38 protein-coding genes, 2 tRNA genes and 1 pseudogene are annotated in these 50,044 nt (G+C 31.6%); 20 read left to right on the forward strand and 21 right to left on the reverse strand.

Annotation, left to right across the window (positions count from 1 at the left end; translation table 11 throughout):
* The 5 genes from ACXLDF_RS03685 to ACXLDF_RS03705 form a co-directional block, all read right to left on the reverse strand.
* On the reverse strand, window positions 1-685 hold a 685-nt coding region (locus tag ACXLDF_RS03685; protein WP_457557144.1), incomplete at its 3' end, for a hypothetical protein.
* A 109-nt stretch (window positions 686-794) separates the two neighbouring features.
* A complete protein-coding gene (locus tag ACXLDF_RS03690) occupies window positions 795-1,355 on the reverse strand; it encodes a hypothetical protein (RefSeq protein ID WP_457557145.1) in 561 nt (186 codons plus the stop codon).
* Between the two features lie 459 nt (window positions 1,356-1,814).
* Window positions 1,815-1,887 (reverse strand) — tRNA-Val (locus ACXLDF_RS03695).
* An 85-nt stretch (window positions 1,888-1,972) separates the two neighbouring features.
* A complete protein-coding gene (locus tag ACXLDF_RS03700; RefSeq protein ID WP_457557146.1) occupies window positions 1,973-4,147 on the reverse strand; it encodes a hypothetical protein in 2,175 nt (724 codons plus the stop codon).
* Window positions 4,148-4,311: 164 nt separating this feature from the next.
* Complete coding sequence (locus ACXLDF_RS03705) at window positions 4,312-5,127, reverse strand: DUF2110 family protein (RefSeq protein WP_457557147.1); 816 nt, start codon at window positions 5,125-5,127, stop codon at window positions 4,312-4,314.
* Window positions 5,128-5,305: 178 nt separating this feature from the next.
* Between ACXLDF_RS03705 and ACXLDF_RS03710 the strand changes: the two genes are divergently transcribed.
* Window positions 5,306-5,686 carry a hypothetical protein gene (locus ACXLDF_RS03710; protein ID WP_457557148.1) on the forward strand — a complete coding sequence of 127 codons (381 nt, stop codon included), beginning with the start codon at window positions 5,306-5,308 and terminating at the stop codon, window positions 5,684-5,686.
* 99 nt (window positions 5,687-5,785) lie between these two features.
* Here the strand turns inward: ACXLDF_RS03710 and ACXLDF_RS03715 are convergent, their stop codons facing one another.
* On the reverse strand, window positions 5,786-6,784 hold the full coding sequence (locus tag ACXLDF_RS03715) for a GNAT family N-acetyltransferase (RefSeq protein WP_457557149.1): 999 nt from the start codon (window positions 6,782-6,784) through the stop codon (window positions 5,786-5,788).
* 67 nt (window positions 6,785-6,851) lie between these two features.
* On the opposite strand from ACXLDF_RS03715, the gene ACXLDF_RS03720 reads away from it, so the two are divergent.
* Window positions 6,852-7,415, forward strand: coding sequence for an alpha/beta fold hydrolase (locus tag ACXLDF_RS03720; RefSeq protein WP_457557150.1), 564 nt, complete (start codon window positions 6,852-6,854; stop codon window positions 7,413-7,415).
* Window positions 7,416-7,509: 94 nt separating this feature from the next.
* On the opposite strand, the gene ACXLDF_RS03725 is transcribed toward ACXLDF_RS03720, so the two are convergent.
* Window positions 7,510-8,328 carry a 4Fe-4S binding protein gene (locus ACXLDF_RS03725; protein WP_457557151.1) on the reverse strand — a complete coding sequence of 273 codons (819 nt, stop codon included), beginning with the start codon at window positions 8,326-8,328 and terminating at the stop codon, window positions 7,510-7,512.
* Between the two features lie 161 nt (window positions 8,329-8,489).
* Between ACXLDF_RS03725 and ACXLDF_RS03730 the strand changes: the two genes are divergently transcribed.
* From ACXLDF_RS03730 to ACXLDF_RS03765, 8 genes and pseudogenes are all read left to right on the forward strand, one after another.
* Complete coding sequence (locus ACXLDF_RS03730; protein WP_457557152.1) at window positions 8,490-9,212, forward strand: archaeal proteasome endopeptidase complex subunit alpha; 723 nt, start codon at window positions 8,490-8,492, stop codon at window positions 9,210-9,212.
* A 210-nt stretch (window positions 9,213-9,422) separates the two neighbouring features.
* Window positions 9,423-10,214, forward strand: coding sequence for a ribosome assembly factor SBDS (locus tag ACXLDF_RS03735; protein ID WP_457557153.1), 792 nt, complete (start codon window positions 9,423-9,425; stop codon window positions 10,212-10,214).
* A gap of 181 nt (window positions 10,215-10,395) precedes the next feature.
* The gene (gene rrp4 / locus ACXLDF_RS03740; RefSeq protein ID WP_457557154.1) at window positions 10,396-11,142 is read left to right on the forward strand and encodes an exosome complex RNA-binding protein Rrp4; all 747 of its coding nucleotides are present in this window, start codon (window positions 10,396-10,398) and stop codon (window positions 11,140-11,142) included.
* Between the two features lie 2 nt (window positions 11,143-11,144).
* Window positions 11,145-11,891: pseudogene (locus ACXLDF_RS03745) on the forward strand (exosome complex exonuclease Rrp41); the annotation flags it as partial.
* A 362-nt stretch (window positions 11,892-12,253) separates the two neighbouring features.
* Window positions 12,254-13,078 (forward strand): exosome complex protein Rrp42, encoded by an 825-nt coding sequence (rrp42, locus tag ACXLDF_RS03750; protein WP_457557155.1) that lies wholly within the window; start codon window positions 12,254-12,256, stop codon window positions 13,076-13,078.
* A 119-nt stretch (window positions 13,079-13,197) separates the two neighbouring features.
* Window positions 13,198-13,485 carry a 50S ribosomal protein L37ae gene (locus ACXLDF_RS03755; protein WP_457557156.1) on the forward strand — a complete coding sequence of 96 codons (288 nt, stop codon included), beginning with the start codon at window positions 13,198-13,200 and terminating at the stop codon, window positions 13,483-13,485.
* 118 nt (window positions 13,486-13,603) lie between these two features.
* A complete protein-coding gene (locus ACXLDF_RS03760) occupies window positions 13,604-13,864 on the forward strand; it encodes a KEOPS complex subunit Pcc1 (RefSeq protein WP_457557157.1) in 261 nt (86 codons plus the stop codon).
* Between the two features lie 105 nt (window positions 13,865-13,969).
* Window positions 13,970-14,590 (forward strand): hypothetical protein, encoded by a 621-nt coding sequence (locus ACXLDF_RS03765; RefSeq protein ID WP_457557158.1) that lies wholly within the window; start codon window positions 13,970-13,972, stop codon window positions 14,588-14,590.
* A gap of 44 nt (window positions 14,591-14,634) precedes the next feature.
* On the opposite strand, the gene ACXLDF_RS03770 is transcribed toward ACXLDF_RS03765, so the two are convergent.
* Together ACXLDF_RS03770 and ACXLDF_RS03775 are read right to left on the reverse strand one after the other, a co-directional pair.
* The gene (locus ACXLDF_RS03770; protein ID WP_457557181.1) at window positions 14,635-16,185 is read right to left on the reverse strand and encodes a two-component system sensor histidine kinase NtrB; all 1,551 of its coding nucleotides are present in this window, start codon (window positions 16,183-16,185) and stop codon (window positions 14,635-14,637) included.
* A gap of 193 nt (window positions 16,186-16,378) precedes the next feature.
* Window positions 16,379-17,158 (reverse strand): biotin--[acetyl-CoA-carboxylase] ligase, encoded by a 780-nt coding sequence (locus ACXLDF_RS03775; RefSeq protein WP_457557159.1) that lies wholly within the window; start codon window positions 17,156-17,158, stop codon window positions 16,379-16,381.
* 207 nt (window positions 17,159-17,365) lie between these two features.
* Between ACXLDF_RS03775 and ACXLDF_RS03780 the strand changes: the two genes are divergently transcribed.
* The 3 genes from ACXLDF_RS03780 to ACXLDF_RS03790 all read left to right on the forward strand — a co-directional run bounded on the left by ACXLDF_RS03780 (window position 17,366) and on the right by ACXLDF_RS03790 (window position 31,200).
* Window positions 17,366-18,940 (forward strand): acyl-CoA carboxylase subunit beta, encoded by a 1,575-nt coding sequence (locus ACXLDF_RS03780; RefSeq protein ID WP_457557160.1) that lies wholly within the window; start codon window positions 17,366-17,368, stop codon window positions 18,938-18,940.
* A gap of 78 nt (window positions 18,941-19,018) precedes the next feature.
* Window positions 19,019-30,409, forward strand: a complete 11,391-nt coding sequence (locus ACXLDF_RS03785) for an SDR family NAD(P)-dependent oxidoreductase (RefSeq protein WP_457557161.1) — start codon at window positions 19,019-19,021, stop codon at window positions 30,407-30,409.
* Window positions 30,409-31,200 carry an alpha/beta hydrolase gene (locus tag ACXLDF_RS03790; protein WP_457557162.1) on the forward strand — a complete coding sequence of 264 codons (792 nt, stop codon included), beginning with the start codon at window positions 30,409-30,411 and terminating at the stop codon, window positions 31,198-31,200. Before ACXLDF_RS03785 ends, ACXLDF_RS03790 begins: the two co-directional genes overlap by 1 nt.
* Window positions 31,201-31,269: 69 nt before the next feature.
* Here ACXLDF_RS03790 and ACXLDF_RS03795 read toward each other — a convergent pair whose 3' ends face one another.
* The 5 genes from ACXLDF_RS03795 to ACXLDF_RS03815 form a co-directional block, all read right to left on the reverse strand.
* Window positions 31,270-32,355 (reverse strand): isocitrate/isopropylmalate dehydrogenase family protein, encoded by a 1,086-nt coding sequence (locus ACXLDF_RS03795; RefSeq protein ID WP_457557163.1) that lies wholly within the window; start codon window positions 32,353-32,355, stop codon window positions 31,270-31,272.
* A gap of 63 nt (window positions 32,356-32,418) precedes the next feature.
* The gene (locus ACXLDF_RS03800) at window positions 32,419-32,904 is read right to left on the reverse strand and encodes an acyl-CoA carboxylase biotin carboxyl carrier protein subunit (protein ID WP_457557164.1); all 486 of its coding nucleotides are present in this window, start codon (window positions 32,902-32,904) and stop codon (window positions 32,419-32,421) included.
* 166 nt (window positions 32,905-33,070) lie between these two features.
* Window positions 33,071-34,564 carry an acetyl-CoA carboxylase biotin carboxylase subunit gene (locus ACXLDF_RS03805; RefSeq protein ID WP_457557165.1) on the reverse strand — a complete coding sequence of 498 codons (1,494 nt, stop codon included), beginning with the start codon at window positions 34,562-34,564 and terminating at the stop codon, window positions 33,071-33,073.
* A gap of 132 nt (window positions 34,565-34,696) precedes the next feature.
* A complete protein-coding gene (locus ACXLDF_RS03810; RefSeq protein WP_457557166.1) occupies window positions 34,697-34,897 on the reverse strand; it encodes a helix-turn-helix transcriptional regulator in 201 nt (66 codons plus the stop codon).
* Window positions 34,898-34,976: 79 nt separating this feature from the next.
* The gene (locus tag ACXLDF_RS03815) at window positions 34,977-35,834 is read right to left on the reverse strand and encodes a helix-turn-helix transcriptional regulator (protein WP_457557167.1); all 858 of its coding nucleotides are present in this window, start codon (window positions 35,832-35,834) and stop codon (window positions 34,977-34,979) included.
* A 208-nt stretch (window positions 35,835-36,042) separates the two neighbouring features.
* On the opposite strand from ACXLDF_RS03815, the gene ACXLDF_RS03820 reads away from it, so the two are divergent.
* Window positions 36,043-37,401: a TRM11 family SAM-dependent methyltransferase gene (locus tag ACXLDF_RS03820; RefSeq protein WP_457557168.1), complete on the forward strand. Its 1,359-nt coding sequence runs from the start codon at window positions 36,043-36,045 to the stop codon at window positions 37,399-37,401.
* 99 nt (window positions 37,402-37,500) lie between these two features.
* Here the strand turns inward: ACXLDF_RS03820 and ACXLDF_RS03825 are convergent, their stop codons facing one another.
* Window positions 37,501-39,492 carry a metallophosphoesterase family protein gene (locus ACXLDF_RS03825; protein WP_457557169.1) on the reverse strand — a complete coding sequence of 664 codons (1,992 nt, stop codon included), beginning with the start codon at window positions 39,490-39,492 and terminating at the stop codon, window positions 37,501-37,503.
* Between the two features lie 183 nt (window positions 39,493-39,675).
* Here ACXLDF_RS03825 and ACXLDF_RS03830 point away from each other — a divergent pair, with 183 nt between their 5' ends.
* Complete coding sequence (locus tag ACXLDF_RS03830; RefSeq protein WP_457557170.1) at window positions 39,676-39,894, forward strand: hypothetical protein; 219 nt, start codon at window positions 39,676-39,678, stop codon at window positions 39,892-39,894.
* A 343-nt stretch (window positions 39,895-40,237) separates the two neighbouring features.
* A complete protein-coding gene (locus ACXLDF_RS03835) occupies window positions 40,238-41,755 on the forward strand; it encodes a two-component system sensor histidine kinase NtrB (RefSeq protein WP_457557171.1) in 1,518 nt (505 codons plus the stop codon).
* A 59-nt stretch (window positions 41,756-41,814) separates the two neighbouring features.
* On the opposite strand, the gene ACXLDF_RS03840 is transcribed toward ACXLDF_RS03835, so the two are convergent.
* From ACXLDF_RS03840 to ACXLDF_RS03850, 3 genes are all read right to left on the reverse strand, one after another.
* Window positions 41,815-41,912 (reverse strand) — tRNA-Lys (locus tag ACXLDF_RS03840).
* A gap of 34 nt (window positions 41,913-41,946) precedes the next feature.
* Window positions 41,947-42,666 carry a 50S ribosomal protein L2 gene (locus ACXLDF_RS03845; RefSeq protein WP_457557172.1) on the reverse strand — a complete coding sequence of 240 codons (720 nt, stop codon included), beginning with the start codon at window positions 42,664-42,666 and terminating at the stop codon, window positions 41,947-41,949.
* A 298-nt stretch (window positions 42,667-42,964) separates the two neighbouring features.
* Complete coding sequence (locus ACXLDF_RS03850; RefSeq protein ID WP_457557173.1) at window positions 42,965-44,182, reverse strand: methionine adenosyltransferase; 1,218 nt, start codon at window positions 44,180-44,182, stop codon at window positions 42,965-42,967.
* Window positions 44,183-44,715: 533 nt separating this feature from the next.
* On the opposite strand from ACXLDF_RS03850, the gene ACXLDF_RS03855 reads away from it, so the two are divergent.
* Both ACXLDF_RS03855 and ACXLDF_RS03860 read left to right on the forward strand, forming a co-directional pair.
* Window positions 44,716-45,063, forward strand: coding sequence for a hypothetical protein (locus ACXLDF_RS03855; protein WP_457557174.1), 348 nt, complete (start codon window positions 44,716-44,718; stop codon window positions 45,061-45,063).
* A gap of 209 nt (window positions 45,064-45,272) precedes the next feature.
* Window positions 45,273-46,439 (forward strand): hypothetical protein, encoded by a 1,167-nt coding sequence (locus ACXLDF_RS03860; RefSeq protein WP_457557175.1) that lies wholly within the window; start codon window positions 45,273-45,275, stop codon window positions 46,437-46,439.
* Window positions 46,440-46,657: 218 nt separating this feature from the next.
* Here ACXLDF_RS03860 and ACXLDF_RS03865 read toward each other — a convergent pair whose 3' ends face one another.
* Entirely contained in the window at window positions 46,658-47,308 is a 651-nt protein-coding gene (locus ACXLDF_RS03865; protein ID WP_457557176.1) for a helix-turn-helix domain-containing protein, read from the reverse strand.
* A gap of 89 nt (window positions 47,309-47,397) precedes the next feature.
* Between ACXLDF_RS03865 and ACXLDF_RS03870 the strand changes: the two genes are divergently transcribed.
* Window positions 47,398-47,904 (forward strand): CopD family protein, encoded by a 507-nt coding sequence (locus ACXLDF_RS03870; RefSeq protein ID WP_457557177.1) that lies wholly within the window; start codon window positions 47,398-47,400, stop codon window positions 47,902-47,904.
* 64 nt (window positions 47,905-47,968) lie between these two features.
* Here the strand turns inward: ACXLDF_RS03870 and ACXLDF_RS03875 are convergent, their stop codons facing one another.
* Window positions 47,969-48,436 (reverse strand): archease, encoded by a 468-nt coding sequence (locus ACXLDF_RS03875; protein WP_457557178.1) that lies wholly within the window; start codon window positions 48,434-48,436, stop codon window positions 47,969-47,971.
* A 138-nt stretch (window positions 48,437-48,574) separates the two neighbouring features.
* Between ACXLDF_RS03875 and ACXLDF_RS03880 the strand changes: the two genes are divergently transcribed.
* Window positions 48,575-49,375 carry a hypothetical protein gene (locus tag ACXLDF_RS03880; protein ID WP_457557179.1) on the forward strand — a complete coding sequence of 267 codons (801 nt, stop codon included), beginning with the start codon at window positions 48,575-48,577 and terminating at the stop codon, window positions 49,373-49,375.
* A gap of 177 nt (window positions 49,376-49,552) precedes the next feature.
* Here the strand turns inward: ACXLDF_RS03880 and ACXLDF_RS03885 are convergent, their stop codons facing one another.
* Window positions 49,553-49,879: a hypothetical protein gene (locus tag ACXLDF_RS03885; protein ID WP_457557180.1), complete on the reverse strand. Its 327-nt coding sequence runs from the start codon at window positions 49,877-49,879 to the stop codon at window positions 49,553-49,555.
* Window positions 49,880-50,044: the final 165 nt, after the last annotated feature.

Raw genomic sequence — 50,044 nt, forward strand, 5'->3', positions numbered from 1 at the left:
CATCAAGATAGATATCCCTAAAAGTGATTTTCCTTAAATATTTGTATTGATCAGCCTTCATAGGTATTGTTCTTAGATTTTTACAATAATATAGATCTAATTTTTCGACTTTTGGAGGCCATCCAGAGACAGCACACAGATCACAATTTTTAATGTAAAATTCTTTGCAATTTAAAAGCGGCGAAAAATCAACACATTCATCGATAAAATGGCATTCCCTAAAAGAGACCATGGCAAATTTATCCATGTTTTTTATTAATTTTGCATTTATATTCACCTGCTTGAATTCAATCTCTGTTGTTATTTGGTCATTGTATACAAATTCCCAATCTTCTAATACAAAATTGGTAAAATCTATTTTCTTCAAATTTTTATAACTTTCGGTATCTAAATCAATCTTTTTTAATTGTTTGCAATTGGATATATAGAATTTTTCGATATTAACGGGTAGTTTTACAATTTCCTGGAGATCCGACCTGCTTATGACTATAATATTACATTTTTTAAATAATGAAAAATCGATGATTGGGTCAATAAAATGACAATCCCAAATTACAATTTTTGTGATTTCATCGATATTTTCCAAAAACTCAAATTTAAAATCTCCTTCGCTTATACTTACTTTATACTGGCCATCTTGAATTACATCATATTTTATTTTAGGTTTTTTGTTAGCATTGACCATTATTTTTATTTTCACGCATCCATTCTTTTTTCGATTCTTTTACCATATCTATTATAAAAAAAAATACTAAAAAACTTAGCGCTTTTTATCACTGTTAATTGCCAGCGATTCAATTTTCAGGCACCAGAGCCCTTACTTGTTCCATGTAATCATTCCACGTTTTTAGTGCTGCGGGGTTGAAACTTTTATAATATTTCTGAAAATAATCGTTAAGGCGAATAATAGTGTTGATGCATTCGCAAATCATTCTGAATTTACTGGGATCGGCGAAATTCTGCATGGAGTTTTCGATGTTTTCATACCATTGGTCGAGGAGGCTGTTAAACATTATTTCGCCGTTTTCGTCTACCATCGGAACACCTTTTTTATCGAGCATTACTCCGAACGCATCAATTATGTTTTTTATTCGAGTTTGGCTGGCAATTGTAACTTTATCATTTGAATTATAGGATGGAATTTTATATCCTATTCCTAAAAATTTCGTTCCTTCATGACCTGCCAATTTTTCAGCCCTCAGCCATTTCGCCATTTTTGTGATCGATTCTTTTATACTTAAACCCTTCATTTCCGGTTGATTTCGCAGTAAAAAGAAACTGCGGGCATCTTCTATCACAATCCGAACCAACATTTCGGGAATTGCAGGAGGTTCATCCTTATTATTTTCATCCAAATTGAATTCTCTTAAATTATCATCGAATTCATCTTTTTCAGTGCTACTGGGAAAAATATTGATAATAGACAGCCCATTTTTGAAAGTAGTCTACACCTTTCAGGGTTATCTTTCTATATTTTTTATTATTATCACTTTTTTTTTCTTCCTTATTTAGAAGCATCTAAATAATTTAGAGTCAAAATTTTACTGCAGGTAATTATTAAATTTACTTATGTTCATTTTGGGCCAAAATATTCTTTTCAGTCCCACTGGCATAAAATTGCATGTCTAACGCCTATAAAATTAGCAATTGTAGAAAAAATTGGTGTACAGATGACAAAAATGGCGGTTATTAAGAATTGAACGATTAATAATTATGTATGATAAAAAAATAATTTGAAATAAATAAGTTCCTAAAACAAGAATAAATCTGTAATTAATATGAATTATTTGATGAAAAATTAATTTATAAATAAGTGGGCGTATCCTGAATTGAACAGGAGACCTCCGCAGTGTAAGTGCGGCGTAATAACCACTATACAATACGCCCCAAGGTTACTGATACATTTTTGATAGTGATTAAAAAAATATAGAATATATTAAATTTTTTTCGATTATTTCTTTAAAAACACGTTTCATGGTGCATTTACTTGAAAAAGTTGTTTCGCTTCTGCAGATAATTCTTGAGCTGAAGGGGGGATAAAAGTGATGAATTGATAAACCCAAGGTAATAGATGTTTTTGATATTCAAGAATCTGGCCGTCATAAAATAGTAGTATTGCGTGTTGAGAATTGTTAAATGGGGCATAAGAACAAATTGCATGTATTTTGAAAAATGCTTGAGATGAAGAATAAATTTGAGCCATTCGTGCATCATATTTACGTGTTAAGTATTTATTACGGCGAAGAAGTCGAAGAGTCGAAGATTCAAATGGGAAAGAAATGAAAGAGAACACATCAAAGTAGGGTAATATGTGTAAAAGTTCAGCAAGAGAAATTTGAGAAAGATCTACTAATAAAATATACTTCTTCGCATCAAAAGATGTTTTTTTGGATTCATTTTTCATTTTGTTGAGATTTTCCAGCCATTTTATTATATAAGAAAATGTGTTGCTTTGGTGAGATTCCCACATTTTTACAGAATAATGTAACTTTTCTAAGCGTGGGATTAATTTGTTCGAGAGTATCGTCTTAAATTGATGAGGATTGCTGAAAAAGACGATTGTAGGGCGTTTTATCAATTGTGCATGGTATACCAATTTAGCTGCATATTTTGCTGAAATTACAGAAGAATAACGGGCGAGAAATGGGGTTATGGATGTATCTCCCCAGACTTTAATTCGATCTTGGCTAATTTCGACAGGTAAAGATCGGATCTGAAAGCCTTTGGAGAGACTACCTAATCCTGTTATAGCTAAGTAAGATCGAACATCTAAGCTTGGAGATATTGAAATACTGCTAAATGCATTTTTGAATAGGGGATCACTGTAAAGTCGAACATCCATTAAATTCATGTGAAGTGTCGATGTCAGTGGCGATATAGATTTTACTGATGAAGAAGAGGTTGATGATAAAGAGGAGTTTGATGATAGAGAAGAGGTTGATGATGAATGTGTTAATAATGATGTTGATGTTGATACTGTTCTTTCATTTGAAATCTCAATTGTAAATGAGTAGGGCAAGGTTGGAGTGGTTCTCTGCTGAATTACAACAAAAAAATAATTAAATAGAGCCAAAAAAGTTGAAAATATGGAAGAATCGTTAATAAAGGTGGAATCTGTTAGTAAAAATTTGAAATGATTGTGAAGAATACCTGCTAAACGATCGAAAGAACATTTATGCTTCTCACAAAGATTAAATAGAAAATCAATAGGTCGAAATTGGAATTCTTCAGTTATTGGCATGGATTTTACTTTTGGTTGTCTTAGTGAATATGAATTTGGATACGATTGAAAAGACTTTATATATTTTAAGAATAAGCCTAGAAATTTCGCAAAAAATCTATATTGAGTCACAGTTGGTGCATTTGACTTTAAATCTATAAGATAATTATAAAATAATTCAATTTTCGATGTTTGAAGATGAATGGAATAATTGTTCAGAAGGTAATTATGAATTTGGTGGCAATCATCTAATATAAGGATAGAATTCTCAATGGCTCCTACATTTTTGAAAAAACCAGGTTGGAGTGGATGAAAAGAAAATAAATCATCATATGTAATGAAAATAATACTCATTTCAGAAATATAGTATTTAAGAATTTGTGAAATCGGAAGATTGTTGGCTTCAGTAATATAGAATTGAATAATTTGCTGCAAGTTAAATTGGTGAACTGCGCAATTTTCAGAGAAAGAATCTAATAAAGTCGAGATTTTTGATTTAATTTGAAGTATCTGTGATGAGGTAATAATTTGATCTTCATTGATATTTTTTTGAAATTTCTTTCCTAAAATAGAGTGTAATTGTGAATGATATCCGCATAAATCACAAATAAGAACTGAATTGTATAAAGATTCATCCATTGTTGATAGACTTTCTATGATTTGCTTTTTTTTAGATAAATCATTTAGAACAAAAACTAATTGTTTATGAAACTGTAAGACAACAGGCAAAGTTGCTTGAAATATTATTTCGTACCGGGAATGTTGTGGAGGTGCATAAAATAGTACATTTTTCTGCGCATGGATGTCATCCTGTAAAAAATTTACCACCCTATTAATCTCTGGTGTTTTAGCGATAGATTCCATGAATGAATGAGAATTGAGTTCACAATGTTGCGAAATAATAAGGTCAGTTACTCGATCAGCCATTATTAAGCAGCTAACATCGATTGAAATAGAAAAATTGTCACACCCATTTTGTTTATTAATTTTTTAAAACTTATTAGCACCAATCAACAAAATTGGTTTTGTGAACTTATTCGCACAAATTGATTATAATAATAATTCAAGAAAAAAGAAAACAATTCTTAAAATTACCAGTATTTTTTTACCCGATCGGGATTAAACACACTCATAACACAATTTGGCAAGAATTTTCCAATGTGAGCAATTAATCCAGCAGCAGTTGTCCCCGGTTTACATCGAACGGCGGTTTCCATCGGACCTAAACGATCAATTTGTACTACATCGATTGTATGACCTCGTTTTGCTAAGGTTTTTTTGACTGTTTGGCGCGAGGTTCCTGCAGTGAAGATTGTTTCCATGCCATCATCGACCAAGGTTTGTAAATTTTCTATAAATGTCTCTGAAAATTGACCTTCGACTTTCGGTTTCCCCTTTTTTTCATACGTAATTTTAGTAATTTCAATTTCAACAGGCAAATGGTTCATTAATCCATATAAATGTATCAATTGATGGGTTGAAAGCTTAGTACTCCGAGCTAATTGGCGTCGAAGTCGAAATAATGGGATCAGAACTTCTTTTGAAGGGCCCTCTATTCCTACATCAACAAAAAGGCCAAATCCGACTTTTCCAACAGAAGTAAGTTGTCCCATTAATGGAGTATTTTTGGGAATATTGTTAGCATTAATCACTTGACCAGTTATTTCTTTTAATATGTGTGAAACAAACGTTAATTCTTCCCGATTCGATCCTGAAAGCGTGATGTTGATCCGATCATCAACGCGAAATTCAAGCTTTTCAATAATAACATCTAAGTCTTTGGGAATCCGTTCTTCTAAAACTCGCTGAAATGTGTGAAGGAATTTGGCGCGTTCGGGCGCTGTTTTGGCTTGATTGATTGAATAATATTGATAAGCCGACACATATGCGAGCGATGCAGGTGACATTTTTTTTTCCTCTTAGCCTAAATAAATAAAATCACATAAAATCAAATCAGCTCATTTTTATCCATTTAATGGATAGATGTCACTATATATGATCAAATGTGATCAAATTTATAGGTTAAGAGGAAATATGTGTGATATTAAAAATTTTTTTTGGTTTTTCACAAAATGGAGGTCTTTTATGGATGTCAATAGTATAATTCCTGAATTTGATGCGTTTATCGCTGAATTTCCCGATTTTGATCTTTTTATAATTCTAACGCAAGATGGTAATATTAAATATTGTTCTGATCCAGATCGTGTTCAATCTGAGCAAACCAAAGCACTGATGCAAGCTTGGTTAAATCATGAATCTGCTTGTGTACTTGGTGAGGATCGCTATCCAATTTTAAGTTGGGAACCTTTACAATTTGCTGCCAGAAATGTAAAAGGAAAAGGTGCATTGGTGGGAACAGTAACGAGTTCAAATCATTATCTTGTGGCGCATTTGAAACCAGAGGCAAAATTAGCCCCTGCAATTGCAGCTATTCATTTAAATAGAAAATTTTGGAAGTTAATCTAGCCAACCAAATAAGTGTAAATAAGTTTTTTCTTCTTGTTTCTTTTTTTTGATATTTATACCATTTGATTTTTTAACTTTTTTCATATTCGAGTAAATATTTTATCCGCGATCAGGTCCTGCTTGGGCGAAAATTCCATTAAAATTCTTTGTGATTTGACAAGATTGTCCAAAAATCATTCGAATTGCATAGAAACTGTTTTTAAAACCAATTTTCTGTAAAAGATTCACTGCTTTGGTATTCCTTTCCAATACACCAAGCTTAATATTAACATAAGATGTGAAAATGTTAGAAGTGTTAGAAATGTTTGAAATGTTTGAAATGTTGGAAATATGAGAAATACTAGAAGTATTTTGATCATGGGGGATACAATAAAGAAGCAGATCTTCAGGATGGGGTTCATTATGCGATACCATCCAAGGTCCAACTTTAAGGTATCCAATTCTTTTTTCTACCATAATATATGCAGAAATTTGTCCATTCTGAGTCAGATAAAAGCAAGTTGATGGATTTCTTTTATAAATTTCTTTTAGAAGTATTTTTCGGGAAGATCCAAATATCTGTTCATCAAAATTAATTATGGATTCCAGTATATCAGGGGTGATTTGATGCATATTTTTTGGTTTTGGGTTGATAAGTGTCGGTAATTTTCCATTAAATCGTAAAGAACGACATATTTCTCTAAATCCAAACGACGAGTAGAAAGGTGCAGCTTCTGTGACTGAATCGAGCATTATTGTTTTAACTCGGCGAGATTTAAGCGATTCTAGGGCATAATTAAAGAGTAATCTGCCCAAACCTTTGTGTCTAAATTCTTTTTCAACAATGAAATTACCAATAAATGCAAATTCCTTGTATTTTGTGCTAAATATCATCGCACGGGCAGTTCCATCGCATTCTAAGATAAAATTACCTTTAGGATCGAATTTAAGCAAATCTTGAAGTTCATCAACAGTTGTACTCCAATTTTCTTCTTGAGTGAGATTCCAACCGAATTGAATATGTGTTTTTTTAAAGGGAACAATCTTAATAGAGCTGAAACTTCGAATTTGGTTGTGATTGGGGATTTTTGAATGATTTAGTGAAGGTGAGAAAGGCATTATAATTACTTTATTATTGAAGCGATTATTTATACATATTTTTATCTCTTTCTTCATTATTCCAGTTATGGAAAAGTATGATGAAGAAAAAAGTTCTGAAAAATCCATAAACATTCTTTTTCTTCATGGGTATGAAAGCTCTGGAACTGGATTTAAAGCGGAATATTTCCGTAAAATTTTTCCTTCCATTCATACACCTACATTATCTGGCGATTTAAATTCTCGAATGGAACAAATCTTACCTCTATTTCAAAAATATTCCCGCTGGTTTATCATAGGCTCTAGTTTTGGTGGATTAATGGCAACCATTTTGGCTCAGAAGTATACCCAAAAAATTGAACGTTTAATCCTTTTAGCCCCTGCACTAATTCCTCCTTTTTTCTCCTTTGATATATCTAATGGATCTGCTATTTCTGGTAAATCTGAGAATTTTAATAAATCATTAAAGTTAATAAAAGTTAAAACCGATATAATCCATGGAAAACAAGATTCAGTCGTTCCATTCCATCAAGTTAAGAAATTGGCAGAGAAACTATTTATAAATCTGACTTATCATGAAGTTAATGATGATCATCGATTGCATACCACAACAAAAAGCATTGATTGGAAACAACTATTATTTCCCTCATAAAGATAAGTGATTAAATCAAGATATCTGAAGCACATAGATAATGTTAAGAGTAATATAGCCAATTTCCTTTTTTTGTTTTTTTTACAATCCTTTACTAAAGGTACCATTGTGGTGATAATCTTTGTGTCAATGCTTGTGAAAACCTTTCTTGTAATGCAGGAGGGATTTGCAAATCAAATTGCCGAGCTTTAAATTTGCAGACACGAACACAAGCAAGACATCGTATACATTTTTCTTCATCTATATCTAAAGTGGTAAAATCTATTGCATCTGTGGGACATTGGGCAAAGCATTCTCTACATGTGATACAGATTTCCAAATCTCGCTTAATAGTTGGAACCAGAACACATGCACGATATTGAGGATGATGTTGAGAGTAATCAATATCTGGATCTTGGAATTTAATTTCAAGAGATTTAGGCGATGTTGTTCTTGAATTTTCCATTTTCTTCAAAATCTGATGAGAAAAAGTTCGGGCATTAAGAAAATCTTCAGCATCTGGACGATTTAATGCAAGTGGGAAATCTTCTCTTACAAATGAATGCACTCCGGTAAAAGATCCTGCACCGAAAATTCGAAAATTGCTACTTTTCAGCAGAATTACAAATTCATTTAGAGCTTTCCCATTGCTTACATTCCCATTAATCACAAGAGCAATGCACCATCGATTTTCACCATTGATCTGATTTAAAACTTTGATAATTTGATCTGGAACTCGACCTGCATAAACTGGGGTTCCAAAAATAATCAAATCACCTCTTAAATCCCATTTTCCACTATTTCTGGTCCGTGTATATGTTAAATCAATCGATTTCTCCAATGATAATCCTAAATAAAAGGCAATTCGCGTGCAGTATTTTTTTGTATTACCTGTAGGGGAGAAAAAGATGGGTTGAACTGAATGGAATTCCATTATGAAAAGTAAGTATTTTTCCCAAAAAAGTTTAAGGAAAAGGGGTAAACCTTAAAGCTTTTTTTTTAAACCCCAAAAAATTTAAAGTGCAAGTCATTGTATTTGATATAGAGAATCAACGCAAGTGATCATAATTATACAAATTGAAAAAGTGAACAATTATGTTTAGCACACCTGGACTTGGATACGATAGAGCTATAACGATCTTTTCCCCTGACGGACGATTATTTCAGGTGGAATATGCTATTGAAGCAGTAAGACGTGGAACAACTGCCATCGCTGTAAAAAACGAAACTGGAGTTGTTTTTGCTGTTGAACGACGTAATCTCCCATTACAAGAACATCTTGGAAGTGAAAAACTCTTTAAAATCGATGATCATGTCGGTGTAGCTATCTCTGGGTTAACTGCTGATGCCAGAACTTTAATTGATCAAGCCCGCGTTCATGCACAAGTAAATATTCTCAGTTATGATGAAGAAGTTAGCGTTCTTGAGACCACTCGTGATCTGTGTGATCAATGTCAATTATATACGCAAAATGCAGGAGTGCGCCCTTTTGGAGTATCTTTATTAATTGGAGGGGTGGATGATGATAAAACGGTGAACCTATACCTGACTGATCCATCAGGCGCATTCTGGGGATATAAAGCTTGTGCAATTGGAAGTGGTTCAGCTCAAGCCCGAGAGTTTTTAGGAAAAGAATATAAAGAAACCATGGATTTTGAAGAGTTAAAACTTCTTACAATTCGTACATTAAAAGAAGTTATCGAGGGTGATTTAGATGCTGAACGATTTGAAATTGCTGTTATCAATGCCGAAGATAGGCAATGGAAATTGTTTTCTATTGAAGAAAATAAAAAACTTTTGAAAAAATTAAGCGAATAAGCACTTTACTGTTTATGAAATAAACAAAATTTTTTTACTCGATTTCATTGTAATTCTTAAATAACATATAATATATATCTTATTAGAAACGGTAAGAAACGATATTGTTCCAAATTATAATATTTCAATTAATATTTGCCGATGATTTAAAAAATCTATGTAAATTTGGGCGATATATTAGGATATAAAGAAAAATTGGAGAAAGGTAGGATGTCTCACTCAAGGGGAGGGCCGAAAGGGAATTTCGATTTGGGAAAATATATTATTGTCAAATTAGAAAAAGCCAATCATAATTTTGAGATGATTGTTGATCCTGAAGAAGCCTGGAAAGCTAAACAAGTTCTCAAAGAAATGCGGCAAAAAGAACAAAATCATGAAATATCTATTGATGATATTTTATCTACTTCTGAAATTGATTTAGAAAGCATTTTTCCCACATATGATTTCTTTCTTAATGTCAAAAAAGGTGATCGAGTCACTGAATCAGATTTAGAAAAAGCATTTGGAACGACAGAAGGACGAAAAATTGCTGCTAATTTTTTACTAGATGGTGACTTTGCTTGGACTAAAACACAACGTGAAAAATGGTTAGAAAAGAAAAGGAAACAAATAATTAATATCTTAGCTCGAAATTCCATTAACCCACAGACTAAACATCCTCATCCCCCAAAACGTATTGAAAAAGCATTAGAAGAAGCTCGTGTGTCGATTGATATAAATAAATCAGCAGAAGAACAAATAGATGATATAGTAAAACGAATTCAAGCTGTAATACCTATCCGTATTGAAGCAATCCAAATGGCAATTAAGATTCCTGCGGAATATGCCGCTAAAGCTTACAACACTGTTGAGCAATATGCTCAGATAAAACAATCAGAATGGCAAACGGATGGTTCTTGGATTGGTATGATCTCTTTACCTGCAGGTCTTCAAATGGAAATGCTTGATAAGTTGAATAAATTAACACATGGTAGAATGCAAAGTAAATTGATTCAAAAATAAAATGACTAAATACTATATGTTAAGTAATATTAAACAACTTAACTTAACTTATAGGTAGTCTTTTTCAAACAAATAAAAACACTGGGGATTTTTGAGAAGAGACCAAAACCTCTTTTCCTCTTTTCTTCCGTTCTAAATAAGAAAACTGTGACTTGTAAAAGTTATAAAAAAAGTGAAAAAAATGTCCGCGGAGAATAAACCAATACGAGAAATCGTTACTCCAGGTCAAGTTATTGCAACTGATCCCGGGTTAATTGCAGGAAGGGGCGCAATAAAGGAAGATAATGGTCAAATTACGTCTGTCTTTGTTGGATTAAAGGAAATTCGAGGAAAATATGTTAATGTTGTGCCATTAAATGGCCTTTATAATCCTCAAATCGGAGATAAAGTTATAGGGCGAGTAATTGCAAAAACACCAGTAAAATTTCTGCTTGATATTAATGCAAAATTTTTAGGAATTTTGAAACCATCTGATGCATTTAAACGACCACATCAGAATCGAGGATATCCAAAATCAATGGGAACGTACAAATTGCCCCGTGAAAATGATATGGATAAATTAAAAATGGGAGATCAAATTATATGTAAGATTTTATCTGGATCACGAACTGAAGAACCAGCACTTACCAGCTTGGGCCAAGAGCTTGGTTTAATCACAGAAGGAATAGTTATTGCAATATCTCCCACAAAAATTCCCAGAGTGATTGGAAAAAAAGGAAGCATGATTGCCTTACTAAAGAATTTATTACATTGCAGAATTTTTGTGGCTCAAAATGGGCGTATTTGGATTCATGGACGAAATCCTGAAAACGAACGATTATTAATTGAAGTAATTTATAAAATTGAGCGTGAAGCTCATACAACTGGATTAACTGATAGAGTTAAAGCATATATTTTAAAAGAAAAGAAAATTCGAGGTATCAAATAAAAATGCCAATCTTAGTACCAGAACCTCATGATGAAATATGTTTCCGTGAAGATGGAAAGCGATTAGATGGTCGGGCGGTGGACGAACTCCGCCCCTTTTCGTGTGAAGTAGGTGTAATTAAAAATGCTCAAGGGTCCGCTCTTGTAAGACATGGAGGTAATTTGATTTATGCGGCTATTTACGGCCCTCGAGAGGTACATCCCCGTCATTTAGCCCGTCCTGATAAGGGAATTTTAAGAGTATATTATCGAATGGCGACATTTTCCGTTCATGAACGAAAAAGTCCTGCACCAAATCGTCGTGAAAATGAAATTTCCAAAGTTATTCGGGAAGCTTTGGAACCTGTATTGTTTTTGGAAGCTTATCCCGATTCTCAAATTGAAATTTATATTGAAGTTATTGCTGCAGATGGGGGAACCAGGTGTGCAAGTACTACTGCTGCATCATTAGCATTAGCTGATGCTGGAATTCCCATGAAAAGTATGGTTGTTGGAGTTGCAGCTGGAAAAGCACAAGGACGTGTTTTACTTGATTTAGGTGATAAAGAAGATAAAGTCGGTCAAGCAGATATTCCATGTGTAGTAGTAATGAAGGATAAATCCATATCACTTCTTCAATTTGATGGAGAAATGTCTTTAGAAGAAATGAAAATTGGATTTGAATATGTATTAAAGGGTGCAGAGATCATTTATCAAAAACAATTAGAAGCTTTGCGTGAAAAATACAACAAAATTACAAGAGAAGCTGAAATTGAAGATTCAGAAATGGGGAACCTCTCAGAAAATGAGCAAAATCCCATAAGTAATTCCCAAAATGCTCAAGATAATATTCAAAATGAAAACCAAGTAATTAACAATGAAAATAAATCTGAACCCTCTCCTTTAGTGGAGAATTCATCTGTAATTAATGAATCTCAAATAGAAATTGAGAACGAAGAAGGCGAAGAAAAACTAAATGATGAAAAATCAAATGAAGAAAATATAATTAAAACCAGCGAGCAATCAGCTGATTCTGCTGATGATTCATCAAATCAAGGAGAAGACCAGTCTTCACAAGGAAACGAACAATTAAGTTCAGAAAATGTTTCATCTTCGGGAGATGATCAAGCGTGATGGATATTAATGAAGTTGTTAGTAATTTAGAGAAAAATTACATCTTAAAACTTTTAAACCAAGGAAAAAGAATTGATGGGCGCGGTTTATTTGAATATCGTGATGTTAAAATTAAAACTGGGTTTATTCCAAAAGCGGAAGGTTCTGCAGATGTATTTTTAGGGGATACTCGTGTTATATGCGGAGTAAAATATGATATTGGTACTCCGTTTTCAGATAATCCTGATAAAGGTGTTTGTACCGTAATGTCGGAATATTTGCCTATCGCTTCTCCAATGTTTGAACCTGGACGACCTGATGAAGTTGCAATTCAATTAGCTCGAGTAGTAGATAGAGGAATTCGTCATACTAATTGTATTGATTATAAAAAACTTTGCATCAAAGAGGGCGAATATGTTTATATTCTATTCGTTGATTGTTATATGATGGATTATTTTGGGAATTTAACTGATGCTTCTGCGATTGCAGCGATAGCCGCCTTATTGAATACAAATTTACCCGGTGCAAAATTGAATGAAGAAGGAGTTCCTGAATGGGATGGAACATATTCACCTTTAACCATTTATGAGATTCCACTTAGCATTAGTTTCGGCAAAATTGGTGATGTAATTTTTGTGGATCCTAATTTATCTGAAGAAATGGTGCTTGATGGCTCTATTGCTTTTGCAGTTGATGAGAAAAAACAGGTTACTTCCATCCAAAAGTATGGAAATGCAACTTGGAGTGTTGAAGAAATATTAGATACATCGAAAAAAGCAATTGAAATTGCTGACGAATTACGAGCAAAATTGAATTTACACCAACATGTTCCCCAGCCAAAATAAATCTAAATAGGTTACTTTTTTTAATTGATTTTTTTTTATTTTTTAGCGACAAATTCACAAAATTTTTTTATTTTGCTACTTTGAAGTAATTATCATCTTAGCATGTTGAAGTGAAATTTATGCCTAAAACAAAAAAAGTGGGTATTTCGGGAAAATTCGGCCCACGATATGGATCTAAATTGCGGAAACAATGGAATGAAGTAGCAGAAAAACAAAAAGGTCCTACAAAGTGTCCTAAATGTGAAACAAAACTTCCTAATATGCGGGAATTCGTTGGAGTGTGGCATTGCAAAAAATGCGGAGCGCGCTGGACTGGTGGTGCGTGGGAAAGTTCAACTGCCCGTGGAAAAGAATCTCATCGAATTGCAACCCGATTGGCTCGTGAAGCATCAGAAACAGAGAATTAAATGTAATATTAGTTCATTATAGTTATAATTCCAAAATTTTTTTACTTAGTTTTCTTAATTTTACTCGATTATTTGTAATAATGCTTAATAATACTGAAATATATTGGATCTTAAGAAAATGCGCATTTTTACAGAAATTAATTTAGTTTTTTCTTCTTTTGAAAATCAAGATATTTTTTATAAAAGTTTCATGCCTGAATTCAGTAGTTTGAATATGAAACGATCAACTTGGAGTGTTAAAACACTTCCATCTACAGAACCTCGATTAATCTTTCAAATTCAAGCGGATGATGCAACAGCATTTCGTGCTACACTTAATTCTTTAATTCAATTTGCATCTATTGTTGAAAGAACTCTTAAATTAACAGAAAAATATTAATTATATTACTATCTCAAAAAATTTTAAATAAGCGATCTACATCTAAAAAATATTAAAGAAATAACTCTTAGAAAAAAATAATTAATGTAATAGGAGAATATAAAAATGCCCATTGTGACCCATCAAGATGAATATCTATTGTCAAAAATTGATATAGAATTAGCTGGAATGCTGAATTATTTAGCTCGAGATATTGAATCAATTAGAAATCAAGAGAAGAAGCTTGGAGATATGTATCAATCATATACAAAGGATTTAGGTAAATATATTCGAAAAATGCGTGATAAGAGCAAACAAATGGATGTATTAGCCAGAGAAGATAAATCTGGGATAACTAAAGCAGAAGTAGATGCTTACAAAAAACAAATTCAAAAGGTTGATGATCGTATTCGAATGATTGAAGGATATTATGATAGGATGAAAGATTTAGCAATTCAAAAGAGCAATTTAATTAAGCGAATGAACGAATATGCAAAATTGATTGTGAATTATGCAAAAATTCGAAAATCAATTGTAGATATTGGTTTACGTATTGAAAAAGAAAAGAACAAAATGGTTGCAGCTGAATCTATATCAAAAAACGAAGATAAATTGAAAGACGCTGAAAGAGAGTTTGAGCGTAGTAAAAAAGAATTAAATAAAAAATGGATACAACTAGAAGAAGAACGCCAAGAAGTTAATAATATGTGGAAAGCTTTGAAAGATTCTATTGATGACTTTGAATAAAATTATTTATTTGTTGATTCATTTTTTTTTTTAAAATAAAAAAATCATAAATTTTGATTTAAAATTGCTCGTAACTGATTTAAAGTAAAAGGTTTTCGAAGAACTCCTAAAAATCCAAATTTCTTAGGATTCGCCATTATTGGATCATTTGAATAACCACTTGCTACTATTGCTCGAACTTTTGGATCATATTCTTTTAATTCTGCAATAACTTCTTTTCCTCCTAAACCTCCTGGAATTGTGAGATCTAATATAACTAATCCAAAAGGTGAATTATTTTTAAATGCTTCTTTATATATTCTTATTGTATCTTCTCCTTTTTCGGTAAAAACTGCATCATAATTCAAATGATGTATTAATTTTTCCATAATCCTTTGAATAGAATGATCATCTTCTAGAATAAGAATAGATTGTGATATTTTTTCTTCTTCATTTACTTTTTTCATCTGAGATGGATTATTTTCTGAATGTAATTTGAGTGAATTTTGAGCAGGTAAATAAATACAAAATTCTGTGTAATGATCGTTTCTATCAGTTGAAGTATTAAAACAGATAAAGCCTTGATGGAATTTTACAATTGAATAAACAGTTGCTAAACCTAAACCAGAACCCATCTTTTTTGTTGTGAAATAAGGATCAAAAATCTTTGAATGATATTTTTCTGGGATTCCTGTTCCCGAATCTCGTATTTTAATTTCGATATAACGACCTGGTGGGATTAGTATACGGTGAAAATGCCCCATCTTCTTGTAAACTGGTGATTCAATTTCAATATTATGAAAATGCAGAAAAATTTCTCCTCCGTTAGGCATTGATTGATCTGCATTAATTATCAAATTAGATATTACTTGAGATATTTGATTTGCATCTACAATAGATAACCAAAGTTTATGATCAAAATCTAAGGTACATTTAGATCTAGACCCCCGTAGTGCAAAAATTGCAGTTTCTGTAATTACTTTTGTTAGATCAGTTGGTTTTTTTACTGGAGCCCCTCCTGTAGCAAATGTAAGGAGTTGAGTAGTTAAATTTTGCGCTCGCATTATCGATTTTTCTGCATCCTTTAATGTTTCTCGAATAAAATGTAAATCATCTTCTTCTAGTGCAAGGGTTATATTTCCTAATAGCACAGCAAGAATATTATTAAAATCATGTGCAATTCCACCAGCCAAAGTTCCAATACTTTCTAATTTTTCTTGATTAAGTTGATATTCTGTTAATTTAGTCGGTATTTTATTATTTTCAAGTAGTAAAATAATTTCATTTGATTCTGTTTTCTTTGAGAGAAGATCTATATTAACAATATATGGAAGTCTTTGTCCGTGTTTAGTAATTATCTCAATTTCATATTTTCCAGAAAAAGTCCTTTTTTGTTGAAATGATTCAAAAATGTTCTTTCCAAGACATTGATAATCTGGAGCGATAAGATTTAAAATAGATTTGCCTATAACTTCATCTAAAGTCATCTTCAAGATGTTTAGACCTGTGGAATTTACTTGCAATATCTTTAATGAATTTAAGTCTACTATAATTATTATTGGAGATATAAATTTAGCACTTATTTCGTCTCTTAAGTTAATATTTGAAATAAATATTTTCCTCCCTCAAATTCTTATAAATAAGAAATTTTCTATTAAGCATTATATTTTAATTATCATAACTCCAATTCCAAGTTTTAAGTAGAATTTTACTTTTATTAACTATAGTTTTAAAATAATTATAAGAAAAATTTCCATTTTCCACATTCCAAATAAATAAGAGATATAATTGAAAAAGAGTATAAATTGATTAATCATATGAAATTATCATAGAAGAATCTTCAATTTTCAAAAAATAATATGTTTTTTTTGAACACAAGACTAACTCTCCTTTGTCATTAATTCCATTAATAATACATTTTTTACCATTATTTAAGGTTAGTTGCTTTCCTATATATATTAGATGTTGATTATATTTAGATATTAGAATTGCTTTTTTATTTTTTGGAAATTTTACAATAAAGGATTCCCAAATTTCATTATATAAGTTTTTCAACAAGATTCGAGCAAAACCAATAATAGAAACTTTTGTGTGAGTTAAATCAAAAACTGATATTACATTTTCTTTTAAGTATTCTGGAAAACTTGTTGTAGAATTATTTAAATTTATGCCAATTCCAATTAAGAGAAAATTAAAATCTGATTGAGTAATCAATTCAAGTAAAATTCCCCCAATCTTCTTAAATCGATGAGAATTGCATGAAAAGTTAACAACTAAGTCATTGGGCCATTTTATAACAACAGGTATTTTTAAATACGTATTTAGAAAAGATTGTAGAAGTTGAACGATTCCATAATGGAGAAAAATAAACTGTTCATTTGATAAAAGTTTTGGTAAGGGTATTCCAAGAGTGCTCCAAAATCCTCCAATTGGAGAGACCCAATCATCATTCTTTCGTCCTCTTCCATGTTTTTGAGTTTTCGCAATTAAAAAAACACTTTGACTTGAGTTTTGGTTAATATATGGAATGATTGCATCTTGAGTTGATGAAACTTCGTCAGTATAAATTATCTTTACAGAAGGTATCACGATGTAAAAAAAAAAAAGTGCTTGTTAAATTTTCTTACCATCATCCTACTCGGAAAGGTAGGTGGTAACTTTATATGTAAAATTAAATTTTTCATCTCCATTATATTGTTATTTTTCAACATTTACGAGAAAAGAGAAAAAATACTAATCCAATGGGGATAACTCGAATTTTCTTTTTATATAAAATAACATTTATTCAATTCAATAATGATTTTAGAAAAAATTGAAGGTAGCCAATCACCTTCACCTTCTTCATCTGATCTCATTGGGCTCCGCCGTAAGTCTAAAGAAGGTGGAGGGCCATTAAAAATCAAATCTCAACATCAGAAAGGAAAAATGACTGCTCGGGAGCGAATTGATTTATTAATTGATCCTGGAACCTTTACAGAAATCGATGAGTTTATACTTCATCGCTCAACTAAATTTGGGATGGAACATCAAAAATACTATGGTGATGGTGTTGTTACTGGATTTGGTTTCATCAATGGCAGAAAAGTATTCTTATATAGTCAAGATTTTACTGTTATGGGCGGAAGTTTAGGGAATGCACATGCTAAGAAAATTTGTAAAATTATGGATCTTGCAATTAAAAATGGTTGTCCTATAATTGCTCTTCTTGATTCTGGAGGTGCTAGAATTCAAGAAGGTGTAGATTCTTTAGCTGGATTTGGCGAAATCTTCTATCGAAATGTTCAAGCTTCCGGTGTCATTCCTCAAATATCCGTTATTTTAGGTTCATGTGCAGGAGGTGCGGTCTATAGTCCTGCACTTACAGATTTCGTCATTATGGGTGGGGATCATGCATATATGTTCGTTACTGGGCCTCAAGTTGTCGAATCTGTGACAGGAGAACAAGTTTCGTTTAATGATCTTGGGGGGAAGGATATTCATGCAAATATTTCGGGTGTTGCGCATCTGGTCGCTAATTCTGAAGAACAAACCTTGGATCTGGTAAAAAAATTACTCTCTTACATCCCTTCCAATAATTTAATGGATGCACCTCAAGGAAATACTGAATTAGAGCCAGATCAAACCATAAATCTTGATACAATAATTCCAGAAAATGAAAATGAACCTTATGATATGAAATTTGTAATTAATGGAATTATTGATGAAGACTCTTTCTTTGAAATTTTTCCTTCCTTCGCTAAAAATATCATCACAGGATTTGGACGTTTACAAGGGAATACAATTGGAATAATTGCCAATCAACCAATGGTTTTAGGGGGCGCAATCGATTTTCATGCTTCCGATAAAAGTGCCAGATTCATCCGATTTTGTGATTCGTTTAATATTCCTATTTTAACATTAGTAGATGTTCCTGGTTTCATGCCTGGAACTAAACAAGAATATGCTGGTATAATCCGGCATGGGGCTAAGATGATTTTTGCATATTCTGAGGCAACAGTTCCAAAAATCACGATTATTACTCGAAAAGCATATGGGGGTGCATATATCGTCATGGCTTCAAAGCATTTGGGTGCTGATATTAATTTAGCGTGGAATTCTGCCCAAATTGCAGTTATGGGCGCTGAAGGTGCATGTAAAATTCTTTACCGAAAAAAAATTCAACAATCTGATAATCCAGAGAAAGAATTAGAAAGATATATTGCACAATATAAGCGAGAATTTTCAAACCCATTTCAAGTTGCTGAATTAGGCTATGTTGATAAAGTCATTTTTCCTTCAGAATCCCGTTCAATTATTTTAAATTCGCTGCAATTTCTCATAAATAAACGTGAAAATGTCCCAAAAAGAAAACATGGTAATTTTCCTGTCTGATGATAAAAAAATCTTTTTTCTACTATACTTATATTTCAAAAATTAAACTCTATACTTAAAATTGAAGAGGTTGTAAAGATGAAAAAACCACATGAAATACTTAAAATTTTAAACAATACTTTGCCGATCTGGGGATATAATCCTCAAGGTTTTGAAGATATAACTGTTCTTGTAACTCTCTGCGAGAATAATGCTGTAGGTATATTAAATGCTGAATCTTTTTCTATTTCACAAACTAATAAAATAATTAATCAAATATCAAAACAAATACAACCTTCAAAAATATGGGGAATTCGCATTACTAATGAAGATTTCATCTCTGATTTAGATTTTAACACAAACAATATGATTGTAATTTGTTCGTTTGTTCCATCAAATAAAAATCTTGAAATTTTAAAAAAGAAATCACTGCTTATCTGTGCAGAAGTGTTAACCTCACAAGAAGCAAAATCTAAAGCAAAATGGGCTGATTTCTTCTTAGTTCGCGGAAATGAAGCAGGTGGTTTTGTTAGTAATCGAAATTCTTTCATTCAAATTCAAGAATTCTATAAATTGGGATATAGTTTTATCATTGAGGGAGGATTTGGTATATACAATGTTGGTGCTGCTTTAATTGGTGGTGCTCTTGGTGTAGTATATGAATCACAATTGTATTTATTACAAGAATCTCCATTAAGTCATCCATTTAAATCTTATATTAAAACCCTGCAAGAAAATGATTTCTACTTGTTTGCTGAAAGTGAACATTTTAACTTTCGTTTGATTGGAAAATTGGCCAATAAATCTATTCGAGAAGTTAAATTGAAGGAAAAAGACTTTTATAAGCAAATTCTTGAAAAAGAAGGCGAAATTACCCGAGAAAAGTTTACAAAAATTTTATTTAGTGTTATTCAAAAAGAGCGGGGAAAACAAATAGGATTTCCGGATTTTTCATCAAAATACCCAAAACATTCATTTCTTCCTTGTGACCATGGTATTATTTTTGCAAATCAGATTGCTGAGCAATTTCATTCTATTTCAAGCTTTATTCAAAAATTAACTGAAATTATTATTCGACAATATAAATTAATTAAAAAACAGTGGCCTTTTCAGGAATCTAGCCCATTTGCTCAGAATATAAATGTTAAATATCCTATCATCCAAGGTCCAATGGCAAATATTACTGAATCGATTGAATTTGCCCAAATTGTTGCAGATCACGGTGCATTACCGACATTTGCTTTAGGAGGTTTGATGGGACCTGAAGCAGATGCATTATTAGAAAAAATCTCAAATTCATCTTTACAAAACTACCCATATATGGCTGGAATTATTGGATTAGAAGTTGTCAAAAAACGTCGTGAACTTCAATTAGAATCTATAAAAAAACACAATGTTCCTTTTACATTAATTGCAGCAGGTTCTGTGGATTTAGCCAAACAAGTAATCAGACAAGGTGAGAGAGTTTTTTTACATACACCTGCTCTATCTATGTTTAAAGAAGCCGTGAAAAACCAAATTGAATTTTTAATTTTAGAAGGGAGTGAATGTGGAGGTCATATTGGAACCCTTTCATCTTGGATATTGTGGGAAAACATACTTCAATACTGTAAAAAAGAACAACAATCATTTTCTCAAAAAATTAACGTTATTTTTGCAGGAGGTATTATTAATGAAACCAGCAGTGCGATGTTGGCGATGATGATTGGTGATCATCTTGATATAATCAATCCTGGAATTCAGATGGGGACATCCTATCTTTTCACTCCAGAAATTACATCTTCAAAGGCATTATCTCCCCTTTATCAGAATCTATTGTTGAATCATAACTCAACTCGTGTCATAGGCGCAACTGTAAATACACGAGCACGTGTAATTCCATCGATATTTAGTTCAGAAACAATCAAAAAAGAACTCCATAGAATAACAGAAGAAATTCCAATTTCAAAGCGTAAAGAACTTTATGAAAAGGATAATTTGGGTGCTTTACGAATTGCTGCGCAAGCAGAAATCTGGAATAATGATCATATTCCTGGAACAGGAACTACTCAATTTATTCCAATATCTCCAGAAAAACAAGAAAAACTAGGTGCATTCATGACTGGCGAGTCACTAACTCTTCGTACCACAGTCGTCCCTATAAAAAATTTACACTATGATATTACCAAAGGAGGATTTCATAAAATTTCAAATCTTCAAAAATATAATTCATTAAATCAAATTCTAAATTTTAAGAATCAATTAAAAACCAAGCCTGTTTTTGAAAAAACAAAAAAAGAATTCGCAGATTCTCGGGTTGCAATAGTAGGGATTGGTGGAGTATTTCCTGATGCTTCAAATATTAGTGAATTCTGGGATAATATTTTATCAGAAAAATATTCTATTACTGAGGTTCCTAAAGATCGATGGAATTATGAAATATATTTCAGTGAAGATCGAAATCAAAAAGATAAAACTTACACTAAAATTGGGGGATTTATCAAGGACTTTAAATTCAAATCAATTAAATTTCGAATCCCTCCACAAATGGCTAAGAGAATGGATCCTGTCCAGAAATGGGCTTTAACTGCAGCTAAAGAGGCGTTGATGGATGCAAATTATCCTGTTGATGGAAAACAACCTCTCTCATTAGCTGTTATTATCGGAAACTCTTTGGGGGGGGAAATCCAAAGATATAATGATAAAAGGGTCTTCTTCAACGAAATTAATCACTATCTATATCAAGCAGAAAAGAAAAATATTGGAGATTCACACTCTATTCGGAGAATTAAATCTTATCTTGAAGATAATATAATCAAAAATATTCTTCCTATTAATGAAGATACAATGCCTGGTGAATTATCAAATATAATTGCTGGCAGAATTAGTAATGTCTTCAATTTAAACGGAAAGAATTTAACCACTGATGCAGCATGTGCTTCAAGTCTTGCAGCTTTAGATACGGCGGTAAAGGGTCTTCTATTAGGAGATTACGATGCAGTTTTAGCAGGTGGGGCTGATCATTCAATGGATCCATCTGTTTTTATAAAATTCTCAAAGATTGGGGCGCTTTCCGCAAAAAAATCCTGTCCATTTGATGCAGAAGCAGATGGTTTCGTTATGGGAGAAGGAGCAGGTTTTGTTGTACTTAAACGATTATCTGATGCAATTCGCGATAATAATAAAATTTATGCGGTAATCCGAGGAATAGGTGCTTCTTCTGATGGTAAAGGTAAAGGAATTACTGCACCTAACCCACAAGGTCAAAAAATGGCCGTCATACGTGCGTTAGACTCCGCTAAAATTCAAGAAAATGATCTTCAATATATTGAATGTCATGGTACTTCCACTGTAATAGGAGATGCTACTGAATTAATGGTGCTTCAAGAATTACTCCACTCTAAAAATCCATCTCATAAAATTGCAATTGGTTCTGTTAAAAGTCAAATTGGGCACTTAAAAAGTGCAGCTGCTATCGCTTCAATTATTAAGACGAGTTTGGCACTTTATCATAAAATTATTCCTCCTTCTATAAATTTTAACATTCCAAATCCCAAAGTTGACTGGGATAATGTTCCTTTTTATGTAAATACTCACGCAAAAGAATGGATTCGTCCTCAAAACTCAATAAGGAGAGCAGGTGTTTCTGCTTTTGGATTTGGTGGGACCAATTTTCATGTCATATTAGAAGAGTTTTATCCCGAATCTTTAAACTATCCTACAAATTCTATTCCAGAATATATTCCATATTCTGAGGGAATCATTCAAACGAATCAACATAGTGAATTTTCATTTGATAATTCTGATCCTTCTTTAGTATTTATGTTCAGTGGTCAAGGAAGTCAGTATGTCGGGATGGGTCATGAACTATATGAAACAATTCCAGAAATCCGAGATATTTTAAATCGTGCTAATGAAATTTGTCAGAGTTTTGGAGATTTTAACCTTCTTCAAATTTTATTTGGTGATAAATCGAAATCAAAAAGTGAAAATCAAAAAATATTAACTCAGACACAGTTCACTCAACCTGCGATTTTTAGCTTGGAAATTGCCTTATTCAAATATTTAAATAACCGTGGGATTGTCCCAGGAATTGTTGCCGGTCATAGTTTGGGTGAATTCTCTGCTCTTGTTGCTGCAGGAGTGATGGATTTTGAAGATGCATTAAAAGCAGTCATTATTCGAGGTCAAGCAATGGGTACATCCGCTCCTGATTCTAAATGTGGAATGGCTGCTCTATTGTGTCCAATTTCTCAAGTAGAAGAAATTCTTAAAAAAATTAAAGAGGGAAATGTTTCGATTTCTAATTATAATTCTCCTACACAGACAGTCATATCTGGTGATTTAATAGGTATACAAAATGCTTTGAAGTTCTGTAAAAAAGAAAATGTTACAGCGAAACAGTTAAATGTATCACAAGCATTTCATTCAAAATTTGTGGCATCAGCTGGCTCTAAATTAGCAGAATTTCTAAATACAATCAAATTCCATAGACCAAATATACCAGTATATAGCAATGTATTAGGAAGTGCATATCCGACTAATTCTGATAAAATAAAGGGGATTTTAGTAGATCAAATTACCTCACCTGTTCGTTGGACTGACGAGATTGAGCAGATTTATAATGCGGGAGGAAGAAAATTTGTAGAAGTTGGACCTAAAAAAGCCTTATTCTACTTTGCCAAAGAAATTTTGAAAAAAGCAAAAAATGTTTCTCAATTCTTTACTTTAACTCCGAAAAAATCTGAAGTAGAATATCTAAAACAGATAACAGATGAAATTAGTAATCAAATGCAAAATAGGGTGCATAATCTTTCTTTAAAATCAAAATATCTCTCTTCTAAACAGAATTTACATAAGATACTTAACCAAAATAGAGATATATCAAGTAATAATGTGTTTGATGAATTGTTTTCTGATAAGACTATCCAAAGTCTTAGTACACAACCTCATTTTAGGGAATTTCTTGCTCAACAAAAAGAAATACTCGCCCCCATGTTAAAAGCATCCTATTCTCAATTTATTCGCTTGTATAGACAAGAACAAGAACGAAAAAAGAAAGAATCGACACAATTTATCCAAAATACACTACAAATTGGAGTAACCGGTGTTGGATTGGGAATTCCAGGAAAAGATCGAAATGTATTCGATGATTCTAACATTATTGCAATTTTAAATGGGGAAAATTTTATTGAACCTCTTCCTGAAGAAGTTAAACTAGGAATATTAGATAAAAATATTGTTCGATTAAATAAAACTTCTAATGGAGATGCCTCTTTTATAGAAATAAAGGATATCTCTCAAGTTATTCATCTTGCTGGGCAAATTGGTGCATTTAATCCCAAAAAAGATTTTCTTCTGGATGATAAACTGCTGAATGCTCTGGATATCACTTCAAAATTAGCAATTGGCGCCGGATTAGAAGCTTTGAAAGATGCTGGAATTCCTTTAGTAAAATCAAAGATTACTACAACAACAGGAAAGATAATTTCTGGAGATTGGGCATTACCAGAAGAACTACAAAGAGATACTGGTGTTGTTTTTGCCTCAGCATTTCCTGGATTGGACAATTTGGTAAAGGATCTTACCACCCACTTAACACAACAGTTAAAATTAGAAACATTTGAGAAATTTAATCAAAAGTTTTCCAAATTTCTTAATGAAATTTCTCATCCCAAAATTAAAAAAGAGTTAGAAGAATGGTATTATGAAAATAAAACGTTAATTTTTGGTGATAAGAAAGATCTCATACATTTTAACCGTGCATTTCTCTTTCGAATCTTATCCATGGGTCATTCCCAATTTGCACAAATCATCAAAGCTAAAGGGCCAAATACACAAGTAAATGCTGCATGTGCATCTACTACAAATGCTTTCGCAATTGCTGAAGACTGGATTAGAACTGGGCGCTGTAATCGAGTAATTGTGATTTCTGGAGATTGTCCAACTACAAAAAGTCTATTTCCATGGCTTGGAGCAGGATTTGTTGCAAGTGGAGCTGGAACAATCAAACAAAATTTAACAGATGCAGTTTTACCCTTTGGAATTGGTCGAAATGGCCTTATTGCTGGAGCGGGTGCGTCTGCATTTGTTCTAGAAACTCAATCTGAATCAAATAGACGTGGAATTAAGCCAATCGTTGATTTATTAGGAACACAAATTAGCAATAGCGCATATCATGGATCTCGTCTTGACAAACGAGATATTACTGAAGAATTCAATCGTTTTATTACAACAATGGTTAATCGACATAAAATCACAAAATTTGAAATTGCTCGTAAAGGTATGTTTGTTAGTCATGAAACTTACACACCAGCTCGAGGTGGAAGCTCTGAATCAGAATTGGAAGCATTATCTAATACTTTCGGACCAGATGTGAGTAAATTACTAATTGTAAACACCAAAGGATTTACAGGTCATCTTATGGGAGTTGGTATGGAAGAAGCTGTTGCGATAAAATCAATTGAGTACGGAATTATTCCTCCAATTGCAAATTCTGCTAAAATAGACCCAAAATATAGCAAGTTTAACTTCTCAACTGGGATTAAAGAACGAAAAGATTATGCAATTCGGTTTGCTGCAGGTTTTGGATCCCAAATTGCGATTTTAATGTTCCGCAAAAATACACCCATTAATAGAAAAGATGAAAAAGTGTATCATGCTTGGCTTCAATCTGTTGCAGGTTCAACTTCTCTCTTTTTAGATGGCCGAGTTTTAAAAGTTGACTCAAAACAGCAAATTTCATTCCCACAAAAGCAATCAATTCCATCTTTTTCACAAACATCAAAATCAAATAAAACAATTTTAGCCACTTTGATTCAAATTATTGCTGAAAAAACGGGTTATGATATCTCGGATCTTGAACCGCAGTACCACTTAGAAGAAGATTTAGGGATTGATACAATTAAACAAGCAGAGATTTTCGGAGAAATTAGAGAGAAATGGAATATTGAGGAAAATCAGTCTTTGAATATTAGTGAAATGCAAAGTATTGCGGATATTGCCAATGTATTATCGCGAATGGTGAATGACCCATCCCAGATTTCATTCCAGACTTCAAGTAATAATCATATTAATCAAAATAATTGGGAAGAAAAAGTCCGGGCAATTATTTCAGAAATTACAGGTTATGATCATGAAGATATTCAATTGGATTTTGATTTAGAAGAAGATTTGGGGATTGATACCATAAAACAAGCAGAGATTTTTGGTCGAATTAGAGAAGAATGGCAAATTCCTGAAGAGACTAGTATCAATCTTACAGAATTTCGTAGTATTAATGATATTCTTGCCTTTTTATCTAAAAATTTCTCTGATTCCAGCTCTCATACTAAAAATACCATTGATCTAAGTACATCAGAAATAAATATTAACCAACCAACTCAAATCAAAGAAGAGGAGATCAAGAAAATTATATCTGAAGTGACTGGTTATGATCTTGAAGATATTCAATCTGATTTTGATTTAGAAGAAGATTTGGGGATTGATACCATAAAACAAGCAGAGATTTTTGGCCGAATTAGAGAAGAATGGCAAATCTCTGAAGATACTCAAATAAATCTTGCTGATTTTCGAACGATTCAAGATATTTTAACTCTTTTGAATTCAACTAAAAATGTAAATAATTCAATAGATAATAATGTTGCAACTGTTGATAATTCTCAGATCTCTAAAAGTAATGATAAAATTAGAAGTGAATCCAATATAGATCAAGTTAAATCAATTATTGCAGAAATTACTGGTTATGATTCAGAAGATTTAGAGTTAGATTTTGATTTAGAAGAAGATCTGGGGATTGATACTATCAAACAAGCGGAAATATTTGGTCAGATTCGTGAGAAATGGCAAATTTCAGATGAATCTTTGATTAATATCGCTGAATTTCGGACAATAAGAGATATTGTAAATTACATTACAAAAATTAATGAAAGAAATCTAAGTTCCCAAGAAATTTCTCAAAATGCAAAATCATCAAATGAAAATAGAACAGTAAACGAAATTATAGAATTACGAATAAAATCAATAATATCAAGAATTACTGGATATGATAACGAAGATTTGGAATTAGATTTTGATTTAGAAGAAGATCTGGGGATTGATACCATAAAACAAGCTGAAATATTTGGTTCAGTTAGAGAAGAATGGCAGATTTCGGAAGAAACTCCAATAAATTTAGCAGAATTCCGAACTATTGGAGATATTGTAAAATTCTTAATTCCAATTGTTTCTGATCAAGATAAATCAGATCAGTCGGATTTTGAAAAGTCTGATTCTTTCCTATCAAGAACTAATGATGAGAATGATCTTGAGAATAAAATAATTGATGATAAGATCAAAATTTATTCTATTAAACCAGTTTTATTAAATAAAAGTGAAAAAATGAGTGAAAACAAAAAGATATTTGAAATTCCAATGGTTTTCATTGAATTTAATTCTTATTCTGATTATGGTACAAAAATAAAGGAAGATTTATCTTCAAAAGGAATCAAACTAATCCCTATATTATTTAAGTATGAAACTGGCCTTGAAGGAATCTCAAGTTTTATCGATAATATCAAAAAACAAGACATAACCAATGGTTACAGCATTTGTTTATATTGTAGACCATTTTCAAAAGAAGAAAATCTCAATCAGGCAACTACGCACTTTTCTAACATTTTCAATTTTATTAAATTACTTGGTCCAGAATATATCAAATATGGATTTCTTCTTTCTAAAAATGATATTCTCGATGAAGCTATGATATCAAATCCTATTTCAGCTGCATTTTCAGGATTTTTCAAATCATTAAGTAAAGAAATGTCTTTTAAATTTCTTCATCTTTCCTTCACTTCGCCTCTACTAGTATCTTCTGAAATTTTAAAGGACCACTCTGTGTTTGAAATCCAAATAGATGAACAAGGTAATCGATATACTCTTTCTAGAATAAAAATAGGAAATCGACCATTGAATCAAGCAAGAAAAATTTCTTCAGATGATTTGGTTGTGGTTACAGGAGGTGCAAGAGGAATTACTTTTGAATGTTTAAATAAATTGACAGATTCTATTCATCCTTCGATTGTATTGTTAGGTAGGACTCCACTTAATCCAGATTTCAATAAATTCCTTTCATATTCTGAAGAACAGATGAATATGTTAAAAAAAGAACGCAGCATGATACTTAAGAAAGAAAAAGGAAAAGTAACTCCTGTAATTATCCAGAAAGAATGGAATAAATTTCTAAATCAACTTGAAGTTTTAAGAAACATAAATATTCTACAAAAGAAAGGATTGCATGTAGAATATTTTTCAGTAGATGTGACTCAATCATCTCAAATATTTGAAATTATGAAGGAAATTTCCAGAAAGTTTGAAAAACCCATTACAGTAATCATTCATGGAGCAGGAATGGAGGAATCGAAGAATTTCTCAAAAAAGGATCCAAAAATAGCAAAGTTAATTGTAGATATCAAAGTAAAAGGATTAGCGAATCTCCTTAACAATATTCCTTTAGAATCTTTAAAATATTGCATTTTATTTTCTTCTATTGCTGGACGCTATGGAAATCAAGGACAAGTGGATTATGCCTTTGCTAATGCCTTTCTTTCCCGCCTTTCATGGGATTCAGGATTTAAAATTCCCACTCTTGCAATAGACTGGTCTGCATGGGCTGATGTAGGGATGGCCACACATGGGTCAACAATGAAAGTGCTGAAAATGGCTGGTGTCATTCCGATTCCCGTTCAAACTGGGACTGCCTTATTCTCATACCTAGTTTCTAATGGATATACAGGAGAATATATTGTCTCAGGAGATTTGGGATTATTTGAGCAAAATGAACCCATTTTTACTATGATTGATACATTACAATATCCAATGCTTTCAAAAATACGTTATAATCGGGGTCAAGTTATTGCTTCTCATCAATTTTCCACAATTAGGGATATATATCTTTTAGATCATCAAATTGAAGGAAAACCTGTTTTACCTGGAGTAATGGTTTTAGAAACTTTTGCTGAATTTTATCAGGCTTTACATTCAACTGAGAAATTCGTTTTAAAGGATGTAGAATTTAATACACCTTTAAAAATTTTACCACAGAAACGAGTTTCTATTGAATTGCAATATGATATGAATTTTATTTCACATCAAAACCAACATCAACATCAAAATAACTATGGTCTTCAAGTCGAAAATCTTCTTTCTTTCTATTCAAAGACATATCCACGTGTAATGAAGGGAAAACCTTTGATTAAGGAACATTTTAAGGCAAAAATCGAAGTTTCACCTCAAGTTGATTCATCAATTGTTCCAAAGTTCCCTTCTTTCATCCCCTCACTTCCGCTTCTTTCACAAGATGAAATCTACAAAATTTTCTTTCATGGGCCACGTTTTAAGGTAATAAAAGAGTTGCTAATGTGGGAAAAAGAATCCATAATCACTTCAGTTTCCTGTCAAAATCAATATCTGTTTAGCCCCGATTTCAATACTTCTAACCAAGTTAAATTTACTTTGGATCCATTAGGAATTGAGAGTTTATTCCAAACAGCTGCTCTTTTAGATTTGGTTCAGTATTCCCAGTTATCACTTCCATCAAAAATTGGAAAAGTCGTTAAGCTATCTAATGAAATTCCAAAATATGCATTTGTTGAATATATTGGACGAGATCAACATTACAGTTATTTTGATGCATGTTTATTTTCCGCTGAAGGAAAACCTATCATTATGTTGAAAAATCTTGGATTAATTCATACAAATTTAAATATAGATCTTCCCTCAGCGATTAAAAAAAAATTCAATACACTTGCTGAAATCAGTCGAATTATTCCTCATTCCTATGCATCAAAATATCAAATAATCCCTCTTCCTCAATTGACGCAAATGATTACTAAAAATTCTTCGAAGATATCTATATTTTTAACAAAAAATGAACAAGAACGAATTAAAAATATGAAGAATAATAAACGTTTCTATGAACATATTGCTGGTGTTATTTGTGCAAAGATGGCATATTTTAAATATCTAAATCAAATACCCAAATATCTTGAAATTGAGGTTGTGAAAAGGGAATCTGGTCAACCATATTTCATTAAAACTAAAACAAAAGAAATTATTCCAATTCATCTTTCAATATCACATTCTCATTTTTTTGCTTGTGCTGTTGTAAATCATAATCCTATTGGATTGGATTTAGAAAAAATCGAAGATCGCAGTCCCTCTTTCTATAAAGAGGTGTTTACTCTTGAGGAACAGCGGTATATCAATCAAAATTCAGTAATTGGAACACAATTCTGGACCGCTAAAGAAGCTTTTTCAAAAGCTATTGGTACAGGATTGAAAATGAATTTAAAGGAGATAGAACTTGCACATAAAACAGATAATAACCATTTTGAACTGAAATATTTTGGAAATCAAAAAAATATTCATGAAATAACTCAAAATATTCAATGGATTTCCCAAAAAGGTACAAATTACATTTTGAGTCTATGTGAAATACCTGGATTATCGAATAATAATGAGGAGGAAATTTAATGCAAAAGGAAGAATTAGATATTATTGTTAGAGAAGAAAAACTACATGGAATTTTATATATCCCAGAGAATCATCATCATCCCAATGGTTCCAATTTGCTTTTTCCATTAATAATTCATATTAATGGTATGCCTGGTACTTCTCCTGAAGATGATGAAGATCGTTTTGCCAAAAAATTTACAGAACATGGAATTGCTTATTATTGCTATGATCATCAAGGAGTTCGCCAAAGTTCTGGTGTCTTTACATATTTTTCAGCACAAGCAAATATTGAATATGTAGTGGATTATTTAGTGCATCATCGATTTATAGATCCACTTCAAATTGGATTATTAGGAGAAAGTTTCGGTGGAGCAATGGCTCTTTGTCATTCAGCACGTGATTATCGAATTTCAGTTTTAGCACTTCGATCTCCAGTATCAGATACAGAAATTGTTACTACATATTCATTTTTTGATGATTTGCTCAAAATTTGGACTAGGAACAAGCAAATGAGATTTCCACCTGACAAAAATATGAAAAATCTTTATATTTCTCAAACTCATCACTATAATCCCAAAAATATGGCAGACTCAATTAATCAGCCTGTTAAAATCATTGCTGGGAAGCGAGATGAATTATTGGGGGATAAAGGATTTGAGGATTTGTTTAAGAAATTAAACTCTACCCAAAAAGAAATCGAAATATACCCAAAAGCAAATCATAATTTTACTAATGCAAAGGATTTTGAAAAAATGAGGGATTCTTTTATTGAATTCTTTTCAAAACAATTCAATGGAAATTCTGAATAACTTTTAAGTATAATATCTACTCTTTTTTTCATAAAATCAAGATGTTGATTTTCCGTTTCATGATTTTAATTATTTTTTTAATCTTGATTTTAACTCATTTCCAATAATTGTACCCATTTCAGAACAAGTTGTTTTTAGAAGTTTTTCATGCTTTTGTGGGTTTCGTGGAAAAATATCGAGAGTTCTATGTGTTTTAAGGGCAGTAACAACTGATTCTTCAATAACTTCTCCCAATTTTGAATCATGAAAAGCTTCTTCAAACATAAGTTTACACGAAAGAATGGTACCTATTGGGTTGGCGATATTTCTTCCTGCAATATCGGGTGCAGATCCGTGAATTGGTTCAAATAAAGAAACACCATCGGGATTAATATTTGCACTTGCTGCCATTCCTAAGGAGCCTGTAAGAAACGCAGCTTCATCGCTAATGATATCGCCGAACATATTTTCTGTAACCACAGTTTGGATTGATGAAGGAGCACGTATTAACCATTGACAAAAAGCATCCACATAATAATTCTTTTTCAAAAGATTCGGATAATATTTTCCTTGTTCTAAAAATATTTCTCGCCAAAATTCACTGCAAACCAGCATGTTAGCTTTATCAACAGAAATAATTTCAGAATGTCCTTTTCTTAATGCATATTTGTAAGCATATTTGATTATTCTTTCTACAGCTTTTCGTGTATAAATCATAGAATTAGTTGCAGTATTGTTGTTAACTATTCCCCCTATTCGACTATATAAACTTTCCGTATTTTCCCGAATTATAGAAATATCTATCCCATTTTTATAAAACTCCGGCTTTAATGGACATATTTCAAATAATGGTTTATAGAGCTTCACTGGACGAAGATTAATATATAAATCAAGTCCTTGACGCATCTTTAAAATTGCAGATTCTGCTATACCTTGCGGTAAGTCGGGTAACCCAATTGCGCCAAAAAGAATTGCATCTGCTGATTTCATTTGTTCAAATGAAGACTTGGGAAGATTAGTTCCAGTTTGTTTATATACTTCTCCACCGAGAGGTGTTTCCACAAATTTTAGTTCATAATCTGAATATTGGGAAATTATTTTTAGAATTTTGAGTCCTTCATCAACAACTTCAGGACCAATGCCATCACCTTTGGCGATTGCGATTTTTTTTTCCATAATTCTCATGGAGTAGTCTATCTTTCTGGGATAAAAATTTAACGTTATTAGATAGATCGAACATTATTCATTAATTATGATTAGCAATTCTTGATCCTGAGAAACCATATCTCCTAGCTTTGAGTATATTTTATTAACTTTTCCTGATATAGGAGCTAAAATTCGATTTCGCATTTTCATAGCTTCTAAAATTAGAATTTCTTGGTCCTTATTAACAATATCATTTGGATTAACTAAGATTTGCAAGATTTTTCCAGGGATAGGTGCCTTTACAACCGCTTTTTGAGGAGTTCTAGGACCTGGATTTGATTTTGATAAATCAATATATGGTTTTATATTTATATCTACTTCTTCTCCTTCTAAAAATAATTTTCCATTTATATTTTCTAAAATAAATTGAAATTTCCCAAATGAAACTTTAAATCGATTTTCGGTTTGTTGGACAACCTTTGGTGAAAAAACATAACCATCAATCCTAATTTGGTGATTGTCTAGTAATTCAATAATAAACTCACGGCCATGGTAAATTACTTTTTTCTGTTTTCCCAAAAATATTTCTCTCTCCTTTTCTCTATCGCTGTTATAATAAATGTGTACTTTTTTTCTTCTTTTTTGCATAAATGAAAAATTAAATTAACAATAATTAACAAAAAAATCAGATAACTGATTAAATTTATTGATTACTAAAAATAACAAATTACTTTTAATCTTTTTATTATCTAACTTGTTCTCTACGAGCTGACTCACGCCACATATTTCTAATTGGATTCTTTGATACTTCTGGAACCACATTTTGTTGTGAGATGTTAAAAAGTTCAAAAACTTGAGAAATTGCAGCAATTTTCATATATTCATAATTCCGAAGAATTTTGGTGATATTTATTTGATTTAGAAATCCTGTTGAGATTAACCATTGTTGATATTCTCTAGTTTCAATTATTGCTTGATGCAGCTCAATATTTGTTTTTACTCCTGAAATTGTTAGTTCTTTCAAAGCGTTTCTGGCTATTAAAATTGCTTGTTCTCGATTTTTTCCCCACACAATTAGTTTTCCAACCAAAGAATCAAAATGGTTTGGAATGGAATACTGTGGATAAATAAAAGTATCAAATCGAACATTTGAGCCGCCAGGAATGATAACTTGAGTTATTTTGCCACTCTGAGGTAAATTTTGAGAGTATGGATCTTCCGCATTAATACGAAATTCGATGGCATGACCTTGAAATGAAATTTCATCTTGTTTATAATGTAAAGGTTCTCTAGCTGCAACCTTTAATTGTTCAACTACAAGATCTATTCCTGTGATCATTTCTGTAACTGGGTGCTCAACTTGAATTCTTGGATTAATCTCATTGAAATAAAGTTGATCATCTTTCCAAAGAAATTCAGCTGTTCCTGCATTAACATATCCTAAATTTTTGGCCAAATCACAGACTTTTTCACCTAATTCATCCACGATATTACGATCCAAAAAAGAAGGTGCTTCTTCTATAAGTTTTTGATTTGAGCGTTGAATGGAGCATTCTCGATCACCCAAATGAATAACATTACCAAAATGATCTCCAATAAATTGAATTTCAATATGCCGTGGATTTTTAATAAATTTTTCAATAAATACTTCTTTTCGTCCAAAAAATTGTTCAGAGATGGCTTGGCATCCTTCAAATGCAGAACGTAATGTGTGAACGGAGTTTACACGCTCCATTCCACGACCGCCACCGCCAAATGCAGACTTGATTATTATTGGGTAGCCAATATCCTCTGCTATTTGTTTTGCTTCTTCAAATGTATGAATAAATCCACTAGAACCAGGAACAACTGGTAACCCGACTTCTTTTGCAATATTTTTTGCCTTTATTTTATCTCCAAGATAGTCAATTATTTCTGATTTTGGACCTATGAAAATTCTCCCACTTGCTTCTACCGCCTTGGCAAATTCTGCATTTTCTGAAAGGAAACCATATCCAGGATGAACTGCATCTGCATCCGATTTATCAAGAATTTCAAGAATTTTTGTAATATTGAGGTAAGTTTCTTGAACGCTACCTGAACCTAAGGAAAAACATTCGTCTGCCATTTTAACATGTAAAGAATGGGTATCATCTGATGAAAATATTGCAATTGTGTAGATTCCTTGCAGACGACATGCTCTTATTATTCTAACCGCGATTTCCCCGCGATTTGCAATTAATACGGATTGAAGCGTCATTACATAAACTCATATAATATGAATAAAAAGCATTCCTCGAACTTTCAGAGTATTAATCATAGAGAAGTTTTATTTAAATAAACAAATATTTGATCAAAGATAAATTTAGATTAGAAAGAAAAAAAGGAAAATTTAATCATTTTCATCTAATTCAAAAATAGTTGAAACCGGTTTTCCGAAATATTTCGCAATTTTGAGAGCTACGATAATATTTGGCCTTTTTGCCCCTTTTTCGATATATGAAATCATTTGTCGAGATACTCCAACTGCTGTTGCAAGCTCTTGTTGTGAAATTTTTACTTTCTCTCTAAATTCACGGACCCGATTCTTCATTTTTTCAAATTTCCTTGTCTTTTATTCGGGAAAGATCTAATTTATTTAAGAAAAAATAATAAAAAACAGGCTCTTAAATTTATTTTTCAAGTTCAAAAATTTCTTCGATTGAAACATTGAATTTACGAGCAATTCGCATTGCTAAAGTGAGGGAAGGAACAAACTCTCCTGTTTCTAAGTACTTTATAGTTGATTCTGCAACACCTACAGCATCAGCTAATTGTGATATTGATAATCCCATTTGTTCTCGTAATTGTCTTATTTTTGTTTTTATTTGATCCTTTTCCCTCATCTTTGAAAGGAAATAAGCGATAAATTCATCAAAAACGATATTATTGTCCGTAAAAACATCAGATAAACCTGATTTTGGGCTATCTTGAGTATATTTATGAACAAATTTATTGATCTTTACTTCTATTTCAGTTGGATTTTTCACACCAGGAATGTATCCTTCAGGTCGAATAATTCCTTTATGAGCGTTGGCAGTAGCAGCGCTTGAACCAGCAGTTTCTATTTTAACTTTGTATAATTTAAGTATTCGGTCTCTGATATTTTGATATATCGCTACATTTTGAATTCTAGAATACGGAATCGTTGTTTTTGTTTTAGTGAGAACACCATAACGAATTATTATGAATTTTTCTGTGAATTCGTAGGAAAAGTTTTTTACATATAAAACAGCAAAAATCCATGTTATTCCGTTAGATAAGGTTACAAATCCTATTATAACCCAGAATATCACTTTCCATAATTTAGCTTCATTTAGATTTGAGCCATCTTCTCTGGCGATTGCAATAATAAACCAACCTAATCCGTAAATCGCCAAGCTTACAATAATACTTCCAATGATACTACCTATAATTTCATGTTTAATGTAAGCAAGATCAATTTTGTGCACATTTTTGTGATTTGAGTTCATAGATTTTATTGATTCCATTTTTTTTATTCTTCACTTCTTTTTTCTTAATAATTTATTTAAATGCATTTGAATTGCAACCAATGGTTGCACATATAATTAATAAATTATAGGCTTAAAAATATTTGCAACCAGTGGTTGCGTTTATAAAAATTATTCGTACACTTATTTACACTTTTCCAACATAAATTTTTAAAAGAGCGCGACATTGAAGGGGATGAATATATTCATGCAAATTCCTTCTCTTTCTGAGTTGTTACCTCAAATAGATCTTACATATCGTCCTGAATCTTCACATGATCAGCTTTTTATACTTGGACGAAATCCAGAGTTATCTCTTGCAGAAATATGTGCACTTTATCATTCTATTTCCATTTCACCGAAATTTATCGATGTTTCCACAGATGGAGCGATTGTTACCGCACCCAATCATATTGATATTCAAATGTCTGGAGCAATTCTGAAGCAGTGTGAAATAATTGGACAAATTAATCATCAAATGTCAGAAGAGAGTATAAGATATCTTTTGCTGGAGCATTTTGAGGCAGAATATATCGAAGATAAATCATTTTGGGCAATAAGTATATATAACAGAAATCGATCTTCTATGTCTTTAGATGAATTTTCTCATTTCTTAGAATTAATGCATGGAGCAGTAAAATCTTGCTTAAAAAAATTAAAAATTCGAAGAACCCAACGGATTAACGAATATCAGCAAGATTTTTTGTCTCCACGTAAGTTAAAAAGAAAGGAAGTTATAGAACGAGGATTTGAATTGATTTTATGGTTTCAACCTAATCAAATAATCATTGCCCAGACTCGAAAAGTAATAAATATTGATGAATTCGCTCGGCGTGATTCTGATAGGCCTTTTACTCGTCCACTTTTATTATTAGGATTAGCATTGGCGCGTTCAATGATTAATTTAATTTCAATTCAAGAGAATAACCATAATAGATCAATTTATGATCCTTTTTGTGGTATGGGTACAATTCCAGCTGAAGCCTACTTATTAGGAATTGAATCTTATGGGTCAGATATAGACTCTGAATGCGTAGTGCAAGCTCGACAAAATCTTAAATGGCTTTCTCGACAAAAAAAATACCGTAAACAAAAGGAGCCATATCATTTAGAGAATATTTTTCAAATGGATATTACAAATCCAGAACTAAATAAATTCCCATGGAATATTGCAGATCGCAAAGAAAAAGATAAAAAGGTAGGAAAAATGCCGCCATATAATGGGGCAATTGTGGCAGAAACAAATTTATTGAATCCTCGTAAGTCTTATCCTTCACGTTCTGAAGCTTTACAAATGTTGCAAGAATTTGAACATAACTACACACAATATTTTCAAGGATTAATGTCAATTCTTCCAGTTAAAGGTATTGGAGTGCTGGTTTTCCCTCAAATTCACATGAAAGATGACAAGATTCTACAATTCCCTGTTAAACGATTTTTAAGTGAATTTAACTGTAAAATTCTTTCATTTCAAATAAATAATATAAATATTCCTGCTATATTTGTTCATAAATGGAAAAAGCCCATTATTGAACGGCTTATAGTAGTTTTTCAAAAAAAATCTTAAAAGAAGAATAAAATAAGCAAAAATTTTCTTCTCTTTTATCCTCCAGATATAAAAAAAGATAAAGAACTTGAAATAAGAAGCAGTTCAATTTTTTAATGTTTATAATTCTGCGATATCTATCAGATTAATTTCTACTTCTTTCTCATCTCTGCCAAAAAGACTTTCTTTATGCTCGGATTTAGAAACAGAATCATTCTTTATTTCTTCGATTTCTTCCTCAGTATTATCATTTACCTCATTGTACTCATCTTCTTCTTCATATTCATCTTCTTCTTCATATTCATCTTCATCATCGTATTCATCTTCATCATTATATTCATCTTCATCATTATCTTCATCATTATATTCATCATCGTATTCATCTTCCAAAGGCTCATTTTCTTCACCAACATCTTCATATTCATCTTCATATTCAGGATCAGGTGGAAAGATGATTTCTAGTATTTTACCTTTTGCTGGTTTTTGCTTGAAATCTAAAGCACTTAACAAACCAATTAATCTATTATTATTATATACCCTATAGCCATTTTTCAACGTGTGATTTCCAACAACCATTAATTCAATGTTGTTAGTCTCAGCAATAGGATCGAAAAGCTGCTGGTTAATTTTATAACCTACAGAACCTGAAATTGCTGAATAAAAGGTTCCATTTTTCATTCTAAGAGCTGGAAGATTTGCTACAATTTGTTGAGTGATCGAGTCCATGTCTTTGATTAATCTCTGATGATTTTGAAAATGCTGTTCAAACAGATTTATCACATCTTCTGGATTTTCAAAATTAATTGGAAAATATCCATGTGCTGCAAAAATAAGCCGGTAAGGAGATTCAATATAATGTGCTATAGGTAATTGCACATAAAACTCATAAAGAGATTCTAAAACTTCTTCATTGAAATGTTCCAAGATGTACTTTTTCAATTTGAGCTTTTCTACCTTTTTCTGATCCTCATAAGTTCCTCGAAAAAGTAATACTTCTTTGGGATATAAAATATTAAAACAAATTAAATATAAAAGTGTATGAAAATCCATAGATGTTCCACCAATAAAATTGCCCAAAAAAATCAATCGGAGCGGATTTTCTGTAGCTTGTGCTTCAAATATCTTGGGTTGAAAGAAACGCATTAATTTATCTAAAGATTCAAAATTTCCATAAAGATCACCGATGTAATACATCTTTGAATTCCCAGGTAAAGATTCAATCAATACCTTACTAGAATCAATCTTTTTATATATTTGTGTTATTTGTTGGAACATTTGGAGTATTTTTTGGCTTGCTTCTCCATTTCCATAAAATTCATCAGGTGTAGGGTGGTTAAAGGAATGTAAAAAATAAAATTCCCAAATTTTCTCTATTTCAGTCGGTTCTAAGAATTTTAATGAAGGTTTTGAAGAAATATATGGCGATTCATCCGTATTCGGTGGGGTTTTTGTTGACTTTGATGAATTAGGTGGATTTGCATTAATTAATTCTGTTTCTAATTTAGATTTTCCTTTTCTATCCAAATCATCAGCATTATCTTCATTTTCTTCATTATATTGAATTTCTTCTTCTTCAATCTCGTCATCCATAAAGTCATTAATTTCTTTTTTTTTAATTTTTTCACGATCTACCATAGCCTGAGTTGTTAGAATCTCCAATTCTCGTTCTTTTTTCCACTTTATAAGAGTATTCCTTTGCTTTTTTTTCTGTTTCTCAGTTAGTTTTTTATTTCCTTCTATTTCATTCATTTGTTGCTCAAATTCTTTCTCTAGATTGTCTAATTTTTGCGACATCTCCGAATTATCTGTATCCAAATTGAAATCTATTGAGCTTTCAGTCGAATCGGATGGAATTAAATGGTTATTATCTTCTACAGAATTAGAAGTTGATTTTGAAGTATAAGCAGCATCTCCAAGCTTTTCAATTAAATAATTAATTCTATTTGAAATTTGCTGCATGAAAATGGATTCATTTGGAAGATTCAAATGTTGATATTTAATTAATTTATAACATTCTCGCAATTGTTCTAAACATTTTAATGGTTCCTTGCTTTCTAATTGATTTGCTGCTCGTAAATGTCGAAAGAATTTTTCTTGTTTTGGTGTTCGCAATCTATTTTATCCCCCAAATTTTACCATGCTAATTCATAATATAATGCTTAAAAAATTAAAGTATTTATATTATAAAATTTGGTAATGATTTCCTCTTTTGTTTGGAATTTTTTTTATTGGTTTTAATATAAAAGCTTTAATATACTAAAATCGCGGTAAATAGGATAGGAGGCGATAATCTATATGCCTGAAAATCCAAACATTACCAAATTTAAAAAAAAGGAAATTATCAAGTATTACCGAGATAATGTTTATTGGGATAGCAGTGGGGAAATTTTAGAATGGAATTCCTATAACCGCGAAAAAATACTTCAAAAAATGCTGGAAAAATTCCAAAATTCTTCCGAATTTGAAATTGAAAGCATTTTAGAAGAATATCATCGAAAAATTGCATTATCCTAATTTTAATCTGATCATTATTTTAGGATATATTTTATTATAGGAATCTTAACATAGTGGAACGTATCAATGAATTCTCTGAAATAAATTCAGAAGAAAGTAAATAAATTTTCTTTATACTCTTCTAAAGGAACAGAAATTATATTGGTGTTACATTTTTAGCTCTTTCTCATACTTTTATATGTATTTTTTTTAAGTATCTGCACTTTTTTAGTTATTAAGCGATTGAAAATTTTCTTTTTCTAATAAAAAACGATATAGCTTTATAATTTGGTTAGTACTATATGAATACATAACAACATCTCTACAGCTAAGATGGAACAATTTCTATTCTGGCGTTTTTCAAATGAATAAAACAATATTTAAAGGGAAAAAAAGTAATTATCTTCAAAAATTGAGAAAATTATATCCTACTCTTGGATCTCCTATTCTAAAATATCCAAAATATATAGGATATTTCCTTGGATTTTTATTGTTTCTTTTTTTTTCTATATTTGTTTTCACTCTTTATTTTTATACAGATACACCAATAAATCTAATGGGTTTTTTAATTTATTGTCTATTTCTTACTGGTTTTCTATTCTATTTTTATGGTTTTTCATTTCATACAAAAACTGCCGAGCTAATGGATATTTCACCTGTTTTAATTGCTGCAGGGGTTGTAATTACCCAAAATATTTTGGGTATCGCGATTTTACTCCTTTTAAATGCTTTAATCGGTTATTTTTTTGGAATTCGAAGAATTCATGCGATTATCTTTAATTTCAGCCGAAATGGGATAATTGCCTATCCAATTTTGTGGATTCTTACTAAATTTTCTTCTCTTATCATCCCAAGTTTAAATTACCTTTCAATTCTTATTCTAAGTATAATAATTTCATTATATCTTTATTTAATTAATACCATTTTAGTAAAATCCATTATTTCACTTTCTTCACATCAATCATTTTTATTAACACTTAAAGAGATGGATTTTTCTGAAGAATTTTTTCAATTTACTAGTTCACTTCTTATTTTTAATGCACTTTTTATCTCATCTTCTCTTTTAGGTCCAGTTTTACTTGCATATGGTGCTCTTTTTTATCAGCAAATTCGTAAACATATTTATTATGAAAATCAAAAACGTTTGAAAATAGAATTACAAGAAATCGAACTGCAGAGATTGGAAGAACAACTGCGTTTACAAAAAATGGAATCACTGGGATTGTTGGCAGGTGGAATTGCTCATGATTTCAATAATTTTCTTACTTCAATTCTGGGAAATTTAGAACTTTTAAAAATTGAGAATGATCCAAATGAAATTGAAGAAATTTATTCTGATCTTATGGAAGCGGTTGATAATGCCAAAAGAATGGTTCAACAGTTAACAAATTTTTCTCGAGCTTCTCCAAAAGAAATCGAATTGATTGATATAAACGAAGTAATTAACGATACAATTCTTTTTGTATCTCGTGGTTCTAATTGCAAATTTTATTCTAATTTTACCCCAAATTTGCAATTAAAAATTACGCGTTCTCATTTTATTCGTATTCTCACGAATTTGCTAATAAATGCCATGCAAGCTATGCCCCATGGAGGTATAATCCAAGTTACCACTGAACGTGTAAAAATTTCTTCAAATTCTCCATTACCAATCCCACCTAAAGATTATATTTTACTCACAATCACTGATCATGGAAATGGTATTCCGAAAAATATTCAACACAAAATTTTTGAACCCTATTTTACAACAAAAAAAAATGGAACAGGGCTTGGTCTTGCCACCGTATTTCGTTTAATGCAACAATATAATGGTTTTATCCATTTTAAATCGAAAGAAAATGTTGGAACTACTTTTTTCCTCTATTTTCCTTACAAAGATTGATTGATCATACTTAATTTCATTTTCTTTATTATCGAATATAGAATTCAGATAAAAAAATACGGGCTATAAGGGATTCGAACCCCTGACCAACGGATTTCTCCAAATCTCTAAAAGGAGCCTAAGAGTCCGCCGCTCTACCTGGCTGAGCCAATAGCCCTTATTATGAGTGGATATAAAAAAATCCCGAATTATTATCGGGTTTTACGTCCTGATTGTCGCGCAGCAATCATTCCAACTTTACGACCAGGTGGAGCATTTCGTGAAGTGGTTGTAGGCCTTCCAGAAGTTTTCTTTCGTCCACCTCCAAATGGATGACTGCATGCATTCATTCCGCTTGAAGTAATTACAGGCCAATTTGAAGCTTTGGTTTTCATTAAATGGAATTTTGCACCTGCTTTCATAAATGGTTTGGTTGTAATACCACCACCAGCTACCACACCAATAGTTGCTCGGCAATTTGGATTCATAGTTTTACGATGTCCAGAAGGAAGTAAGACACTTACTCCTGTTTCAGATCGTGTCATAACAGTAGCAGTTGTGCCGCCAGCACGGATAAATTTCCCACCATCTCCTGGTTGCTGTTCTATGTTATAAATCAAGCTTCCTTCAGGGATATTTTTTAATGCCATTGTATTTCCTACTTTAATAGGGCATTTTTCGCCGATTTGAAAAGTATCTCCAATAAAGATACCTTCTGGTGGAAGCCAAAGTGTGCGACTGCCATTTTCATAATCCATTAAAGCGAGAGGTGTACCTCTTCCACCTTCATGAATAAAATCGATAACCTTACCAGAAATTACTTCATTTGGTGCGGTGTGGATATATTTTACTGCTCCACGTTTTTTATGTTTCGGAGATCGGAAATTTTGGGTTCCTTTACCCCGACGTTGTACTAAAATTCTTCTTCCCATAATGATCACATAACGAGCACAAGCGCATTTGACCCGGGAATAAGGGTTTATCGCACTTGGTCGTATGTTGATCAACATTGCATAATATAAATTTTTTTTGAATTCGAAGAAGAAGATATTATAACAGAATTTGAAGGTGATTTGTAAAAGATTTTAATGGTAATTTTACATTTTATTTAAAATTAAGAGAGAGATTAGAGATTTTAATTACTAGTCACTTTCATCTTTGGAAAAGCAAAAACAAAATAAAAAAATATGAATAAAGATGAAAATTATAACAGGCATCCAAAAATAATTATTACCAGACCTTCACTTTGCCTTCTAGCAATTCTTGACGTAAAGTTAAGTAATCGTCTAATTCTTCTTGTAAAATATCTTTAGCTCGACGACTTATGATGTCAAAATTCACATTAGATGCTGGAATTAACTCGATATCTCCCATCCAAGGTTTATTAATAGGATGACCTATTTGACTGAGAATTCGTATCTGACATTCCACCACATCACCTTGCAATTCTGTAATTATTTTTCGAGCCGCGCGGTTGGCTACCAAAGAATATAATTTTCCAACATGGTTGTTACTATTTTTCCCAGCAGCAGCTTCTAAGGTTTGAACCCTTCCAGGGGTTATCAAGCCATTTGCTCGATTACCTCTTCCTACTTGACCGTCATCTCCCGCTTCTGCACTTGTACCAGTGATTGTAAGATAAAGAATATCTTTTTCCAAAATATCTCCTGTATTCACAGAAGCTCGCACTTCATGATCGCAAGATATACCACTACAAACGTCAAGAGCTGCTTCGCGCACCATTTCAACAGCATTTATATATTCTGATTTATCATGCACATATTTAGAGACCATAGCATTACAAATTGTTAATTCAATTTTATCTCCATTACGCAGCCCCATTACTTTGATATCTTCACCAGAGGCAGGACATTTATCTTTAAATGCATCAGAATTCAAATATTGTTCAACATCATAAACCATTTGTTCTGTTGGGGAAAAAGGTGCATAACCTACCCCAAAACTTGTATCATTTGATAAAGGAACAGTTTCTGATCCTACATTATATAAACCAGTTAGATCGATTGATCCACTTTTTGTGCGGGAATCAATTATTACATCTCTATTTAAATCTATATTACGAAACGTGTAAAGAAAGACGTCTTTAATTGTTTCTCTAAGTAATGTCCGTACTGGAACTCTATGTATTTTTCCATCTATTAAAACTGTATCTATTGCCCGACCGATAATTTCAAATTCTTGTGGTTGAAGGATTATACCTCCCCCAAATTCTGGAATTGCTTGACCGGCAACATAGGCTGCTTTATCCACATTAAGGTGGAAATATTGGCCGAATTCATCTAAATAGTATTTTGTCAATGCACGTGAGCAAGCTTCAGCGGCTTCATCAGCCACAGAATCAGGATGACCTTTCCCTTTTCGTTCTACCATTTCTGGAAAGTCACTTTGTCCAATGGGAAGTCGGGATGATTTTGTTACATGTAACATTTTTTTCATTTCCAAAAAGCAAAAACTATTTTCTTTGTAAAGGTATCTTGGTGTTAGAAATGAACTAAATAATTTTTATCCATCTCTAAACATCCAAAATTCAATATTTGATAAAATAAATGAAGAATTATATTTGAATCTTGTTCATGCCTATTGGGAATATTCGAAATGATAAAGAACTTCAGATAATATGGGCATATTTTGATGAAAAATACGTAAATGCGTATGAATTGGTAATTATTTTTATGTATCTATTACATATATATTTCTGACTTTTTAGGTTGATATTCATATTTGGAATTTTTCTAGATATAAATTCCTTATTATAAATTAATAAACCGCATCTCTAACTCTCTTTAAAAATAAAAAATTGGGTGATTAGTATAATGATGATAATGGGATAATATAACTAAAAGTTCCTGTAATATCTGAATCAAAGAAGTGCGAATTAGTTTATTTTCCATTATCAAAAGATATTCAATATTGAATTTTTTTCCTGTATAAGAAACTATAAAAAGGAAGGTGAACCGAATATGGAAGATGCAGAATCAATTCTCGGATGGATGAAAATAAATGAACGACGCTTTCTCAAATCAACTTCCAGATTATTCGATTCAAATAATGTTTTAATTAGAGATAATAAATCATTATCAAAACAAAAGACTAATAATTCAAATTCATCTAAAATTCAATTGCAAAATCCACAAACCTCTTTAGATCGTTTCATTTTCTCAAGTGGGATAAAATCTCAAAACAATCACTCGATCTCAATAGCTAAAGAAGAAAAAAGAAATTCTTCATTATTTGATGATCATTTCAGTCTTTCTGATTTCAGACAACTAACAAATCAATGGAAAAAAAAAAATTTTATTGCTTCTTAAATATGTAATCCTTTTTTTAAAATGATTGTTATCAAAATCTAGTAATTAAGAACATGGGAATATCTTTATAAATCATTTAATTCTTTTATAGACATCTGAAACTATTTTGATTTGAAAATCTTTTACGATTAATTTTACGATTTGTTTATTTCATTCACAATTTTTTAAAAAGAAATTTTTATAAATTTTAAAGCTAATCTCGAAGTAACATGCCAGCTCAAAAGAAAACAACAAAGAAAACGTCGAAGAAAACATCGCCGAAAAAAACAGTTAAAAAAAAAACTAAAAAATCATCTACGAAAAAAACTGTGAAAAAAACGACGACGAAATCTTCTAAAAGAACATCAACTAAAAAAACAACGAAAACTTCGGTTAAGAAGACTACTCCAGATATAGAAGTTAAGAAAAAAGCAGTTGAAAAAACTGTACAAGAATCCATTAAAAAGCAAGAAGAAAAACCAGTTGAAAAAACTGCTGGAAAAGAAATCGAAAAAACAGTAACTAAGAAAGAAATAAAGAAAGACGTAAAGAAAGAAGTGAAAAAAGAAGTTAAAATCAAACCCGCTGAAAAAGCATCCACATCTGAGAAGGGATCAACTTCTGCTATAAAAACTGAAACAGTTTCAAAAGAAGAACCCAATAAGTTCCAACAAACATGGGATAAAATGAAAACATCTGTAGCTATGATCCCAACAGGAATCAAAGAACAGCAGAATAAACTGAAAATAACTACTTCAAAATTATTTGCTCTTACAGGTGCATTATTTGCCTTTTTTGAAGGAAGACGCTTATTTTTAACTTATAATTTCAATCCAGTGTTTACAGTAATTGTTGGAGCATTTGGAATGTTAATTGGATTATTCTTAATTATTACTATATTAACAGATTTGATTTTAGCAATGAAAGCAATTCAAGGTAAAATTCCCTATGAATGGTATATATTACTCTTGAGTGGGATTATAATAACAATATTGAATAGCGTAGTTGTTGGAGGTTCTATTTTCTTAATAAAAGGTGGAGTAATTCTAATGATTGGGGGTATAATTTTGCTTCTGGAAGGATTGAAAATAAAGAAAATGCCAAATGCAAAAACTATGGTTACATTATTTGGAATCGTTATAGGGTTATATGAAACTGTGATGGTTGTTGTAGTTGCCTTTACAAATATATGGGCATGGATTACTGCATTTATCATGTTAGTCTTGTTGGCTATTCTCTTTTTCGCTACTGAACTTATTAAATTACCAGAGAAAATCCGTCCACCTCTGACTTGGTGGGTTACGCTCTCAATTGGAATTGCTATGTATTACTTCGGTTTTCAGCTCAGCGGAATTGTGATTCTACATGTCTTTCTACTAATACTTATAGATTTATAAATAGTAAATTGATTTTTTATTTTTTTTATTATTATATATTATTCTAAATTCTTTTTTGTATTGAAAAGATCATGAAAGTGTACATCTACTTTTTTAGGATTGTCTTATATATTCAAAAATTTGTTTCTGGCAGAATTAAGAGAAGATTAAGATTTAACTTTCATCTCCTTTTATAGTTAATCTAAATTATAAAAAGAGGTGGAAATTTGATAAAGAGATCAATTTTCTAGTGAAGAAAAGAAATTAACACCTAATCTTTTAAAAATACGGCGAAACATTTCAGAAAGCGAAGTTGGGGCAACTTGGAGCCGTTTTGCCAGTAGTGAGAGTGATATTTTTCGTGGTATCTCAAAATAACCCAAATCTAACGCTGTTTTTAGTACTTGTTCTTGTTTATATGTCAAAACTGGGTTTGTAATAAAGCGACCAATATGCTTAATTGAATATGGAATGCTGTGCTCTTCAAATTCATCAAATAATTGATCAATCTTACTTCTTTCTGCAACTAAATCAACATAAATTTGGTTGGCCTGAACAATTATTGGATACTTTAAAATTAAATTTGTTTTAATTATAGTAAGCAAGAACCATGGATCTTCCATTTGAAAATTTAGAAGTAGACTATCCTCCATTTCATACAACACAGTAAACTGGTTTTTCGAGATAATTTGGGTAATTACTTTTTGAAATCGCGCAAGATTTCTTCCTTTTACTTCTATTAAACTGATTCCCCTGTTCTCTGGAAGTGGTAATAATGATTGAAGATTGAATTGAAATCTTGGAAATTCTTTACTCAATTTTGAAAGGATTTTACCTTCAGGAATTTGAAATTGAAATCTGGCATGAATAATATCTTTATTTGAAACCATAAATAATAGTCAATAGATAAACCCTCATATATAAGGTTATAGATTTATTTCCTTTTTTTCCTTTATTTTGTTACCAATTGGTGATTATTATGGCATCTCCTATAGTATTCGGTTTAGTTTCCTCTCTCCATGATCTTTTCTCAGCTGTATGGATAGGAGGATTAATTATAATGGCTTTAATCGTACTTCCGTTATTAAAACAGCAAATGATGGCCTCAAAAAAGCAAGAAAGTGGAAGTAAACCCATTGTGAAAAAAGTAAATCCATTAATGGTGTTTCAAAAGCGATTGCAAATTTTAGTATGGATTTCAATGATTGCACTTCTTATTACAGGATTACTATTGTCGAGAGCGGCGAAATTAAGCCCAGTTCCTGTGACAAGCACATATTCTACTTTATTATTGATAAAACATGTTATTTATGGTGTTATGATTGCGATTGGGTTATTACGAGGATTCTTACTCCAAGTATCATTCTCTGATTCTAATCCAAATCCAAAAGCTCAAAAACTTGCCTATTTACTTGTTTATGTTAATTTTGGCTTAGGAATTATCACGATATTCTTAAGTGGAATTTTACCAGCAATCAAATTTTAAAAAAGGTCCGAATAAGTGCGAATAAGTTTTTGTTTTATTCTTTTTTATCTTTTTTTATTTTCTTTTAGATATCGAATACTATTTTAATATCAGTGCGAGATTCCGTTTCATGAATTTCCAAATAAGAATAGGTGATTGCTTTGACTTCTGTATCCGGTTCATGCTTTTCGGGATTGAAAATCTCCCCCCAAGCAGTTGCATGTGCACGTAAGTGTCCATTGTCAAGTTTTTCTATCGGATCAATTTGAATACGCTTAATGATAACTCCTTCTGTATCAAACAAGAAAAGAAATTCTGATAAAAAGGCAATGAGCAGAGAACCTTTCGTTTCATCTTCAATGTCAATATCAAACTGTTGAAGTGTTTCAATCTGGGAAGGATTCATCATGGTTTCCATCAGGCTATATAGACACTGTTCCATCGCTTGAGAAAATGATTGTCCCCAAGCATGCACCCAAACATCGGCAGGATGATCTAGAAATTCAAAACCTGCTTCAGTCGAGTCGCTGGTTGAAAGAGAAGGTTCGCACATTGTTAATTAATAATAAAAGTCGCTGATGAAAAAACTTAATCACTTGATCATTTACATATTTCTAATAAGAATTAATCACACTTTTATGCAGATTAAGAATTCGCATGATTTTTTTGGGGATGACACCTTCTTAATCCTATGAAAAATCGAAAAGTGTTTGTGCTTAATCCTTCCCACTCCAGACGATTAATTGCGAAAAGTGTTATCCATTTGCCTCAAATTCAACAGGCTTTGACTGAAGGAAGGATTTATGTCAGTAGGGGATCAACAAATGCCTACGTGCTTGAAGAATTGCTTAATTTCCTAACAATTTCTCGTGAATTTAATAAAGGTGATTTTGTTGCAGGACAAATTATTTCTGGTGGTTCTGGACATTTCGCAAAATGGTGGGTAAATAAAGGAAACCGAATAGATGAAGTTCTATTCGTAAAAGGTAAACCCATTGAATTCGAAGATCGAGTTAAGGAAATCCGTAAATTTACTCAAGGAGATATTTTTATTAAAGGCGCAAATGCTTTGGATCTACATGGAATTCCTGCAGTATTAGCAGGTGGCAAAGATGGTGGAACTATAGGTACTTTACAAGGCATTATTCAAGCAAAGGGAATAGAACTTATCTGTCCTATTGGTTTAGAAAAATTAGTTTTTCATAACGTTAACGAAACTCAATTGCTGATGGGTACTGAAAACATGGATAAACCAGCCGAAGGTATTCCATGTGGTTTAATTCCGATGCCATTTGCTACCGTCATCACTGAAATCGAAGCGTTAGAATCCATTTTCGAATGTGAAGTTTATCATGTCGCATCTGGTGGAGTTGGTGGAGCTGAAGGAAGTATAAGTTTGTTGGTAGATGCTTATGATAATGCTGAAATGAAAAGAATAAATAGCTTTATGGAAAAAATTGCCCGTGAATCTCAATATCAACCAAATATATAATTCAATTATCTTTTTTTATTAATTTTCTGATTTTTCTACTACAAATGCTACCACAAATATTAACATAAGACTTATCAATAATTGAAATGAAAGATTTGATTGATACGTAAAAAATGAAAAAGAAAGGAAAAAATTCAAAGATGAATAAAAAATGAATAGCTTCTGAAAAAAGGTCCATTACATATCTTCAAAATTGTCAGAACCACTTAATTTAACAAAATTTATCATCTTATTTTTCCTTACCAGAGGATTCATACGAAGTTGAAGTGATATATCGATTGAAAGATAATTCATTAAGAATATCACTGTAGCTAAGATAGGAATTATATATAAGATTGATTGTCGTATTCCAAAATATTCAATGCATACACTGATTATTCTAATTATGTATATTGAGAATTGATAATAAGATTGCTTTTTAATAATTGCAATAACAGGAAAAAGTAAAAATATGCAGAGTATAGAAGAAAACACCAAAAAATAGGTTAGTGTTGCATTATTCAATAAAAAAATAAGAGATATACAAAAATTAATAATCCCCATCTCTGCAACCAAAAATGACGAGATTTTGCTTTAGGATTTGAGAAATCAAAAAACTTATTCGCACAATCAACTTTCTTTTGTTAATTGAGCATTTGTTAAATTATCTTTGGAAGGATTCGACATTTC

Source organism: Candidatus Harpocratesius sp. (assembly GCF_054039255.1).

Coding starts and splice junctions, on each gene's coding strand:
- ACXLDF_RS03700 (WP_457557146.1), bottom strand. CDS start 4,147: ATGGCTGATCGAGTAACTGACCTTATTATTTCGCAACATTGTGAACTC.
- ACXLDF_RS03705 (WP_457557147.1), bottom strand. CDS start 5,127: ATGTCACCTGCATCGCTCGCATATGTGTCGGCTTATCAATATTATTCA.
- ACXLDF_RS03710 (WP_457557148.1), top strand. CDS start 5,306: ATGGATGTCAATAGTATAATTCCTGAATTTGATGCGTTTATCGCTGAA.
- ACXLDF_RS03715 (WP_457557149.1), bottom strand. CDS start 6,784: ATGCCTTTCTCACCTTCACTAAATCATTCAAAAATCCCCAATCACAAC.
- ACXLDF_RS03720 (WP_457557150.1), top strand. CDS start 6,852: ATGGAAAAGTATGATGAAGAAAAAAGTTCTGAAAAATCCATAAACATT.
- ACXLDF_RS03725 (WP_457557151.1), bottom strand. CDS start 8,328: ATGGAATTCCATTCAGTTCAACCCATCTTTTTCTCCCCTACAGGTAAT.
- ACXLDF_RS03730 (WP_457557152.1), top strand. CDS start 8,490: ATGTTTAGCACACCTGGACTTGGATACGATAGAGCTATAACGATCTTT.
- ACXLDF_RS03735 (WP_457557153.1), top strand. CDS start 9,423: ATGTCTCACTCAAGGGGAGGGCCGAAAGGGAATTTCGATTTGGGAAAA.
- rrp4 (WP_457557154.1), top strand. CDS start 10,396: ATGTCCGCGGAGAATAAACCAATACGAGAAATCGTTACTCCAGGTCAA.
- rrp42 (WP_457557155.1), top strand. CDS start 12,254: ATGGATATTAATGAAGTTGTTAGTAATTTAGAGAAAAATTACATCTTA.
- ACXLDF_RS03755 (WP_457557156.1), top strand. CDS start 13,198: ATGCCTAAAACAAAAAAAGTGGGTATTTCGGGAAAATTCGGCCCACGA.
- ACXLDF_RS03760 (WP_457557157.1), top strand. CDS start 13,604: ATGCGCATTTTTACAGAAATTAATTTAGTTTTTTCTTCTTTTGAAAAT.
- ACXLDF_RS03765 (WP_457557158.1), top strand. CDS start 13,970: ATGCCCATTGTGACCCATCAAGATGAATATCTATTGTCAAAAATTGAT.
- ACXLDF_RS03780 (WP_457557160.1), top strand. CDS start 17,366: ATGATTTTAGAAAAAATTGAAGGTAGCCAATCACCTTCACCTTCTTCA.
- ACXLDF_RS03785 (WP_457557161.1), top strand. CDS start 19,019: ATGAAAAAACCACATGAAATACTTAAAATTTTAAACAATACTTTGCCG.
- ACXLDF_RS03790 (WP_457557162.1), top strand. CDS start 30,409: ATGCAAAAGGAAGAATTAGATATTATTGTTAGAGAAGAAAAACTACAT.
- ACXLDF_RS03795 (WP_457557163.1), bottom strand. CDS start 32,355: ATGGAAAAAAAAATCGCAATCGCCAAAGGTGATGGCATTGGTCCTGAA.
- ACXLDF_RS03805 (WP_457557165.1), bottom strand. CDS start 34,564: ATGACGCTTCAATCCGTATTAATTGCAAATCGCGGGGAAATCGCGGTT.
- ACXLDF_RS03810 (WP_457557166.1), bottom strand. CDS start 34,897: ATGAAGAATCGGGTCCGTGAATTTAGAGAGAAAGTAAAAATTTCACAA.
- ACXLDF_RS03815 (WP_457557167.1), bottom strand. CDS start 35,834: ATGGAATCAATAAAATCTATGAACTCAAATCACAAAAATGTGCACAAA.
- ACXLDF_RS03820 (WP_457557168.1), top strand. CDS start 36,043: ATGCAAATTCCTTCTCTTTCTGAGTTGTTACCTCAAATAGATCTTACA.
- ACXLDF_RS03830 (WP_457557170.1), top strand. CDS start 39,676: ATGCCTGAAAATCCAAACATTACCAAATTTAAAAAAAAGGAAATTATC.
- ACXLDF_RS03835 (WP_457557171.1), top strand. CDS start 40,238: ATGAATAAAACAATATTTAAAGGGAAAAAAAGTAATTATCTTCAAAAA.
- ACXLDF_RS03845 (WP_457557172.1), bottom strand. CDS start 42,666: ATGGGAAGAAGAATTTTAGTACAACGTCGGGGTAAAGGAACCCAAAAT.
- ACXLDF_RS03850 (WP_457557173.1), bottom strand. CDS start 44,182: ATGTTACATGTAACAAAATCATCCCGACTTCCCATTGGACAAAGTGAC.
- ACXLDF_RS03855 (WP_457557174.1), top strand. CDS start 44,716: ATGGAAGATGCAGAATCAATTCTCGGATGGATGAAAATAAATGAACGA.
- ACXLDF_RS03860 (WP_457557175.1), top strand. CDS start 45,273: ATGCCAGCTCAAAAGAAAACAACAAAGAAAACGTCGAAGAAAACATCG.
- ACXLDF_RS03865 (WP_457557176.1), bottom strand. CDS start 47,308: ATGGTTTCAAATAAAGATATTATTCATGCCAGATTTCAATTTCAAATT.
- ACXLDF_RS03870 (WP_457557177.1), top strand. CDS start 47,398: ATGGCATCTCCTATAGTATTCGGTTTAGTTTCCTCTCTCCATGATCTT.
- ACXLDF_RS03875 (WP_457557178.1), bottom strand. CDS start 48,436: ATGTGCGAACCTTCTCTTTCAACCAGCGACTCGACTGAAGCAGGTTTT.
- ACXLDF_RS03880 (WP_457557179.1), top strand. CDS start 48,575: ATGAAAAATCGAAAAGTGTTTGTGCTTAATCCTTCCCACTCCAGACGA.